A 56,801-nucleotide genomic window follows, 5' to 3' on the forward strand; every position below is an offset into this window, starting at 1 on the left:
GACGGGCGCGGTTTGCGGCTTGGCGTCTTGTGCCATCGCGGCAGTCGAGGCGAAAAGGGCGGCAGACAACGACAACGCCGTAGCGACGAAGGGCAAAACTTTCATGACACACTCCGGTTTTAGGTAAGAAATTTTTCTTGAAAAATTATTTCGAATCGCTTGATAAAAGTAGGAATCCTGTTTATATGAAGCGAGAAACGGGATTCCCGATACGTGGCATTCAACTGCCGAAGAAGACATTGCAGAAACTGACGGGGCCGACGCAGCTGGAATCGGTCGACGCGTGCTTGCGCATGCCGGACGAAGACCCGCCGTTCTGCGCTACGCCGCCATACGACGACTGCGTCGATTGCGGAGCGGTCTGCGCGGCGACCTTTGCTTCGGCAGCCTGAATGGCCGCTGGGTAATCGGCGTCATCCCCACGCGAAGGGTTGTAGCCAGCCTGTTCGAGGCGCACCAGATCGGCGCGCACTTCAGCACGTGTGACGGGGCCGTTCGATTGTGCGAAGCTCAGAACAGGAGCGGCCAACGTGCCGACGGCGAGTGCGAAACAAACCAAAGCTTTTTTCATGATAAAAATTCCTTTAAATGCGATGAGTTGAGAGGCAACGATTGCCTGGAACGTATGCTGATTTAGCTGCCGAAGTACGGGGTGCAGAAACCTGCGGGGCCGACACACTGCTGCGTGTTCGTGTGCACATGTTCTTTCGCTGAGACTTGGGTCGCGAAACCTGCCGAAGCAAGAACGATCAGCGAGAGAATGACGGAAAGTTTGCTTTTCATTTGGATGCCTAACTAGTTAAAGATTAAAGATGCCTTGCGAATTGAGCGAAGCTACGTCTTTGCTTGTCCACCTACATGACCCGCTTGCAATGAGAGCCGCGTGTACATGCCTGTTTCGTCACTACCGTGCAGCGTTTGTTGCTGTCATGTAGGGGCGAACACATCGGGTTTCCGCTTATTCCAAATTTTTTCGCGGTTGTGAAGAAAAATTTGAGTCTTACATTTTCCTGAACGTTTAGCGCGCCGGCGGCTGGTGCTTCTGCCATGAAATGAAACAGCCGGTATCGCGCAAAGCCTTATCCAGTCAGGCTCCCAAACGTTTGCGGGATTAAGTCTGACGATTACATTTATTAAAGCTTTGCGTTTTGCATGTCGTTATCCAGTCAAATAATCAGGACCATCGGACATGTGCGAGCCTTCTGCACGGCAAGCGCTGACGGAAATCGCTCTTCGGGGGAATCATCTTGAATCACCAACGATCGCCATGGTCGCGCACAGCGGCTCCGGGTGAAGTCATCTATTCCGAAGGCTTCGCGGGCGACGCCGTCGTCTACGTCATTGCGGATGGCAAAGTCGAAATCTCCACCCAGTGCGACGAGAAGAAGGTGATTCTCGCGACGCCGGGTAAAGGTGAGTTTTTTGGCGAGGCGGCTTTATTGCCGCCCGAACCACGAGCGCACACCGCGAAAGCACTGAGCTTCTGCCAGTTGACCGTCATCGCGGCGAACGTGGTGGAGGCGGAACTCGAGCGTGTCTCGCCATTGCTTCGCCATATCGTACGCACGCTGATCCGGCGGATAAAAAAGAAGGACGACGTCCTTGCCACCAATACGCACGCTGACTTTCTGCCGGGTGTCGTCTCCTATGCACACGTCCTTTCTTTGATGGCCGGCGGCGAGAACGCCGACAGGCTGGACGGCCGCATGCGTCGCGCGCAAGGCGAGGAGTTCTCGGTACCGCTGCCCGACGTAATCAGAAAGTGTCATGCCATTGCCGGCCATTCGCGTCCGCATGTAATGGCCATGCTCAAGCGAATGGAGAAACTCAACCTCGTGTCGCTCGAACCCGGCCGGTCCGATCGCCCGAGCACCGCCTCGGCACGCTATTCCGCGCAGGACGGTGCAACGAGCCGGCAACTGGTCACGTTCGATCCCGTGCGAATCACCGAGCGTGCCCAACAGGTGGCGGACCACGATCTCGATCTCTCCATTAGCAGCGAACTGGAACTGATCGAACTGGACGACCTGGAAGCCTTGATCGGCGTCGAGAAGAAGGTGATTCTCAACAAACTGTCCCACGCGGAAATCGCGGAAGACCTTTTTGCGTTTCGCAAGACCAAGGTGCTGAATTACGTCGAGGAGAAAGGCATTAGCTATTTCTCGCGCCGCAATACCCGCGGTCTGAGCGACCTGAAGTCGCTCGACGATCTGGAGTTCGTCGACCAACGAACCTTGTTCGAAGCGGTGAGCGCGTTCGACACATACGACCTCGCAAAACTGCTTTCCGCCATGACGGGTCAGCCGGTCGGCGAGCGGCTGCTTTCGGTAATGACCGAAGCGAGAAAGAAGGAAGTCTCGTGGGTCATGCGTCGCGAGATCAAGATCGATCCGCTCGAAGTCGCCGAGATCGAAGAACGCTTTCTGGAGATCGTGCGAACGATCAAAGCTCCGGCGGCCACGGCCGCGCCGCTTTCCAATCTGGACGCCTAACGCGCAACACGCAAACGGCAGGCCGTATCGGCTTTGAGGCTCGAAGTCGCGGCCGGCGATTCGAGAGGACGTATGGATCTGTTGACTGTATTTGGCGCGGTGTTCGGCGTGACGGCGATCGTCGCGGGTTTCTCGCTCGAGGGCGGCCACTTTACTTCGCTGTTTCAGTTGGAGGCGTTCGTCATCGTTCTGGGCGGCACCTTCGGTGCAGTGATGATTCAAAACACCTGGGCGAGGTTTTTCGACGGCATCAAGCAACTGCGCCTTGCTTTCGTGAAAGCGCGGCAGGTCGATCGCGAGAGCCTGTCAGTTCTGCTCGAATGGGGCGATCAGGCGAAGTTGAACGGCATGCTGGTGTTCGAGTCGATCGAGGCGGGCGGCATCAATCCGTTTGCCAAGCGAGGTCTGGAGTTGCTGGCAAACGGTGTCTCGACGGCCGTGCTGGAAGACGCCTTGCAACGGGAACTGGATGCGTATGAGCGCAATCACATGTTGGCCGCGCGCATCTGGCAACAGGCAGGCGGTTACGCACCGACGTTCGGTATTCTCGGCGCGGTGCTCGGTCTGATTCAGGTGACCGGCCATATGCTCGAGCCCGCGCAACTCGGGCAAGGTATCGCCGTGGCTTTCGTTGCGACGCTATACGGCCTTGCGTTGGCGAATCTGGTCTTTCTGCCGTTGTATGGAAAGATCCGGGCGCAAGTGGACAGCGAATTGCGTTTCAGGCGCTTATATCTCGACGGCTTGCTCGCGATCTCGCGCAAGGAGTCGCCTCACACCATCGAGACGCGGCTCGCAGGTGATGTGCGGGAAAGATCGGCCGAGTTGCTGGGCTAGTGTGCTTCGACGGCAATCACACATAATCTAGGGTGCAAACTTTTCGGATATGAACACCTCCTCGGGTAACAAGCGCCTCATGGCGGACAAAACGGGCTACGACGCCGCCGATGAAGGCGAGGCGCAATCCGGGCGCTGGCTGATCTCTTACTCTGACCTCATCACCACGTTGATGGTGTTGTTCCTCGCACTCTACGTGCTGCAATTGGCCAAAACGAGAGAACTCGAAATCAAGGCCCTGGAGCGCCACGTGGTGACGGAAGCGGCGTCCGCTACGCCTTATGTTTCGAAGAAGCAACTCCTTGCTCTGCTGGAGCCGCTGCGGGACAACCGCCAGATTACGATTTCGAACGCGGCCCAAGGCGTGGAGATCGCCATCAACGCAAAAATTCTATTCAATTCTGGCGACGCGCGTTTATTGCCGGACTCATTCGACGTGTTGAATCAGATTGCCGGCGTGCTGCGCGAGCGATCGAAGAACAACATTCTCGTGGAAGGACATACGGACAATGTGCCTATTTCCACGGCGAAATACGAATCCAATTGGGAACTGTCTTCCGCGAGGGCCGGCGCGGTGGTTCGTTTTTTCGTGGACAAAGGCATCGAAGCGCACCGAATGGCAGCGATCGGCCGGGCCGACAACTTCCCGCTGATCATCGGCGATGACGCAGCGGCGCGCGCAGTGAATCGTCGCGTGACGATTCTCGTCGAGTACTAGGTCGTCGCCTACGCAGAGCAAGCTGGCGCACGCCCGGCAGCATTCAGGCTTCCATTTTCTATTCGCGCTAGAGTATCGACAGTAGCGTCGGCGCAATGACACGGATCCGACGCACGAGAAAATTGTCGAGATCCCTTATGCCCGTCAACACTCCGCCTGATCCACTCGGCGCTGCATGCACTTCATTGGGCAGCTTTCTGCGCGATCGCCGCTCACGTTTGCAACCGGCACCGGATGCGCCGAGCCGGCGTCGCACGCCGGGTTTGCGGCGCGAAGAAGTGGCGGCGCGGGCTAACGTCAGCGTCGCGTGGTACACGTGGCTGGAGCAGGGGCGTGGCGGCCTGCCCTCGAACGAGGTGCTTGAACGGCTCGTGCGTGCGTTGGAACTCGACGCGGCGGGCCGCGAGATGCTGTTCCTGCTCGCGCAACAGCGACCGCCGCCGCTTGGCCCGTTCGCGCCGCAGCAGGTCACGCCGGCTTTGCAGAGAGTACTCGATGGCATGCCGAGCAGTCCCGCCATCGTGAAGACGCCAACATGGGACGTCGTGGCCTGGAACGCGGCCGCGGTCGCGGTGCTCGGCGACTACGCCGCGGTGCCGGCGCGCGAGCGCAACGTGCTCAGACGTCTGTTCGGCGGGCCGGCCGTGCGTGAAAGCCAGCCGGATTGGGAGGAAAGCGCGCGTGCCGCGCTCGCCGTCTTTCGCATCGATATCGCGCGCATCGGCGGGTCCGCGGAAGCCGCGGCGCTCGTCGTCGCACTGCAGGCGAGCAGCGCGGACTTCCGCCGCTTATGGGCGGAGAACGACGTGCGCAGTCACTGGATTGGCATGAAGCGTCTGCGCCACTCGCAGGGCGGCCCGATCACGCTGGAGTATTCGGCCTTCGCCGTGGATGGCGGCGAAGGTCTGAGCATGGTCGTCTTTGCGCCGGCCACGGCCGCGGACCTTCGCGCCGTGCAAGCGCTCATCGCGCGAACCACTCAAGCTGCGTGACGAACGATCGGGCATGTGTCGCGAAAGCGGCGAATTGCAATGTTGTGGATCGCCGGAATCCGCGGATACATGCCGATACGAACCCGCGTTTATCCTTGTTGCGCGAGCAGGGCTTGAATCTTCGCTTCCGTCTTCGCATAGTCGCCTTCGCCGAAATGCGTGTAGACAATGCGGCCCTGCTTGTCGAGCAGATAGAAAGCCGGCCAGTACTGATTGTTGTACGCGTTCCAGGTCGCATAACGATTGTCCTGTGCGACCGGATAAGTGATGCCGAAGCGTTTGATGGCGGTTTTCACGTTGTCGGTGTCGCGCTCGAACGGATACTCGGGCGTATGCACACCGATCACCGTCAACCCTTGGTCCTTGTATTTCTGATTCCAGCTTTTCACGTAAGGCAGCGTGTTGATGCAATTGCCGCAGGTGTAAGTCCAGAAATCGACCAGCACCACCTTGCCGCGCAATTGCTGCAACGTGAGCGGCTCGCTGTTGAGCCACTGCGAAATGCCGGTGAATTCGGGCGCCGCCGCGTTGGCTGCGAGGCCGGGCGCGACCGGTTCGGGCGACCCCGCGAAAGCGGCAATGCCGCTCGCGGCTGCGGCGGCGAGCGCGCTTGCGATGGCGAGCGTTTTGATCTTGGAGGCGGAGAGCATGGCAGTGTCCTTTCAGGAAGAGGCTAAAAACGGCAGTTCGCGTATCGGCCGCGAATGACCGTATTGAAGCGTCCACAGGTATCTGGCATGTGTCGCCCAAACCGCGCGGGTGCAATGTTGTGTATCTGTACGAGGTCCAGATACACTGCGACACAAATCCGCGTGCGAGCCAGGCTATAAAGCAGGCATTGCCAAAACACGGAGAGCACCATGAGCGCCGACTTGCTGCAAGGATCCTGCCATTGCGGGGCCGTCAAATTCGAAGTGCGTAGCCCGGTCACCCCGGCTGGCCGCTGCAACTGCAGCTTGTGCCGCCGCAAGGGCGCATTGATGACGCCGCCGTTCCCGGCAAGCGAGTTGAAGATCCTGAGCGGCGAAGATTCATTGACGCTCTACCAGTTCAACACGCGGGTGGCCCGGCACTATTTCTGCAAACATTGCGGCATCTATCCGTTTCATCAGACGCGTAAAGACCCGCAGTTGTGGCGAGTCAACATCGGTTGCCTGGAAGGCGTCGATCCGTATAGTCTGGAAGCGGGAGTCGCGGACGGCGCGAGCCTCTCCGTGCTGGAGGACGCATGAAACGCCTGCTGGCTATCGCCGTCTTCCTGACCGGCGGCCTTGCCGCCGAACTGGCGCATCCGGTGCAGTGTTCATTGATGGTTGCGAGCCGGGTGCAATTGAAACGCCAAAAGAGATGATGCATTGATGGAAACCATCGATCACGTACTGATTGTCGACGACGACCGCGGCATCCGCGAATTGCTGGCCGGTTATCTCGAGAAGAACGGCATGCGCGTGTCGCTCGCGGCGAACGGGCGCCAGATGCGCGCGGCGCTGGAGCAGGGCGCGCCCGATCTGATCGTGCTGGATCTGATGATGCCCGGCGAGGACGGTCTGGTGCTGTGCCGCGAACTGCGCGCCGGCAAATTCCGTGCTGTGCCGGTGCTGATGCTGACGGCGCGCAACGAAGAGGCGGACCGCATCGTCGGACTGGAAATGGGCGCGGACGACTATCTGCCCAAGCCTTTCGCCGTGCGCGAGTTGCTCGCGCGTATCCGCGCCGTGCTGCGGCGCGCGCGCATGCTGCCGCCCGGCATGCAGGTGACCGAATCGGCGCCGATGCTGGCGTTCGGCGACTGGCGCCTCGACACCACCGCGCGTCATCTGCTGGATGCCGAAGGCACCATGGTCGCGCTGAGCGGCGCCGAGTACCGCTTGCTGCGCGTGTTTCTCGATCATCCGCAGCGCGTGCTGACGCGCGATCAACTGCTCAATCTCACGCAGGGCCGCCAGGCCGATCAGTTCGACCGTTCGATCGATCTGATGGTGAGCCGTCTGCGTCAACGCTTGCGCGATGTCGCGCGCGAGCCGCGTTACATCAAGACGCTGCGCAGCGAGGGTTACGTGTTTTCCGCGGCGGTGACGGCCATCGGGGATCCGCAATGAACCGCTGGTCGTGGCTGCACTGGCCGCGCACGCTGTTCGCGCGGCTCGCGCTGATTCTGTTCGTCGGCCTCGCGCTGGCGCAGACCTTGTCGTTCTGGCTCACGCTGACCGAGCGCGACCAGACCATGACCAACGTGATGATGGGTTACATCGAGCGCGAAGTGAGCAGCTCGGTGGCACTGCTCGATCATCTGCCGCCGAACGAACGCGCGCAGTGGTTGCCACGGCTCGCGCGGCGTAGCTACGAATTCATCCTGGGGCCGGGCATTGCCGGCAGCCCGATCGATGCGCATCTGTCCGAGCGTGTGGCGCAGTCCATCGCGGACGGCATCGGCACGCGCTATCCGCTCACGGTGAATGCCGTTCCCGGCGACAAGGAGCGCTTGCAGGTTCATCTGCAATTGAGCGACGGCACGCCGCTGACAATCGATATGCGCCCTATGTCGGGCGCGCCGCTGTCGCGCTGGCTGCCGCTCGTGCTGGCGTTGCAACTGGCGGTGCTCGTGGCGTGTTGCTGGCTGGCGGTGCGGCTCGCCACGCGTCCATTGCATCAGCTGGCGCTCGCGGCTGATACGCTCGGCCCGGACTTGAAGGCGGCGCGCCTGCCGGAGGACGGGCCGTCGGAAGTGTCGCGCGCCGCGCGCGCCTTCAACGCGATGCAGGATCGCATCGCCACCTATATGACCGAACGCATGCAGATTCTGGCTGCGATTTCGCACGACCTGCAAACGCCGATCACACGCATGCGCCTGCGCGTCGACGTGATGGACGACGACGTGCAGGGCGCGAAGCTGCGCCAGGATTTGCAGGAAATGGAAAGCCTGGTGAAGGAGGGCGTGACGTACGCGCGCACGCTGCACGGCGCGACTGAAGTGCCGCGCCGTGTGGATCCCGACGCACTGCTCGACAGTCTCGTCTGCGACTATGTCGACGCCGGCCAGGCGGTCAGCCTGGAAGGGCGGCTCGGCGATTCGCTGGTGACGCGTCCGCAAGCCTTGCGCCGCATACTCGGCAACCTGGTGGACAACGCGCTGAAATTCAGCGGCGCGGCCGAGATCACGGCGGCCAGTTTGCCGAGCGGAGAGACAGCGATCGCCGTACTCGACCGCGGCCCCGGCATACCGGCGGAGTCGCTGGAAGCGGTGTTCGAGCCGTTCTACCGGCTCGAAGCGTCACGCAATCGCGATACCGGCGGCACGGGGCTCGGCCTCGCCATCGCGCGGCAACTGGCCATGGCAATGGACGCGACCCTCACGCTGCACAACCGTTCCGGCGGCGGTCTGGAAGCACGCTTGACGTTGAGGAACCTGCGCAACGCGTAGCGGCCGTCGCGAATCATCTGGCGCCCGACCTCAGCGGATCAGCGCCAGATATTGATGCAACGACTGAATCGCGGCCGCTCCTTCGCCGACGGCGGCGGCGACCCGCTTGACCGACCCGCTACGCACGTCGCCCACGGCGAAGATGCCGGGCCGGCTGGTCTCCAGATAATGCGGCGGCCGGTCCGACGACCACTGCGGCATTGCATCGGGACCGGTGAGCACGAAGCCGTGTTTGTCGAGCGCGACGCAATCACCTAGCCAGCCGGTGCTCGGCTGCGCGCCGAGAAACAGGAACACATGGCGGATCGGTTTCTCCTCGATGCGGCCTTGATTGTCCCACTTGATCGATTCGAGTTGTGTCTCGCCGTTCAGTTCGACGATCTGCGTGCGCACATGAACGCTGATGTTCGCCGCGGCTTCAATGCGTCGGATCAGATAGTTCGACATGCTCGCGCTGAGTCCGTCGCCGCGAATCACGATATGCACGTGACGCGCGAATCCCGACAGAAACACAGCGGCCTGCCCAGCCGAATTTCCCCCGCCGACGATGATCAATTCCTGGTTGTTGCAGAACGCGGCTTCCATATAGGTCGCGCTGTAGTAGATGCCGCTCCCCTCGAATTCTTCGAGGCGCGGCAGCAGCGGTTTCCGATACCGCGCGCCGGTTGCGATGACGACCGCGCTGGCATAGACGTGTTCGCCGTAATTGAGGCGCAGGTGAAAGGGCGGCGCGTTCTCACATTCGATGCCGAGTACTTCGATGGGTACGCCGACTTCCGCGCCGAACTTGCGGCATTGAGACAAGCCACGGCCGGCGAGCGCCTGCCCTGAAATGCCGGTCGGGAATCCGAAGTAATTTTCGATTTTCGAACTGGTGCCGGCCTGGCCGCCTGGCGCCTTGGTGTCGACCACCGCAACTCGTAGCCCTTCGGACGCCGCGTACACCGCGGCCGCGAGGCCTCCCGGTCCCGCGCCGACCACGACCACGTCGAACCGCTCGCCGTTCAGCCGGTCGGGGCTCAGTCCGATCGCATCGGCCACCGCGCGGTTGGTCGGCTGCTTCAGCACGTTGCCTTGCCCGGTGACGATCACCGGTATGTCGGCTTCGGTTGCGTCGTAACGCTCGAGCAGCCCTTTGGCTTCCTCGTGCTCGACGATATCGAAGTAGGCGAAAGGCTGCGCGTTGCGGCTCAGGAAATGCCGCAGCACGAGCGTACTCCACGAAGCCGAACTGCCGATCACCAGCGTGCCGCCGTGCTGATCCTGAATGAACGCGACGCGCCGCAGGATATAGGCGCGCATGATCGTCTCGCTCAACTCTGCTTCCGCGACGACGAGCGCCCGCAGCGATTCCTCGTCAATCACGATCACTTCGCAATCGCTGGTGGCGCGTGCCGTCGCGACCGCGCCGCGGCCCGCGAGCGTTCCCACTTCGCCGGTGAAGCTGCCGGGGCCGTGCGTGCCGAGAACGTGATGCTTGTCCCCGGCGCCTCGCGACGCTTCGATCGTGCCGGAGACGATGGTGAACATGGGAATGTGCCGTTCGCCTTCGGTGAACAGAACGTCGCCCGCTTTCAGCCGCCGGCGTTCGCCATATCGCTCGAGCACCGCAAACTGCTTTTCATTGAGCCTTGGAAAAATCTGATGATGACGGCTGCCGCCCGCCACCAGGTCTTCGGGTCTGCTTGACGATTTATTGCCCATGGAGCGTTCCGAATGGAGGGCGCGCGTTGCGCGCCGGGGTGAACTCGCGGCCGGATGCCGCATTGGCGCGAACGGTCCGAATGATCGGAGAGGACGGCGGACCGTCTTGTCCGCAGAGATTGTGCGCCTGAGTTTAGTGGTCGGTAAAGTGCGAAAAATAGGGGTGTGCCGCTTGCCAGCGGGCAGCTGCTCTCCGTTTACATGCACGCTGCATGGTTTAACCACGGGGCCCGGAACGTTTCTTCATACCAAACACCAAGCTTTCATATCTGGCGAGGTACATTGTCGAGGAACGATTGTTCGGGGAGCAACACTCATGATCAAGCATCGCGTCCTTGCCGCGCTTCTATGCGCGGCAACCTTCATGTTCGCGCCGCTCAGTTACGCGCAATACACCACCGACTGGCTGGGCAATACGTTCGGCACACTCGCCACGCATGTGGGCAACACCGCGCGTTCGCTGTGGGTCGCGCCCGAAGGCGTGATCTACACGGCTTCATTGTGGGACGAGAACGAGGGCGGCGTCGCGGTCTATCAGAACGGCCGGAGCCTCGGCTCGATCGGCACGCACGCCGACTTCCAGGGCAGCGCGATTACCGGCGATGCCACGTCGATCTTCGCAGCGTTGCAATACAACAGGTCGTTCGGCAGCGGCTCGGTAGGGCGCTACAACCGCGCCACGCAGACGCGCGACCTGATCATTCCCGTCAGCGTGTGGACGTCGATACCGCATGCCGATGTCATCACCGGACTTGCAACTGCGGGCTCATTGCTGTATGCCAGCGACTTCTACGGCAATCGCGTGCGCGTCTTCACGACTGACGGCGTCTGGCAGCAGGACATCAAGGTATCGGCTCCCGGCGCGTTGGCGCTGGATAGCGTCGGCAATCTGTGGGTCGCGCAGCAGAGCGCGGGCACGATCGTCGAATTCAGTCCGGCCGGCGCGCTGCTGAATACGATTCAGATGCCGACGGCGTCGCGGCCGTCCGCGTTGTATTTCGATGCCGCGTCCGGGCAACTCATGGTCGGCGACCAGGGGCCGGACATGAACATCAAGCGCTATACGATCGCGGGTACGCCGACGCTTGCCGGCACATTCGGCGTTCAGGGCGGCTATCTCGACACTACCAGCGGCATCAAAGGGCAGGTGGGCGACAAGCGCTTCACACGCGTGGCGGGCATCGGCAAGGACGCCGCCGGCAACCTGTACGTGTTGAACAATCCGTGGGGCGGCGGCTGGGATCTCGGCCGCAACGGCGCTACCGACCTTCACGCGTACGACAGCGCCGGCAACCTCGAATGGAAATTACAGGCGCTCAATTTCGAAGCGATCGCCGCGCCGGACCCATCGACGGACGCGGCCTACTTCTATAGCGGCACGCACATTTACACCGGCACGGCGGGCGGCAGCTTCGTCGCGAACACGGTCGATCCGTTCACGTATCCGTCCGATCCGCGTCTGAACATGAACGACACGCAACGCGGCCAACACTTCGGCCAGCTCGTCACGGTCGGTGGCAACCGGATTCTGGTGGCGTCCGGGCAGAACCCGGGTATCTTCAACTTTTTTCATTTCAACCCGGCGAGCGGATACATAGCGATTCCGGACGCGTCGATTCCGGGGACGGCGTTCAATACGAACCTGCAGGTCACGGGCGGCTTTTGCATCGACAGCCGGGGCGATGTGTGGGCCGGGCTGGACCGGACCAATCACATCTATCACTATCCGCTCGCCGGCTTCGACGGCAATGGCAAGCCGTCATGGGGACCGGCGGTTACGATTTCCATTCCGCAGAGCATCCGGCCGCTCACGCGCATCCTCTACCTTGCGGAGAGCGACACCATGATCCTTGCGCAGGGCATTGCCGGAAGCTGGGACTGGACCGCCATGCAGTCGCGCATCGAGGTCTATCACGGCTGGAGCGCGGGCAACACCACGCGGCCCGATCCGGTGATCACGCTCACCAGTGCCAATCCCAAGTCGATCACGGCGGCGGGCAATTATCTGTTCGTCGGCTACGTGCACACGGTGCCCAATATCGACGCTTTCAATCTCACGACCGGCCAGCTCGTCACCACGCTGATCAATTCGAGTCCCGCGACCGTGGATGTCGGCAACGACGTCGATTCGATGTACGGCCTGCGCGCATATCTGAGGGCAGCGGGCGAGTATGTGATCACGAAAGACAACTACAACGGATCGAGCATCGTGGTGTATCGCTGGACGCCGTGACGGCCGTGCGCTAAGGCATGGCATGCCCCCCTATCGGATAAGATACGGCCCGCGCCGCAATTTTTCGAAAACAGGGAGTGGTTTCAATGATTCAACCGGGCAACGTATTCAAGGACAACCTCGCGCAGATGCCGGGCATCGACGCAATCGCGCGTATCGATCTGGTGGACGGCAAGGGCGCCGTGGTGGCCAGCATCGAGAACAAGCCGGGCAAGCAGGGCTCGCTGGCGGTGTACCACTATCTGCAGCAGACCTTCGGCACGCTCGACGCCAAAGCGGCCGAGCATGGTCTCATCGTGTTCGCCGAGCACACGGCCGATGCGCGTCACCGTCCGGGCGCGCATCCGAACGTCGATATCCTGCTCGCGATTGCCGCGGGCGGAGAGGCTTTGCGGACCGATGTGATCGCCGCGGGCTGAAGTGGGTTGGTGATAATCGGTGCGGCGCTGCTGGACGAGCCGGTGCGCGCGGCCGCGCCGTGCCGTGCCGATTAGGCGACGCCGGCTGCATGCCCGCGTCGTCCATCAAGACACGCTCAGTTCAACCAGCCCTTGATCGCCTCGGACATCGTGGCGGTCGAAATGCCGTAGCGGTCGTGCAGCGTCGGCAACGCGCCGGCGTCGAGGAACGCATCGGGCAGTCCCACTTGCCGGAAATGACACGCCACGCCCGCGCGCATCAGTTCGGCCGCGACCGCTTCGCCCAGACCGCCGATCACCGTGTGGTTCTCGGCGACCACCACGAGACGTCCGGAGCGCTTCGCTTCGCGCACGATCGTTTCCGTGTCGAGTGGCTTGATCGTCGGCACATGCAGCACGGCGACGCCGATCCGGTCGCTTTCCAATGCCTTCGCCACTTCGAGTGCGCGCATGGTCATGATGCCCGACGAGATGACCAGTACTTCGGCGCCGTCGCGCAGCAGCTTGGCTTTGCCCAGTTCGAAGGTGTAGTCGTATTCGTCGAGTACGGCCGGCACATTGCCGCGCAGCAGGCGGGCATAGACGGGGCCCTTATGTGCGGCGATCGCGGGCACCATCTGCTCGATGTCGAGCGCATCGCACGGATCGATCACGGTCATGTTCGGCATGGCGCGCATTAAGGCGAGATCTTCCGCGGCCTGGTGGCTCGGACCGTAGCCGGTTGTCAGGCCCGGCAGAGCGCAGACGATCTTCACGTCGAGATTGTCTTCGGCGATCGTCTGATGCATGAAGTCGTACGCGCGGCGCGTGGCGAATACCGCATACGTGGTGACGAAAGGCTGTGCGCCTTCATGCGCGAATCCCGATGCCGCGCCCATCAGCAATTGCTCGGCCATGCCCATCTGGTAGAAACGCTCCGGAAACTCCTTCGCGAAGATGTGCAAGTCGGTGTATTTGCCGAGGTCGGCCGTCATGCCGATCACGTTCTGCTTTTGCCGCGCCAGTTCGACCAGCGCGTGGCCGAAGGGTGCGGACCGCGTGACCTGTCCTTCGCCCGCGATCGAGGCGATCATCGCGGAGGTCTTCAGGCGCGGCTTGCTCGCGGTTGCGTTGCTCATGCTTGTCTCCCTTCTTTGAGTGCTTCCAGCGCCAATTGCCATTCATCGGCATCGACGCGGATAAAGTGGTTCTTCTCGCGTTGTTCGAGGAACGGCACGCCGCAGCCCATGCGCGTGTCGGCGACGATGATGCGCGGCTGCACCTCAGGATGCGCGCGCGCCGCATCGAACGCGGCCGCCACCGCGGCGATATCGTTGCCGTCCACGCGTTGCGTGAACCAGCCGAACGACTCGAGTTTTTCGACGAGCGGCTCGAACGCCATGATCTGCGTCGACGGGCCATCGGCCTGCTGGTTGTTCACGTCGACCACGGCGATCAGATTGTCGAGCTTCCAGTGACTCGCGGACATCAAGCCTTCCCAGATCGCGCCTTCGTCAAGTTCGCCGTCGGAGAACAGCGTGTACACGAACGACTTCGACCCTTTGCGCTTCAACCCGAGGCAGCGGCCCACCGCGATCGTCAAGCCCTGGCCGAGCGAGCCGCCGGACATCTCCATGCCGGGCGTGTAACTCGCCATGCCCGACATGGGCAGGCGGCTGTCGTCGCTGCCGTAGGTTTCGAGTTCCTCGGCGGGCAGAATGCCAGCTTCGAAAAGCGCCGCATACAGCGCGATCGCGTAATGCCCGTTCGACAGCAGGAAGCGGTCGCGCTCTTCCCAATCGGGATCTTCCGGCCGGTAGCGCATCGCGCCGAAGTAAGCGACTGCGAGAACATCGGCGATGTCGAGCGCCTGACCGATATAACCCTGGCCCTGGACCTCACCCATCAACAATGCGTTTCTACGGATACGGTATGCGTGTTCGGCAAGGGTTGCCGTCGGCACGCGTTCTGGACTGTTCATGTTGTCTCCTGTGATCAGTCGTAAAGAGTAAGAAGGGTTCAGCGGTTCACGGACTTCGCGGGCACCAGAAACACGAGGCAGGCGCCGAACGTGACGGCCACCGAGATAAAGATCAGCCCGGCGGTCGATTTGCCTGTCAGGTCGTTGAGCCAGCCGACAATCGCCGGAGAAAAGAAGCCTGCAAGATTGGCGACGCAGTTCACCGCCGCGATCCCAGCCGCGGCCGACATGCCGCCGAGCAACGCGGTCGGCAACGACCAGAACTGTGAAGACGACGCGAGAATGCCGGCCGCGGCGATGCTCAGACAAACGATGGAGGCCGGCACACTGCCGATGGCCGGCAGCAGAATGAAGCCCGCTGCGGCGATCAGCATCGGAATCGCCAGATGCAGACGGCGTTCACGATGACGGTCCGCACTCATGCCGACCAGCGGCAGCGCGATGATGGCGCACAGATAAGGAATCGCGGTGAACACGCCGATCCACAGCGGGTCGGCCACACCCGATTTGCGGATGATGGTCGGCAGCCAGAACGTCAGGCCATATTGACCGAGCACCACGCAGAAGTAGATGGCCGCCATCAGCCACAAGCGGCGGTCGCCGATGAACGATTTGACCGAGACGTGGGCGATCTTATGCGCGTTGTCGCCGGCCACGTTGCGGGCGAGCAGCGTCTTTTCGGAGTCCGTCAGCCACTTCGCTTTCGTGATGCCGTCGTCGAGATAGAGCAGGATGGCGACGCCGAGCACGAGCGAAGGCACGGCTTCCAGCAGGAACAGCCACTTCCAGCCGGCCATGTTCATCGCGCCTTGCAGCGAGTGCATGATCCAGCCCGACAGCGGGCCGCCGATAATGCCGGCCAGCGGAATCGCCATGAAGAACAGCGACAGCGCTTTGGCGCGGCGCGCAGCGGGAAACCAGTAAGTCAGGTAGAGAATCACACCGGGTGCGAAGCCCGCTTCCGCGACGCCGAGCAGAAAGCGCAGCACATAGAAGGTTGTAGGCGACTTCACGAAGATGAACGAAGCGGAGATCACCGCCCACGTCAGCATGATCCGCGCGAGCCACTTGCGCGCGCCGACGCGATGCAGCACCAGGTTGCTCGGCACCTCGAATAGGAAATAGCCGAGAAAGAAAATTCCCGCGCCCATGCCATACACGGTTTCGCTGAAGCGCAGATCGTTGAGCATCTGCAGCTTCGCGAAGCCGACGTTGACGCGGTCGAGATAAGCGCCGAGATAACACAGCATCAGGAATGGGATCAGGCGACGGCTGACTTTCGCGTAGGTCTTCGACTCGAAGCTTGTCGAGTCCGTTTGCGGCAGCACGTCGGCGGCAAGGGATGCCGCGGGGTATTTCGGTTTCATGTGCGTCTCCTTCCATGGCTCCGGGTTGGCCCGGATGCCGGTCATGTTGCCGCTCCTCGCGAGCAGCAACGCGTCGCTGTCAATCAATGAATCAGCATGCCGCCGTTCACGTCGAGGGTGATGCCCGTGAGATAGGTCGACAGATCGCTGACGAGGAACAGGCACGCGTTCGCCACGTCGCTCGCGTTGCCGAGCCGACCGAGCGGAATGCCCTTGATGATGTCGACGCGCATCTCCGCGGTGAGCTTGTCGCCGGTGATATCGGTTTGAATCAGGCCGGGTGTGATCGAGTTCACGCGAATGCTGTCGCCGCCGAACTCGCGGGCCATTGCGCGCGAGAGACCGAGCACGCCGGCTTTCGCCGCGCTGTAGTGCGGGCCGCCGAAGATGCCGCCGCCGCGTTGCGCGGAGACCGACGACATGCACACGATGCTGCCGCCTTTCTGCTCTTTCATGGCCGGCAGCACGGCTTGCGACATGTAGAGCGTGCCGCGCAGATTGACGTCGACGACAGCGTTGAAGCCTTCGGCGGTGATATCCAGCGTGCGCACCGGCTGCGTGATGCCGGCGTTGTTGATGAGGCCGTCGATGCGGCCGTAGCGCTCGAGTGTCGCTTTGGCGGCCGAGACGCACGCGTCTTTGTCGGTGACGTCGCAGGCGAGGCCGAGATGCGCGTCGCCGAGATCGGCGGCGGCGCGCTTCGCGTCTTCTTCGCGTAGATCGAGAATGACGATGCGGGCGCCCTGAGCGGCGAGTGCCTGAGCGGTTGCCTTGCCGATTCCGCGCGGTGAGGCGGCGCCGGTCACGATGACGACTTTGTTCTCCAACAGCATGATTGTCTCCTGAGTGTTGATGTGATGGCCGAAGTGTCTACTGCGCGGCCGGTCGCATCAACGACGTACTGCTCAACTATGTTTGAGAAATTTTCAGGTGACGTGCTGCTTTAAACGCAGATGCCGCATGGTGCGACGCCGCATTCGGAATGTCTTGCGAGCGCGGTGCTGGAAAACCCTGGCAAGGATCGAAGCCGCTCTCAGGCTTTGCGCTCCATGCGCCCGACCTCGCGCTCGATCCACGCGATAAAGCGCGTGACGCGCGGCAGTTCGGCGTTTTGCGGCGGATAGACCAGATGATGCGCGCCGACCTCCACGGCGTGCGTGTCGTCGAAGACCGGCACCAGCGCGCCTTCCTTGATCCGGACCGAGGCGAGCATCACGCTTTCGAGCGCGATGCCGAGGCCGAGCGCCGCCGTTTCGAGCGACATGTACGAGCGATCGAAAGAGAAGTCGAAGGTCTTATGGGCGGCCGACACGCCGGTGCGTCCGAACCACTGCTTCCACTGCACGAGCGGTGTCTCCGAGTAGATCAGCCGATGTTGCAGCAGATCTTCAGGCGTCTTGACCGGATTGTTCGCCAGATATTGCGGCGACGCGAGCGGCGCGATGAACTCGCCGCGCAGCGTTCTGACTTCAAGGTCACGCCAGTTCGCGTAGCCGTGGCGCAGATCGATGTCGTAATAACCGCTGGTAAACGAGACGTCTTCATATGAGCAGGCGAGATTCAACTGGATATCGCCATTGGCCTCCTGGAACGAAGCAAGCCGCGGCAGCAGCCACATGAGCCCGAAGCTGGGACTCGAATGCACGCGCAGGATATCGACGTCGGTGCGGCTCGATGCGCGCTCAGTGGCGCGGCTCAGATCCGCCAGCGACCCCGTCACGTCGGACAGATAACGCTCGCCGGTCGGCGTGAGGACGAGCCCACGGCCGGAGCGATAGAAGAGCGGCTGGCCGATTACCGACTCCAGGTTGCTGATCTGATGACTGACCGCCGATGCGGTCAGGCCGAGCTCTTCCGAGGCCCGGTTAACGCTTTTTGTTCGGGCCACGCTCTCGAACGCGACGATGGCCTTGACCGGTGGAATGCGCATAGTGGAATTTTTTTCAGATGCAGTTGAATGAAACCGCCTTGTTCGCACGCCATTCGCACTGCCATTCTGTCGATAAGCCGCGCAGCCAGGGATGCATGGGGTCCTCTCGGTACTAACCCGGCAGTTTCACTGCCGCCAGGCGGCTAAATCATAAACATAGGTTGCGCAGTGCAACAACTGTGCAGGAGACGGTAATGGATTATCCGACTTTCCCGGTGAGCGCGCGATCAGCACACGCTCACACGCAGCGCTCTCGTCCTGTTCGCTTCCATATCGAGTAAAGACATTTCGCCGGTTAGCGCCTATGCGGCGTACTGGCGACTGTCGTACTACGCATTCGCAAAACATGCGCGATGCGCGGAAAACGCGAAAGGAGAAAGGACATGGCTGAGCAGCGTTACTTGTTGACGGCGCGCGCGATCGTCAAGAGCTTTGGACCGACCAGCGTATTGAAGGGCTTCGATATTTCGATCGCCCCAGGTGAAGTGCATGCTTTCCTGGGTGGCAACGGCGCGGGCAAGTCGACGCTGATCAAGATCATCTCCGGTCAGTTCGAGCGCGACGGCGGCACGCTCGAATTCGACGGGCAAGCAATCGGTGCATCCGTCGGCGGGCATGTTGCCGCCGGCACCATCGCGGTCGTCAATCAGGAACTTGCGTTGCTGCCGCATCTGTCGGTGGCCGAGAACATCGCGATGCCGCGGCTGCGGCGCGGCGCCGCGAAATATAGCGAACGCGCGTCGATGGACATTGCGGTCGCAGCGCTGTCGCTGATCGATCCGCAGTTCGCGCGTGAATCGTCGGGCCGGCTGGTCGGCGATCTGACCTTGCACGAGCGCCAACTGGTGGAGATCGCGCGCGCCCTCGGTTCGGGCGCGAAGCTGTTGCTGCTCGACGAGCCGACCGCCAATCTGACCGCTGCGGAAACCATCCGGCTGTTCGCGGTACTACGGCGTCTCATTGCCGATACGGGACTCGCAGTGCTGTTCGTTTCGCACCGCATGCGCGAGATTCGCCAGATCGCCGATGTCTGCACGATCATCCGCGACGGCAAGACGGCCGTCGATCGCGTCGCGCTCGATGCGATCACGGATCGCGAGATCATCGAATGCATGGGCCAGAGCGTTGTTGTCGATGACGCGGCCGCGCGCGTCGCGGAGTCGGCGGAATCGGGGCAGGCCCACCCGGCAGGGGACCAGGGCATCGGTGACGGCGGCGGTCGCATTCACGCGGGCGCATTGCGGATCGAACGCGACGGCGTTGCGATCGAAGTGCCGGCCGGCGCGATTGTCGGCCTCGCCGGAGCGCCGGTGGGCCCGTCTTCGTTGATCGATGCGCTGACCGGTATCGCGCCCGCCGGCTCGTGGGCCATTACGCGCGACGGCGCTCGTGTCAGCTATTCGCATCCGTCGGCAGGCGCGCGCGACGGCGTCGGCTTCGTCTCGGGCGACCGCTCGAACAAGGGCGTGCTCGCCACGTTGCCGATCGTCGACAACCTCGTCGCGGCGGCGCGCGTCGTCAACCGGCGCAGTGTCGTGAAGCGCGAAGAGATCGAGCAGAGCACGCGGTTGCTGGACGCCCTGAAGATTCGCGCCGGCTCGCTGTGGGACTTGCCGGCCACACTCAGCGGCGGCACGCAGCAGAAACTGCTGATCGCCCGTTGGCTATTGCTGCGGCCGAGGCTGCTGGTGCTCGAAGAGCCGACCCGCGGCGTGGATATCCGCACGAAGCGCGAAATCTACGCGCTGATTCGCAAGATGGCCCAGCAGGGTACGACGATCGTCTGGTGGTCCACCGAATATATCGAACTGGTCGAACTGTGCGACACCGTGCTCGCGTTCGATCTGGACGGCAAGCCGACCGAAGTCCTGCGTCACGCCGACGTCAACGAAACACAACTCGCGGCCGCAACGGGTATGGCCGCCTAACGTCGGTTAGCGCCGCCGCGCGCCAAAACATCATTAAATCTGGAGACAGCCATGAAATCAGCCACTCATCCCATCGCGGAGGCGCAGCCAAAACGCAGCAGCGCGGGACGCCGTTTGCTGTCGGCCTACCGCACCGAAATTGCGATTGCCATTGCGATCATCGTGATCGAACTTGCGGTGGGCACGATCGTACCGGCGGCGCTGTCGGGCGGCAATATTTCCAACGTGACGCAGGCGGCCGCGCCGCTCGTCATCATGGCATTCGGCGTGTTGCTCGTGATCATTACCGGCGGCATCGACCTGTCCGTCGGTTCGGTGTTTTCTTTGACGGGCATGGTGACCGGCCTCGCCATGGCGCATGGCTATGGCGCGGTGGCGAGCAGTGTCGCGGGACTCGCGGTCGGCGTCGGCATCGGCGCGCTCAACGGTGCGCTCGTGACCTTCGTCGGACTCGCGCCGTTCGTCGTGACGCTCAGCACGTATGCGATTGCGGGCAGCCTCTCGTTCATCGTGACCGACGGCCACTCGCTGCCGATCTCCAACCCCGACTATTGGCTGCTCGATTCCGGCACGCTGATTCCCGGCCTGCCGAACTATGCGCTGTGGTGCGTGCTGCTGCTCGTCGCGATCGAATTCTGTTTGCGCAAGGTGGTGGCGGGCCGCTGGCTGTATGCGATCGGCAGCAGCAGTTCGTCGGCGCGCGTGATCGGGATTCCGGTCAATCGCGTGCGGCTCGGCGCGTATCTGCTCTCGGGTTTGCTGGCTTCGTTCGCGAGCATCGTCAGTGTGTCGTACATCAGCAATGCCGAGGCCACCGCGGGATCGAGCCTGATGCTGCAGGCCATCGCGGCCGTGGTGATCGGCGGCGCGAGCCTGTTCGGCGGGACCGGTTCGGCCATCGGCGCGCTGCTCGGCGCGCTGATGATCACGATCATTCAGAACGGCGCGAATCTGATCGGCGTGAACAGTTTCTGGCAAGGCACCGTGACCGGTGTCGTCATTCTCATCGCGGTTCTCGTGGACCGCGTTACCAAAGCCCGGCGTTGAGCACGGGTTCGCAAAAACTATCTGGAAGGAGACACATCATGAACAAGCGCACATTCAGGTCGGCCGGCGCATACACGAGGCAGCCGGTTGCACGGATCGCAGTGGCGTCGATCGTCGCACTCGCTGCGGCATTCGCATCGCAGATGGCGGTCGCGGCGGACAAGCAGACGGTCGCGTATATCGCGCCGTCGCTGGATATTTCGTACTGGCAGTGGGTCGCGTACGGCGTCAAGCAACGGGCGCAAGAACTCGGCATGGACTATGTCGAGTTCACCTCGGAGAATTCGCCGGCCAAGCAGATGGACAACGTGCGCACGGCCATGACGCGCGGCGTCAACGCCATCGTGATCGGGCCGGTCAGTTCCACCAGCACGCCGCCCGTGCTGCGTCTTCTGAAGTCGAAGTCGGTGCCGGTCGCCTTCACGGGCATCGGGCCGCAGGCGGGGCAGACGGACTATACGTCGGCCGTCACGGCGAATAACTACGATACGGGCAAGGCTCAGGGCGCATACGTTTGCAAACTCGCGAAGGATCGCGGCAGCAACAAGGTGGCGATGCTGTCGCTGCCGCAGGATCGCGAGAATGCGCAGAAGTACATGAAGGGCGCGCAGGAGTCGTTCAAGGCCGATGGCTGCGATCTCGTGCAGGTGCTCGAGACGCACGGGCTCACGGTCAACGAAGCGGTGCAGCAGGCCAACGACGTGCTGACCGCTCACCCCGATGTGAAAGCCATCTACGGCATGTACGACGAAGCCGCGACGGGCGCCGCCAAGGCGCTGCAAACGCGCGGTGCGGTCGGCAAGGTGGCGGTCGTCACGGCCGACGGCAGCCCGACGACAATCAAGCTGCTGCGCGACGGCGCGATCCAGGGCATCTTTTTGCAGGAGGCGGTCGGGCAAGGGATCGACGCGACCACGCAGGTGTTCAATGCGCTGAATCATAAGCCGACGACGCAGGAACTCGCGCTGAAGGAGCCGCTCGTGACGAAGGAAACGATCGATCAGCCGGATGCGCAGGCCACCGTGAAGCGTGTCTATCCGCCTTCCGCGGGCAAGTACTGAAAAAACGGTGTTGACCTGATTGCGCGGCCGTTCGTTTAGTGGTGTTTCGACGCGAGCGCCGCGCGTCGTATAACTTCAAAGGAGGCGCTGTGGACAATCTGCCTATCATCGACCCGCATCATCATCTGTACGATCTGAAGACCGGCAACTATCCGTGGCTACAGGGCCCGATGCTCGACCGCGTGTTCGGCGATTATTCGGCCATTCGCAAGGACTACCTGATCGATGACTTTCTCGCCGATATCAAGAATCAGAATGTGGTGAAGACGGTTCATCTGCAGGTCGAATACGATCACAACGATCCGGTGGCCGAAACGCGATGGCTTCAGAGCGTCGCGGACAAGCACGGTTATCCGCACGGCATTGTCGGTTTCGCCGATCTGTCTTCGCCGAACGCGCAGGCTGTGATCGAAGAGCACTGTCAGTACAAGAATGTGCGAGGCATTCGCCAATGCCTGAATTTCCATCGCGATCCGGTGAAGACGTTTATCGACAGTCCGCATCTGATGAGCGATCCGCAATGGCGGCGCGGCTATGCGCTGCTCAAGGAGCACGACTTGTCGTTCGATCTGCAACTCTATTACACGCAGATGGAAGAGGCGCTCGCGCTAGCGCGCGACTTCCCCGATACGCCGATGATGCTCAACCACACCGGCATGCCGGTCGACCGTCAGCCCGAAGAGATCGAGGCATGGAAAAAGAGCATGACCTCGCTCGCTTCGGCGGACAACGTTTTCTGCAAGATATCCGGTCTGGGTATGGGCGACTGGAAGTGGACGGTGGACAGCACCCGTCCGTTCGTCCTGCACGCAATCGAAGCATTCGGCGTGAAGCGCTGCATGTTCGCGAGCAACTTTCCGGTCGACAAGCTGTTCAGCAGCTATGACGATGTGTTCAACGCCTTCAAGGAGATTACGCGGGAGTTCGCGGCGGACGAGCGGGCGGCGCTGTTTCATGACAACGCGGAACGGGTGTACAGGCTATGAGGGCTATCCGGCGCGCGTATGGCGCCCAGCACTTCGACAATGCCGAAGCGGCTCGCTGATGGAGATCGAGTGCGTGGCGATACAGCAAACGTGTGGGAGTATCGACGCGCTGTCGTCGAGCGCTTTTGCCCGCGCGATCACGCGCCCGAACCTGCCGGATATCCTTTCGACCGGCCGAATGCCGGTTGTTCGCGAGTCGCGCGGCTGAGCAGCATGGGGATCTCGTCCAGACGCAGCAGCGTGAGCGCTCCGCCATACACGAGCCCCGTATCGACATTGATGACGTTGCCGCGAACCATGGGCTCCCGCACCGGCGTATGCCCGACGATCACCGCGGCAACGCCGTCGATGCGGCTGCCGGGGTCTGGCCATCCTGGTGCAAACCGTTGGCACAGTTGCGCGAAGGCCCGGCGCATCGACACAAAGCCCGCTGTCTTGCCAGCGATCCAGCGGGAGCGATCCCAGATCACCTTGCGCCGCACGGGTCCGTTGCGGTCTTCCTGTTCCAGCGCCTGCACCATCTTCGGCCACGATTGCATGGGGACGTTGGCGTGCACGATGCCGACCAGGCCGTCGTCGGTTTCGATTTCGATCGCGTAGGGAAGGGTCGCCATATACGTCACGATGTCGTCCAGCGCCGCTTTGTCGTAGACCATATCGAACAGCCACTCGCCGCCGGTGGATCGAATCGACGCGTTCTTGCCGCCGTAGCGATGCCAACGAACGATCGTGTCCTCATGATTGCCGCGCACCGATTGAATGCGATACCGATCCACGAATTCGAGCACGGCCGGCGATTCGATGCCCCGGTCCACCAGATCACCGACGGCAAACAGTCTGTCGCGCGACGGGTCGTAACGGCGCAGCTCCAGCTCTTTCGCAAGCCGGCTGAAACAGCCGTGCAGATCGCCTACGACGAAGTCGCGACCGGCCGTGTTCTTTTTGAAGCGTCGCACCGGTATGAAAGTCTGCTGCATGTTTTCACCGCAATCAGTTGACGTGAAATGACGGAAGACTTCTGTATGGTTGCTGCGTGAAGCCCAGACGGTTTCCGGTCTCGCAGTGTCTTCGTCGGTTGGGCATGGCGCGCGCGGTGCCGCCGCCGTCACACAGTGTTGACCGCCAATTGAGTGCTTTCAGTGTCGATTTGTAACGAGGTGTTTGAACCGGAATGCCTTCCCCGTCGCCCCAACCGAGCGAGGGGTGCAGACGGAGCGGCGACATGGTCGCACTGGTCGCGCGGCGTAGGCAGTGTCTTTTACGCTCGGTTACAAGTGGCGTATCAAAGGCCTCAACGCATCGGCAGGTTTTTTCGACGGTCGTCGCCGGCGCACCGACTTATGTGGGTCGGCTCGCATTGCTGAACGAAACCGGACATATCCGCCTTCGTCGCAATCCGGACCGTATTGGCGCGTGAGATGAGCGATGTTTTTTCGGTGCGCTCGCGAAACCGCGATGCCGAGTCGGGCCTAAATCGCTCTGACAGGCCCGACTGACAAGGCGCCGCGGGTCGCCCGGACGCAATCGAAGCCCGTTTTGGGGCGCCCCAAAACGGTTGCCGCCTGCGTCGACCCCGATGGGTTTGGCGAGACGCGAGAACGACGGGGCGATCCACCGTCAATCGCGCAATGCGCGCTAGCCCACATAGTGAGGTGTGCAGACATCGCTTTTCGCCGCCGTGCCGCCGGGTCGTTCTTCGGCCATCCGTCTCACGCCTGCAACATCCCGGACGGGCTCAGTAAAACCTACTTTTGTCGGCTCAATGCCAGCATCTTTGACCGAAGTATTTGTCGAACCATTGCCTGCCAATGGTCCTACGGTTTTCCGCCCTGCAGAAATAATGCGCGAAGCACGGCAAGCGGGTTCCGCTCCTTCGCTTTCCAGTGTCTCAAATCCGAACCATCGCGCGCTGCGAACTCCCTGCCGCCCCTTCCGCCGAAGCGTCGATCGTTGCCCAGCAAGGCTTTGAGGCTTGTTGGCATAGCCGTTGCAAATAGAGAGTCACAAGACGAAAAAACATGTTGCAGACGGAAAGCAGCAACAGAACTCCGGCAGCAACAAAAGTCTTCGTAAATCGCGTTCGGGGCGGTCCGCGCGTTTTGCGGGGTGCGGCGGGGCCAGCGAAAACGGAAGTCGATAAACAACGACACGGCGATGGATACGGGGTATTCAGCCTCTCGTGATCGTGACGAAGTAAAGCGCTGGCCTCGCCACTTTTTCCGTCCTCGTGACGGGCATGAACGCCGCTTCGGCGCACCTGTTTTCAGGCGGCTGCAGACGGCATAAACCGAAGTCAACTTTCACTCTACGGGGGTTAGCATGAAGAACACGATCAAGAAGTTTTTGCGCGAAGAAGACGGTGTGGCGGCGATCGAATACGGCCTGTTGGCCGGCTTGATCGCAGTGGCGATCATTGCGACGGTGACGACGATGGGCACGAACCTGAAGGCCGTGTTCACGACCATTTCGAACAAGCTCGCCACCGCCGCGGCCTGACGCACCGCGCAGCATCAGGTGCAAAAGCCGATCGCCCGCCCTGGCTCGACGGTCCTTCGAGACAGGGTAGCGACGGCCCCGCCCTTAAAAGAAACGACTCCAGTAAAGAAGGGCAATTTGATCCTCGAAACGGAGCAGGCAATGAACGGGGTTCCTTTTCCGGTTGGACCGTGCGTGATGATGCTGGTACTCATCGCCGCGCTGTGGGATATGCAAACGCGCCGGATTCCTAACTGGCTGGTGGCGACAGGATTGATCGTGGCGATTCCGGTGCAATGGTTCACACACGGTGTCGTCGACGGAATGCAGTTGTGGATGGGCGGCATGCTGACCGGCGGCGTGATTTTCCTGCCGGGCTACGCGATGCGGCTGCTGGGCGCAGGCGACGTGAAGCTGATGGCGGCGATCGGCGCTTTCTGCGGCGCTTACGGCGCACTCGAAATTGGTTTGGCGGCCTGTGTGATCGGTGCGATCGGGTCGCTCGCAATATGGTTCCGGCGTCGCCAGATGCGCGCCGGACTGCACGGCGCGGCAGCATTGCTGATCAGCTGCGCGACGCCGGGCAACGGCGCGCTGCGCAGGTCGGGCAGTGTGGCTGAAAGCAGTGCGACGGGGACCATGCCTTACGGCATTGCGATAGCAATAGGCAGCGCATGCGTGTTGTTCGCCAGCGTGTGACGCGTGCCGGGGCAGGGCAAAAATCAGGGGTTGAAAATGAAAAACGCGCGCGCTGTAACGATGCTGCTGATCGCGACGCTGGCGGGCCTCACCGCGGTGGTGTTCGCCTCGCGCTGGATGGTCTCGCAGTCGTCGAATGCCACGACGAGGGTCGTGGTGGCGGCAGCCGATATCAATCTCGGTCAACGGATCGGCCCGGACTACCTCAAGCTCACCGACTGGCCGTCCAATAGCGTGCCGCCCGGCTCGTACACCGACATTCAGAAACTCGACGGCCGCGTGCTGAAGGAAAGCCTGCTGCGCGGCGAACCGATTCTCGATGCGAAGCTCACGCCGGTCGGCACGCTCGGCGGCCTCTCGGCGGTGATCGGCGAAGGCAAGCGCGCCATCACGGTGCGCGTGAACGATGTGATCGGCGTGGCGGGCTTCGCGCTGCCGGGCAATTACGTCGACATCATCGTCAACACGCAAAAGGATGCCCGCGATCCAGGCACCCAGCGTGATCAGAACATCTCCAAGATCGTGCTCGAAAAGATTCTCGTGCTGGCCGTCGCGCAGGAAGTGGGCCGCGACGAAACCAAGCCGAAGGTGGTCGACGCGGTGACACTCGAAGTGTCGCCGGAACAGGCCGAGAAGATCGACCTTGCACGCAGCATCGGCACGCTCTCACTGGTGTTGCGTAACCAGATCGATCCCAAAGCGATCGACACCGCCGGCGCCACCAAGGCCAGCCTGCTGCAAACGCCGGTCGCCGTGGTGCCCGCACCCGAACCGAAGCCGGTGCATATCGTGCGCAAAGTGGCGGCGCGCGCGCCGGCCAACTGTGTGCGGGTGCTCGACGGCGCCGACGTAAGACAAGAATGCTTCTGACAGGCTCGAGCCTGCAAGCCGTGACCGATGCGTGACCGACGTTCAGAGCGGTGCGCAAAAAAATGCGGCACATAACGGGGGTAGGACATGAACGCCAGAACCACTCAGCGCGCTAGCGCGCCGCGGGAGCCGCTCGGCCCGCGCGAAGCGAATTCGCGCCTGCCGCGGGGCCGCACCCGGATCGCCGAAGCCTGCACGTGTGTACTGCTGGGCATGTATCTGACGATGCTGCCGGTGGCGCAAGCGGCCGGCCAGAACGCCGCAGCGGGTGTGCCCGGATTGCCGGACGTGCCGCTCACAGTGGCGTCGAACGGTTCGGTGCATCTGACCATCGCCGCGAGCGGCATGGGCCCGGGTGCTTCGTCCGGCGGCGCGCAACAGGGCGCCCGTGGCCCGAACTGCAGCGGCCCGGTCGCCGAACATAGCTCGGTGACGATCCCGGTCGGCAAGTCCACGATGGTCGATGTGCGTGAACCGGTGAAGAGCCGCAGCGTCGGCAATCCGGCGATCGTGCAGGCCATGCTCGTGTCTCCGAAAACACTGTATCTGCTGGGCTCCGATGTCGGCACCACCAACATGATCGTGCAAGGCCGCAGCGGCTCCTGCACGATCATCGACGTGAGCGTCGGCGCGGATCCCGGCGGTCTGCAACAAACTCTCGCCGCGCTGATGCCCGAGGAAACCGGTATTCAGGTGAAGGCCGCCGCCGACACGCTGGTGCTGACCGGCACGGTCTCCGACGCGGTCAAGGCCGAACGCGTGCTCGAACTGGCGCGCGCCTTCGTGGCCCGTCCGACCACCGCCTTGCAAGCCGCCGCGCCGATGGGCAGCGGCCCGTTGCCGGTCGGCGCCGCGCCGCGCGCGATGGGTATGCCGGCACCGACGCTCGGCGGCGCGGGCGGCGAACGCATCATCAACATGATGCACGTGGCCGCGCCACAGCAAGTCATGCTCGAAGTGAAGGTCGCCGAAGTCTCGAAGACGCTGATCGACCAGCTCGGCGTGGCGGCCAATATCAACGGCGGGATCGGCAGCTGGAGCTTCGGCTTGCTGGCCGATTATCTGTCGGGCGGGCTGAGCGCGTTGACCGCATCGAAAGCGAACAATGCGCCGCTTAGGGCCGCGATCGATGCGCAAAAAACCGATCAGCTTGTCAAGATTCTCGCCGAGCCGAACCTGATGGCGATCAGCGGCCAGGAAGCGAGCTTCCTCGCGGGCGGCAAGGTCTATATTCCGGTGCCGCAAAGCAACGGTGCGAACGGCACGACCATCGTGCTACAGGAAGAACAGTACGGTGTCGGCCTGACCTTCACGCCGACCGTGCTCGAAGGTGGCCGCATCAACCTGAAGGTGTCGCCGGAGGTATCCGAGCTGTCGTCTACTGGCGTGGTCGTCAGCGCCGGCAACTCGAACAACCAGACCATCCTGCCGCTGATCACCACGCGGCGCGCCTCCACCACGCTGCAGGTGTTCGACGGTCAGAGTTTCGCGATCGGCGGCCTGCTGAAGAGCAACGTCACCGGTTCGATCAAGGGCTTGCCAGGCGCCGCGGAACTGCCGGTGCTCGGCGCACTGTTCCGCAGCACGAGCTACGAACAGGACAAGACCGAACTGGTGTTCGTCGTGACGCCGCGCCTCGCCAAACCGCTACCGCAGCACTATCCGTTGCCGACCGACGGTTTCGGCGACGCCAGCGAAGCGAACGTGTACCTGACCGGCCACATGGAAGGCACGAAGCGCGCCGCGCCGGCCGCGGGAGCTTCGGCACCAGTCGCGGCACCGGCAACCGCGCCTGCACCCGCACCGGTTCCCGCACCCGCTCCCAGCGCGGCTGCCGCTGTGGCCGTGATTCCTGCCACGCCGGAAACCAGCGACTCACACGCCTCGCAGTAATGCGCGGCCTACCGGAGATCGACATGACAAGCACCAAGACACTGATCCGCACGGCACTGTGCGCCGGCTTGAGCGCCGCGCTCGCCGGCTGCCTGAGTTCGACGCCGCACTGGGACGCGACGTTCGGCGACTCGATCAACCAGATCAAGGAAATGCAGACGCTCAACCCGAACGCCTCGGCGAACACCGATCCGGTTGCGGGAATCGACGGCACGGCTGCAGCCGCGGCGCAGAAGAGCTACGCCAAATCCTTCACGGCGCCGCCCCCGCCCAGCAATTCCTTGACGATCGGCGTCGGCTCATCGATTTCGTACTGAAGCGGCACAACCAGGCGGCTCGCCGTAGAGCCAGCGGAGACTTACCATGATCGACACCCTTCTGATTTCGTCCAGCGCCGAGCGCGCGCCGCACATCGCGGCGCGTCTCGAGGCAAGCGGCATCGCGTTTCGTCTGCGTACGCTGCACGGTACGGCAAAGCAGTTGCGCGTGCACGCCGCGGCGATCAGGAGCGCCGATCTGCTGATCGTCGACGACGCCGATCTGACGCCGCGCGATCTGAACGGTGTCGAAGAAGTGCTGTCGCTCCTGCCGAATTTGCATTGCATGCTGATCACGCCTGCGCCGTCGACCACACTGCTGATGGCGGCGATGCGTGTCGGCGTGCGGCATGTGCTCTCCTGGCCGCTGAACGACGCCGAGATCGCCGACGCGCTCGCTCACGTCTCGGCAAAGAAACACGCCGGTGTGCGCCGCGACGGCCGTGTGGTGTCGTTCACCTCCTGCAAGGGCGGCAGCGGCACGACACTGATCGCCGTGAATCTCGCCTACGCGCTGGCCGCCTTGCGCGACAAACGCGTGCTGTTGATCGACCTGAACCAGCAATTCGCCGACGCGAGCCTGCTGGTCGCCGACAAAGCGCCGCCCGCCACGCTCGCGGATCTGTGCTCGCAAATCGACCGGCTCGACGCCGCTTTCTTCGAATCTTGCGTGATGCATGTGCACGCGAATCTCGACGTGCTGGCCGGCGCGGGCGATCCGGTCAAGTCGGGCGAACTGCGCGCCGCGCATCTGGAACGGATTCTCACGCTGGTGCGCGAGCAATACGACGCGGTGCTGATCGACGTCGGTCAGAACATCAATCCGCTCGCGATTCATGCGCTCGATCACAGCGACTCGATCTGCATGGTGGTGCGGCAAAACATTCTGTACCTGCACGCGGGCCGCCGCATGCTCGATATTTTCAAGGAACTTGGCTATCCGGCGAGCAAGGTGAAAGTGATCGTCAATCAGTACGACAAGAACGCGCGCATCAACCTGTCCACGCTCGAAGAAACGTTCGGCGCGAAGGTCGCGCATCACTTGCCGCGCGACGAAAAGCAGGCCACCGAGGCGCTGAATCACGGCGTGCCGCTCGTGACCGGCGCGAAGGGCGGCGCGCTTGCCCAGGGCATCTCGCAACTGGCGGCGCTGCTGTGGCCGTTGCCGGTTACGCAGCGCAAGAGTGTGCTTGGGCGTCTGTTCCAAAGCCGGCCGAATTCGCCGCCGCAACTCAAGCCCGGACACTGAGCCGCCTGAATTCGTTCAGGGTTGTCTGCCATCGAAAAGAATGCGGAGAGCACCATGTCATTGCGCGAACAGTTGATGATCCAGAGCGGCACGATGCCGTTCGACGGCGCCAGTCCCGCAGCGGCCGCGGCCGGCGCGGCCACGGAAAGCCTGGCCGCGCGGCGCGCGTATCAGCAACTCAAGATGAACATTCATCAGGCGATCATCGACCGGGTGGAACTCGACAAGCTGCAACGCCTGTCGCCCGAGCAGATCAAGCGCGAGCTGGCGCAACTGGTGGAACGGATCGTCGACGAAGACAAGATTCCGATGAACGAACTCGAGCGCCGCCGTCTCGCGCAGGACGTGCACGACGAAATGGTCGGCCTCGGCCCGCTCGAACCGCTGCTCAACGACCCGACCATTTCCGACATTCTGGTCAACACGTCGCAGCACGTGTACGTGGAACGGCGCGGGCGCCTTGAACACACCGACGTGACCTTCTACGACGACGCGCATCTGATGAAGATCATCGAGCGCATCGTCTCGCGCGTGGGCCGCCGGATCGACGAATCCACGCCGATGGTCGATGCGCGCCTGCCGGACGGCTCGCGCGTCAACGCGATCATTCCGCCGTCGGCGATCGACGGACCGCTCGTGTCGATTCGCCGGTTCGCGGTAAATCCGCTTACCGTGACCGACATGGTGAACAACCAGAGTTTCACGCCCGCGATGGCGCAACTGCTCGAAGCGCTGATCAAGTCGAAGCTGAACGTGCTGATTTCGGGCGGGACCGGCAGCGGTAAAACCACGCTGCTCAATCTGCTTTCCGGCTTCATTCCCGAGGACGAACGGGTCGTGACGATCGAAGACGCGGCCGAATTGCAGATGCGCCAGCAACACGTGCTGCGCCTCGAAACGCGGCCGCCGAATATCGAAGGCAAGGGCGAAATCTCGCAGCGCTCGCTGGTGCGCAACGCGCTGCGGATGCGCCCCGACCGCATCGTACTCGGCGAAGTGCGCGGCGCCGAAGCGCTCGACATGCTGCACGCCATGAACACCGGCCACGAAGGTTCGATGGCGACGCTGCACGCGAACACGCCGCGCGACGCGCTCACGCGGCTCGAGAACATGGTCGGCATGGCGGGTCTGACGATGCCGATCAAGGCGATCCGCCAGCAGATCGCGTCAGCGATTACGGTAGTGGTGCAGGCTTCGCGCCTCACCGACGGACGCCGCAAGCTGATGAGCATCTCCGAAGTCACCGGCATGGAAGGCGACATCATCAACATGCAGGAGATCTTCGCGTTCAAGCGCACCGGTGTCGACGAGAACGGCATGATCAAAGGCTATTTCTGCGCGAGCGGCGTGCGGCCGAAATTTTGCGAGCGGCTGGCGGGCTTCGGCATCGTGCTGCCGGACCAGATGTTCGATCCGGCACGGCGTTTCGAAGTATGAGCGCGCAACGGATTTGAGGAGAGGCACATGAACACGTCGTTTATCGGCTTTGCGGTGCTCGCGTTTCTCGCGGTGGTGTTGACCATCGAGGCTGTTTATCTGCTCTGGAGCAGCCATCGCGGCAAGGACGTCAAGCGCATGGACGAGCGCATTCGCGCGCTGTCCGCCGGCGGCAATGTGAGCAGCCAACAGCTCTCGATTCTCAAGCAGCGCATGCTGAGCGAGTCGCCGTTCGTCACGCAGATACTGCTGCGCATACCGCGCGTGCACACGCTCGACCGGCAGTTGCAACAGTCTGGGCTGAAGTGGTCGGTGGCGCGCTTCGTTACCTACACGTTGCTGTGCGCGATGCTGGGCGCCTTGGGCGGGTTTGTGCTGCAATTTCCCGCGCCGGTTATGGGCGTGTTCGCCGTGGTGGCGAGCCTGCTGCCTACGCTGATTCTTCGCCGCAAGCGCACCAAACGCGTGCTGCAACTCGAGCGCCAGTTGCCCGATGCGGCTGATCTCATCGCCCGCGCGCTGCGCGCCGGCCACTCCTTTCCGGCCGCGCTCGGCATGGTCGGCGAAGAACTGCCCGAGCCGCTCGGCGGCGAATTCGCGCTGGTGTTCGACGAGATCAACTACGGCGTGTCGATGAACGACGCGCTTCTGAACATGGTGAGCCGCGTGCCGGTGGAAGATCTGCGCTACTTCGTGATCGCCGTGCTGATCCAGCGCGAGGCGGGCGGTAATCTCGCCGAGATTCTCGGTTCCATCGCCGGCATCATTCGCGAGCGGCTCAAGCTGCTCGGCAAGGTGCGCGTGCTATCGGCGGAAGGACGCTTGTCGGCCTGGGTGCTCGGCGTGTTGCCGTTCGCGATTCTTGGGCTGCTGTCGGTGCTCAATCCGGGTTACATCAGCGTGTTCTGGACGGATCCGGCCGGCGTGCAGCTCGCCGGCGTGGCGATGACGATGATGCTGTTCGGCATCTTGTGGATGCGCAAAGTCGTGCACATTCATATCTAGACCACCGCTTTCGACACGAGGAGCGCGGGCTTGGCCCGCAGACCATGAAAATAGAACAGATCGTGCTGCTGGGGGTGATGTTTCTGATCGTGTTCGGCGCGGCACTGAAGGCCATGGCTCTGCTGCGCCCTGATCCGGTGCAGCGGCGCATCGAGGAATTCGGGCAGCCGGGCGTCGCCAGCGAGGTCGAGGCAAGCACGCAGAAGAACTGGATCGAGACGGTCACGAAGGTGTCCGAGCGGGTCGCCAAACTGTCCTTGCCGAAGGACGATTGGGACAAGTCGGCGCTACGTCTGCGCTTCGCGAACGCGGGCATCCGCACACCGTCCGCGCCAGCACTCTATTTCGCTGCCAAGACGGTCCTCGCGCTCGCACTGCCGGCCCTTGCGCTGATTCTGTTCGGCAACGCCTTCGAAGCCGATCAGCGCATCTATCTGCTGCTGACGGTGCTGGCCGCGTCGGCGCTCGGCTTTTATCTGCCAAATCTGGTGATGACGCGCCTCGTCGAAAGCCGTCAGCGCAAGCTGTTCGAAGATCTGCCCGACGCGCTCGATCTGATGACCGTCTGCGTGGAAGCGGGCCTCGGCCTCGACGCAGCGATGATGCGCGTCACCCAGGAAATCGGCGTGAAGAGCCACACGCTAAAAGACGAATTCGACATGGTGCTGCTGGAACTGCGTGCCGGCTCGGGCCGCGACAAGGCGTTGCGCAACCTGTCGCTGCGCACCGGCGTGGAAGACATCGACACGCTTGCCGCGATGCTGATTCAGGCTGACCGCTTCGGCACCAGCGTAGGTGACTCGCTCCGTGTTTATACCGACAACCTGCGCACGAAACGACGCTTGCGCGCCGAAGAGCAGGCTGCGAAGATCGCCTTGAAGCTGCTGTTTCCGCTGATGTTTTTTATTTTTCCGACTCTGCTGGCCGTGCTGGTCGGTCCGTCGGCAATCCAGGTCATGCGCCAGCTGTTTCCGGCCATTAACGGCATCGCGGGCGGTTGAACGTCAGGCATTCACCGGGGAATCACATGTTCGCTTCCAGCCTGTTTCCTGATCTGATGAATCATGCAGGCCTCTGGCTGCGCGCGTATGCGCTCGGCCTGGTAATGATGGCGGCGGGCGCGGCGCTGGAACGGCGCTGGCCAGCCGCGATGCTGCAATCGCGCGCAGGGCAGCGTTTCAACGTGGCCTACGCGGGGATATATCTGGCGATCGCCGAAGCGATGAGGCCGTTGACGGCGGCGGCGAGCATCGCGATTGTGAATGCGCTCGGCGGCGGCATGGTAGTCCTGAACTCGCACGGGTTCGGCGCGGTGGCCTCGTTCGTGATCGTGCTGTTGACCATCGACGTGCTCGAATACGCGTTTCACCGCCTGCAGCACGCGTGGCCCGTGCTGTGGAAGCTGCACTCGCTACACCATAGCGCGGTCGAGTTCAATGTCACGGTCACGTGGCGGCACCACTGGGTCGAATCGCTCATCAAGGGCTGTCTGCTGTATCCGCTCGTCGGCGTGCTGTTCAAGGTCGAACCATGGATTGTCGGTTTGACTTCGGTCGTGTTCATGTTCGGCAATTACTTCGCTCATCTGAACCTGCGCGTGGACCTGGGCCGATACGTTACCTGGCTCAACAATCCGCAATATCACCGCCTGCATCATTCGAACCGCAGCGAGCATTTCGACCATAACTTCACGCAACTGCTGCCGCTGTGGGATCACCTGTTCGACACGCAGTGGGTGCCGGCCAGAGAAGAGTGGCCGGCCACCGGTCTCGACGACGGCGCGCAACCACGTTCGCTGCTGGAAGCGTTCTGCTGGCCGCTGCGCCTGCGCGCCGAACGCGGCGCGGGGCTCGGTAGCGGCAAGCCGGTGCTGGTGCTGGACAAGGAAACGAAATGAAAGCCGCTCGCCGCAACGCCGCCGTTCGCGCGGAAGCTCGTGCAGAAGCTCGCTTAGGCAGGCGCGACCTCACATGCAAGCAGCGCGGCGCCGCCACGATCGAGTTCGCGCTGGTCGCGCCGCTGCTGTTTCTGCTGCTGTGCATCGCCATGGATCTCGGCGTCGCACTGTGGGTCAATCTGACCATGCAATACGCGGTGCGGGAAGGCGCGCGTTATTCGGTAACGGGGCAGACCAACCTCGACCCGAACGCGACCAACCAGCAACGTTATCTGGCCGTCGTGCAGGAGATCAGAGACAGTTCGATGGGTCTCTATTCGCTCGTCTCGCCGAGTTACGTGATCACTATCAATGGCGCGACCCAGACCTACAACACGCAGACGAGTTACAGCACCGGCATGTTCGGCAAGCCCGGCGACATCGTGGTGCTGCAGATCAACTGCATCTGGCCGCTTCTCACGCCGCTAGTGAAGCCGTTCTTCGCCAACGGCAATTTCAGTTTCAGCGTCGCGGCGACGATGCGCAACGAGGGCTTCTGACATGCGCACACGTTCCTTGCGAAGCCGCCGCGCGTCCAAAGGCATCGTCAGTGTTGAAATGGCATTGTTGCTGCCGGTGCTGGTGGCACTCGCGCTGCCGGCTTACGACATTGCGCGCAACGTTCAAGCGCAGATGATTTTGATCAACGTGAGCCGCGAGGGCGCGAGCCTGTCCTCGCGAGCGTCGCTTACGTTTCCGATGCAGACCATTATGTCCTCGCTCACGTCGACCACGCCACCGCTGAACATGACCGCGAACGGCATGATCTACATCACCGAGATCATGGGCAACAACAACTGCGACAGCAGCGGTAACAATTGCACGGGCGTGGTGGTCGCGCAATATCGCTGGAACGGCGGCAACTACTACCCGGCAAGCCGGCTATGGAACTGCGGCAACGCCGGCACGCGCTGGGCGACGGACGGCACCGGCGGTTGCAGCGGCATTCCGGCGGCGGGGAAATTGTCGCCGGTGGTGAACTTGCTGCAAGGCAAGCTCTCCGACGGGCAGATCGCGTACGTGGTGGAGGCGTTCTATTTGCAGACGCCGCTCATCGGCTCGCTGGATTTGGGCGGCGGCTTCACCACACCCGCGCTCTCCCCGAATCTTTACGCAATGACGGTGTTCTGAGCCGGCGAAAAGCCGAGCCAATAAAAAATGCAGTACCGGGGGTAGTAATGACAACAGCAGCAAAAAGAACGGTGGCATTGAGAAGACGGCAGAGGGGATCGGTCAGCATCATTGTGGCGGTGTCGCTGATCGCGTTGCTAGGCATCCTCGGTCTAGCGGTGGATTCCGGTCTCGGCTACATGATCAAGGCGCGCCTCGACGCCGCCACTGACGGCGCGGTGATCGCGGCCGGCGAGGCCGTCACGCGCGGCAGCAACCAGACGGAGCAGACCAATAACGCGCAGCAGGCGGCGACGGCTTTTTTCGCGGCGAACTATCCGGCGGGTTTTCTCGGCTCCAGCGTGACCGCGGGTACGCCGTCGATCGTGTTCAACGCCGGCACCGTGACCATCGGCATGACGGCGCAAGCGAGCGTGCCGGTTACTTTCACGAAGGTACTTGGATTCAATGTGCTGAACGTGAGTTCGTCTTCGCAGGCGATTCGCAAGACGCTGGATATGGCGTTCGTGATCGATACGACGGGCTCGCTGAATTCTTCCGGCGTGCCGGCTGCGGTACGTTCGAATGCGGTGGCCTTCCTCAATAATTTCGATATCACCAACGACCGTGTGGCGCTGATGCACTTCGCCTATGGCACCGTGGTCGATGTGCCGTTCAAAGGCAATGCGCGCGGTTTCGATCGCGCGACGATGACTGCCGACATCAAAAAATATTCGTTCAACGGCAGCACCAATTCGGCCGAAGCGATCTGGAACGCGCGCAATCAGTTGAATACGGTGATCACGCAGCCGTCCAGTTTGCGGGTGATCGTGTTCTTCTCGGACGGCGCGCCGAACAGTTTCTCTTCGTTCTTCACGACCAATCAGAGCGGCTGCAACAACAACGCCGGCACGATCGCGAGCCCGGACAGCGCGGGCACGATGTCCGGGCTGTACGACATGAATTCGCTCAACCAGACGCTCGGTTCGCCGTGCTACCAGAGCAACGCGACCAAGCTCGTGACGGCCATGCCGAAGTGGTACAACGCGCACGACAAGAACGAACAGCTGTTCCCGATCTGGCCCGTGAGCGCGCCGCGCGCCGTGCCGAACGGCGACATTACGTATGTGAACGTCAACCGCGCGTCGCGCAATCTGCTCGAAGCGATGGCCGCGGCGGCGCGCGCCGAAGGCACTTACGTGTTCACGCTCGGGTACGGACCCGAACTGGTGCAGCCCGCCGGCCCGGACAACGAACTCGGCCAGGATGTTCTCAAGTGCATGGCCAACACAGCCGATTCGCTATCGCGCTGCTACAACCCGAAACAGCCGGTCGGCGTGTACTGCTACGCCGCGACACCGGCCGATCTGAAGCCGTGCTTTTCGCAACTGGCTTCGCAAATCCTGCGTATTTCCAAGTGAGCGCGCCATGACACCGACGACACCTCTCCAAGACCTGCCACTCGCCGTGAGTACCGAAGGCGCCACCCTCACCAGTGCCATGTCCGCGGAGTCGGCCAATGCCGGCGGCTTGCGCGAGGCGCTGGTGGAAGTCGCCGCGCGCGCGGGCGCGGCGACCATGCTGAGCCTGTTCGCCTATGCCGCGATCACGCAATGGCGCGCGGCGCCGTCGCGGGTCACGCTGTTGTTTCTGGTGGTTTCCGCATGTTTCACGGTCGGCTTGTCGCTCGTCACGCGGGTGCCGATGAAACGCGATTGGCGGCCGTTCGCTTTCATGTGCGCGATGGGCGGCACGTACTATTTCCTCGCCGTGCGTCTCGCGCCCGGCGTGCAGCTCGTGCCCGAGGCTGTGGGTGCCACGCTGCAACTGCTGGGGATATGCTGGCAACTGTTCGCCAAGGTGTCGCTGCGCCGCTCGTTCGGCATCTTGCCCGCCAATCGCGGCGTCGTATCGCGCGGTGCCTATCGTTTCATTCGACATCCGATGTACCTGGGTTACTTCATCACCGACATCGGCTTTTTGCTGGTGAACTTCGGTCTGCAAAACCTGCTGGTGTACGGGTGCCAATTCGCGTTGCAAGTGGGGCGCATCGTGCGCGAGGAGCGGCTTCTCTCCGCGGACGAAGGCTATCGGACCTACAAAGGCCGCGTGCGTTATCGTGTGATTCCGGGCATTTTCTAGGGCTGCGGTCCTTGCGCTCGGCCATCCCATGGCCGGCGCAAGTCCGTTATCCACGTGAGCTTGACCTAAGCAAGCCGCGCCGCGCGCACCGCCTTGCCGCCAACCACACAAACGACCAGCGTCGCCATGACAAGCACGCACAACGCAACGCGCAAACCGAGCAGGCCCGCGCCGAATCCGATCAACGGCGGCCCGACCAGAAAGCCCGCATAACCGAAGGTGGCGGCCATCGACACGCCGGTCGCCGGCGTGAGCGTCGAGCGACCCGCCGCACTAAAAATCACCGGGACGATATTTGCTAGGCCGACGCCCACCATCGCGAAGCCCACGCAAGCAGTGAAGACCGTCGGCCAACTCAGCACGAGCGCCAGCCCGGCCACCGCGATCAAACCGCCGAGCGCAACGACCTTGCTCGAGCCGAAACGGCGCACGGACACGTCGCCGACGATGCGGCACGCGGCCATCGAGAACGCGAACGCGGAGTAGCCGATCGCGGCGACGCTCGCTTCGCGGTTCAGCGCCGAACGCAAATAGACGGCACTCCAGTCGGCGACCGCGCCTTCCACCAGCATGCAAAGGAACGCAAGCAACGCGAGCTTCATCACGGCGGATGAGGGCCATGCCAGGCCGCTTGACGCGGCAGCCGTCCTCGGACCGAGATCACGCAATGCAAGCACCGCGGCACCGACGATCAGGGCCGCGATAAACACGGCCGGTATCAGCAGGCCGCCGATCACCCCGACACCGCTCTTCTGCAATACCGCACCCATGGCGGCGCCGAGCAGGCCGCCCGCGCTCCAGGCCGCATGAAACGACGACATGATGGGCGCGTGCCACTGCGTTTCGATCGTGCTGGCGTGGCCGTTCATGGAGACATCGAGCGCGCCGTTCGCCGCGCCCAGCAGAAACAGCACAACGCACAGCGCAATCATGCCTGGCGCGAAGGCCGGCAGCGGCAGCGTGATGACGAACGCCGCGCCGAGCAAGGCGGTGGCCCGGCCGCTGCCGAAGCGCGGCGCCAGTTGGCCCGCCAGCGGCATCGCAATGATCGCGCCGAGCGCGAACGCGAACAGCGCAATGCCGAGCGAGGCGTCGCCAAGCGCAAGGCTTTCCTTGATGCGCGGGACTTCGACGGCCCATGCGCCGATCCCGAAGCCATTGGCGAGAAACACGCCGACGGTCGCGGCGCGTTCCTTGACCGGTTTGATCTGGGGCATAGCGGACGATGTCATGACCGCGCCACCATCACGTTGTCGCAGGCGGCTTCGAGACTGGCAAGGCGCGCCGCGGGCAGGTTGGCTTCGACGAACAGGTAGTCGACGGCGGAAGCGGGGGCCACCGAGAACGGCGCCGCAGTCATCAGCTTTTCCGAGGTCATGGCGATGGCGATCTGGCCGCTTGCCTTGATCATCGCCCGCTTCAGTTCCGCATCTTCGGCGTCGAAGGCGGCGACGCCTTCGTCCGGATCGAGCGCGCATGCGCCGAGGAAACAGAGGTCGGCGCGGATCTGCTGGATCTGCAGCAAGGCGGTCGCGCCGAGCGAGCCCGCCGCACCGCGCGCGATCCGTCCGCCGACCAGAATCACCTCGAACCCCGGCCGGTTCAGCAGGCGCGCGGCAGCCTCGGGCGAATTCGTCACGACGGTCAGCTCCGCGTCGTCGGGCAGCGCCTCGGCAATCGCGACATTGGTCGACCCCGCGTCCAGAAGAACGATCTGCTTCGCGCGGACGATCGACACCGCCGCGGCGGCGAGACAGGCCTTGCGATCCACAGCCTCGCCCATGCGCACCGACGCGGGTTTGTCGGCCGGTGAGATCAGCAGGGCGCCCCCGTAGACGCGCTTGCAATGGCCCTGCTCGGCGAGATCGCGCAAATGGCGGCGCACCGTGTGTTCCGAGGTCTGGAGTTCAGCGGCGAGCGCCGACGCCAGCACGCGCCCGTGCGTTCGCAGCCGTTCGAGAATCAGCTGTTCGCGTTGCTCGGGCAACAGCCCGTCGATGGCTTCCTGTCGCGTTCGTTGCATGTCTTCACCCCGCTCGGTCTACGAAACGATCATAATCGAGCAAAATGTATCGTAAGCGAGCGTGATGCGCAAGTGGCTCCGATGACCGTGGTCCACGCTGGGTTTCAACGACATGCGCAGTCGAGCGCAGAAACGCCGCGCCGCTCCCATCTCAGGGCGCAGCGCCACGACGGCGGGGTGGTTGCCGTCATGGCGTCGCCACGCGCCGCGCGGCACGGCCGAAGATCGCCCGATCCGCGAGCCACACCGCAAGCAGCGTGGCGCCCATCAACGGGAACACGATGCCGAGCAGGACGAGGCCGATTTTCCAGCCGCGCATGGGCGGCGCGGCACGTTCGCGCGAGGGTGCGCCGAGCGAGCGCTGCGGCCGTCGCTTCCACCACATGACGCAGCCAGTGACGGCCATCGCCGCCAATCCTATAGAAATCGCGGCGCAGAGAATCTGGTTGGCGACGCCGAAATAACGGCCCATATGCAGCGACGTGCCGTACGACACGGCCTTCGACACCGCGCCGTAATCGCCATAGCGGATGTCCTTCAGAATCGCTCCGCTGTATTGGTCGATGTACAGCGTGCGTTCGTTTTTCGGATCGTCGGGAAAGTACGAGATGGTGTAGACGCCGGTCGCGGAAGCCGGCAACACGACGTTGTAGCCGTCCGTCACGCCGAGCGAGGTAGCCAGTGCGACGACGCGTCCGAGCGGCAGCGGATGCGCGGCGTTTGACTCGTCGGCCGAGGAGAGGGAGTGGGAGTCGGGCACGCGTGTGTTGCCGACGGCCCAGGGCGTGAGCGGCAGAGGCAGGTCGTCCATCACCATGCCGGGCATCGAGTCCATGTTGGCGGCGTGGGCGCCGTGGCCGTTGTGTTCGGCGTGCGCGCGGTTTTCCGCGTGCGTCTCCGTTGCGGCAGCCTGCGCGCCGCTCCTTGCTGGCAGCGCAGAGCGCAGCGGCAAGCCGCCCCACGATCCCGGCGGCGCACCGAGATTCGCGGCGGTCGCGAGCGCCTTGAACTGCTTGCCCCACGAACCCGTCCACGGCAGCCCCGTCAACACGAACGCGAGCGCGCCGAACGCGAGCCAGATGCCCATCACGGCATGGACGTTCTTCCACAGCGCGCGTCCCTTCAGTGCGAAGCGCGGCAACAGCGCCGCACGTGCCGTGGTTTTCTCGCGCGGCCACCACAGCGCGACGCCGGTGCCGATCATCACGAGCGTCCAGCATGCGGCCAGTTCCATCAGCAGCTCGCCGGGTTTGCCGAGCAGCAGCTTGCGATGAAGCATCCGGTCCACTTGCATGAAGCGGCGTTCGACGCTCAGCGTGCCCAGCACCGCGCCGGTATAGGGGTTCACATAGACGCTCTGCTTATCGCCGTCTGCGAGACGGAAGACGAATTCGGCACTGCGCTCCCGTGCACTCGCGACGACCGCGGTCAGCGCGACCGCGTTCGCCGGCAGCGCCGAACGCGCCCTTGCCAGCAGCACGTCTTCGGGCAATCTCGGGACCGCTTGCGGCGCGATGGTCAGGCGCCCCGGATACAGCAGCGGTTCGATTTGCGGCTGAAAACAGTACAGCGTGCCGGTGATCGCCAGTACGACCAGAAGCGGCATCACGAAGAGGCCCGCATAGAAATGCCAGCGCCAGAGCGTGCGATAGCCTGGATGGACGACGGTAGTCGCCGGCGTGGCGCGCTGGGCGTCGATGCCAGTGGTGGTGGACATGAAAATCCTCCTGAAGCAGAGATGAATCGATCAGTTTGAGTAACGTGCGTGCGCAAGCGGCGGTTTCAGCGCGCTCACATGCGCAGCTTCGCTTCCACATAAAACGTGCGGCCGGGATACGGGTGGTAGACGAAGTAGCGGGCATCGAACAGGTTGTCGACGCCGATGCCAATTTCACTCAGCCTGGTCGGCTTGTAGGTGAATTTCGCGTCGGCCACCGTGTACGAACTGGTGCCGCCGAACACGTCGGGGTTCGTGTCGGTGTTGGTGAGCGTGTTGTACTGACGACCCGAATAGCGCGCGGCGAGCGTGAGCGCCGCGCGTTCGTCGAAGTGATACGTCGCGGCAAGATCCGCGCGCCACAGCGGGATCCGGTAGAAATACTTGCCAACTGTGGCCGGGTTCTGCGCGTTGGCGATGATCTTCGACTGCGTGTAGGCCACGCTTGCCAGCAGGTCCAGACCGCGCATCAGCACGTCCTGTCCGGAGTAGCTCGTTTCGACGCCGCGCGAGCGGACCTTGCCGATGTTCTGGAAGTTCGTCACGTTCGGAATCACGGTCGTATCGGTCTGGCTGAAGATCGTGTTCTTTACGTCGTCCTGAAACAGCGAGAAGCGGAACACGCCGTTCCAGTGCGCCCATTCGGCGGTCAGTTCCTTCGAGAGATCGTCTTCGGGCTTCAGGTTCGGATTGTTGTTGACGATCGCGGAACCGTTGATCTGCCCTTGAAACAGCTCGCTCACTGTCGGAAACCGATAGGCGCGGCCGATGGACGCGCGCAAGGTCAGATCGTCGGTGACGTCGAACGACAAGGAGGCTTTCGGCGAAAAGTGCTGCTGGCTCGCGTCGCTATACGGCAGCGTCGTGCCGCCCAGTGACTGCGAGCCGCCATAGGCCTGCCAGTCTTCGTAGCGCACGCCGTAGACGAGCTTCCAGCGCGGCAGAAAGCGCCAGGCGTCCTGCGCGTAGAGCGCCTGAGTCTGCGTCTTGCCGGCGAACGCGTTAGCGAACGAGGTGGCTGCGCCGTCGCGCCAGTTCAGCGTGTTGTAGCTTTCGTTGTCGACGAAGTAGTTGTCGTAGTGATAACCGAAGCTCAGCGCGTGATTCGCGAGTCCGGCCTGATTCGTCGCGGGCGTATAGGTGCTGCGCAGATCGAGCGTTTTCCAGCCGGCGCCGTCGCCGAAGATCACGGTGCCCGGACCGTTGCCGGGCGCGCCGGAATTCGCGGTGCGCGCCACGCTGTTGCCGACGTCGTAGTACGAAGCGATCGCTTCGCCGTTCCAGCCGGTGGCGTTGCGCGTTTTCAGCGACACGCCATAGAGCCAGTTCTCGCTATGGCCGAGACTCGGCGCGAATGCCGCGGCGGGAATCGTGTATTCGTAGCCGTCGATCGCGACCTTGCCGCTGTACACCGCGTTGCCGTTCGCATCGCGCAGAAAGCTCGAGGTCTGGCTGTTGTAGGTCTGATGCCAATAGCCGAGCGTGAAGCCGGCCTGCAGTGTCGGCGTGAAGTCGTACTGCATCTTCAGCTTGAACTGGTCCTGCACCGTGTGTTCGATGCCTTCACCGTTCACGCCGAGCACCGCCGTCGGCGTGTTGGTCTGGTTGTTGTAGAAGTACGCGCCGGTGACCGGCGTGTCGCCGGCTTTGGCCGGTGTGCCGGACTTGGCGAGTGTGGCGAATTGCAGCGGCTGGCTGGTGTTTTCCAGGTGATTCACCCCGAGCAGAAACGAGAACTTGCCGATGCGGTTGCCGAGCGTCGCGCTGGCTTCGCTGCCGTTGAAATTCTGGTTCACGCCGAACAGACTGAAGTGCTGCGTGAAGGCTTTGACGTCGGCGGTCGCTTCGAACTGTTTCGGCATGCGCGTGCTGATGAGCACGGTCGCGCCGAGCGAGTTGCCCGGATAGAGCGCGGAAAACGGTCCGTAGATCACATCGACCTGCTGGATCTCGTCGGGAAACACCATCGACCAGCGCGGCGGAAACGAGTAGCTGTTGCCGAGCAGATTGCTGAGCAGCAGACCGTCCGCGTAGACGAGACCGCGCGCGCTTTGCGTGTTGCTGGTGCCGCGCACGGCGATGATCGAATTCAGATCGCCGATAAAGCGCTTGCGCACGGCGAGGTTCGGCATGTACTTCAGGACGTCTTCGGTGTTGACGACGTTCCAGTTCTCGAACTGCTCGCGGGTGACGGTCTCGACCGAGGCAGGCACGTTGGGATCGACGGCACGCGGCACGGCGGCGGCATTCGCGCTGACGCTGATGGCGGGCAGCGCGGCGTCGGCGCTCGCGCTCTGCGCATGAGCGGACGAGGCGATGAAGGCCGGCACGAACGCCGGCACGATGGCAGGCAGACAGGCGGACAAAAACGGCCGGGGCAGCGGTTGAAGCGAGATGCAGCGTGCGCCACGGCGGGCGCAAAAGGGCAGTCTTCGCAGGGCGAAGTTGAACATGAGCGTTTCCTCGATGCATGGAACAAACGATCGCGCGCCCCCTCGACGGGTGCGACGACTGCGCGATCAGGACCGATGGCGATCAGGAAACGACGGGTGGAGCTCGAGGACGGCCGGACGGAAAGGCGCCGAGCGGCGTGAAGCGGGTGGAAAGCGTGGGCGGCGCGGTGCCGGCAAGTGTGAGGGCGGCCGGCGGCTCGGCCGCGGCGACCGTCGGCATGGCGACGTGGTGCTGAAGCAGATGACAGTAGCCGCACGCGCCGAACGCGTCGTCGTGGCTCAAACGGACCGGCGCCGGGGCGGCCTGGGTCGTCACGCCCGCCGCGCCAACCACGCTGAAATCGCGCGGCTGCAACGCCGAACAGAGCGCGGCGATGGGCTCGTGCGCACGGTTCGACATCAACATCTGACTCACGACCGGCGCGAACACGACGAGCCACATGGCGAACAGGCCAAGCCATGCGGTCATGTGAGTGCGAGAGCGTGGATTCATGATGTTGGGCGTAAAGACGCGGGCGATTCTAACATCGCCGCGCGGACTTTTCGCTCGTAATCCTCGTTATAGCGTGGGATTAGAAGGCCGAAAACCGCTCATTTCGCCGCGTTACAGGCGCGCCGATTCACGTAAGCTGCGTGGTACATGTTCCGCTTTCGCGGCCGCACCGAGACTTCGGCACGCCAATCCGGCAGCCGGGTCAGGGCGCGGCACATGCGATCGACCCGGCCGGCTCATCGCCGGCTCCAGTAACCACGACTCATGAACCACACGCAGCTCGCAACCTCGATCGACGATACCAACCAGCAGGCCGTCTCGTTGTTCTCGGCCGGACAATTCGCCGAGGCTTTGTCGATGGTGACGCCTTTCGTCGACGGCGATGCGCTGCCGGACGACGCGTTTGCCGACGCGTTGAATATCGCCGGGGCCTGTTCGTTCGCCTTGCAGCATCCCGCGGAGGCGGAAAGCTATTGGCGCCGCTGTCTGCAACGCAATCCGGGCTATGCCGAGGTGTACGGCAGTCTTGGCATGCTGCTCAAGTCGCTCGGGCGTCTGTCCGCCGCGAAGGCGATGTACCGGCAACTGGTCGCGCTGCGGCCCGGCGACGCGGACGCCCGCAATCATCTCGGCGCCGTGCTCTACGGGCTCGGCTACAAGGAGCAAGCGGAGGCGTCGTATCGCGAGGCGCTGGCGCTTCGCCCCAACTACCCCGAAGCCCACTACAACCGCGGCATCGTATTGCACGAACTGCGCCGCCTGCCGGAAGCGGAAGCGGCATTCCGCGAGGCGCTGCGGGGACTGCCGGCGCACGCCGAAGCCCATAACAATCTGGGCAACGTGCTGATGGAGTTGGGCCGCTTCGCCGAAGCGGACGTTGCCTATCGCGAGGCGCTGACTATCCGGCCACAGTATCCGGAGGCGCTCAACAACCTGGGCGGCGTGCTGAAGGCCACTTTCCGTCTCGCCGAAGCCGAGCTGGCTTTTCGCCTTGCCCTTGCCATTCGTCCGGATTACGCCGAAGCCCTCCTGAATCTCGGCACCGTGCTCGCCGATGTCGAACGTCTGCCCGAAGCCGAGGCTGCTTATCGCGACGCCATCGCACAACGCCCCGGCTACGCCGAAGCGCACTACAACCTCGGCGTGGCGCTGTGCAAAATGGAGCGTCTTTGGGAAGCCGAATTGGCTTACCGCGAGGCGATTCGCCTGCGGCCCGATCTCGTTCATGCGCACAACAACCTGGGCTGCGTGCTTCGCCGGCTCGACCGACTGCCGGAGGCTGTCGAGGCTTTCGAGCAGGCGCTCGGCCTGCGTCCCGATCTGGCGGAAGCGCATTACAACCTGGGCGCAGCGCGGGCGCAACTCATGCAGTGGCCCGAGGCCGAGAGCGCGTATCGCCGCGCGCTTGCTGTACGCGCCGATTACGGCGACGCGAAATTCGGCCTGGCCGTGTTGCTGCTCGGCATGGGCCGCTTCGAAGAGGGTTGGCGTCTTTACGAATGCCGCTACGAGCAGGCCGGTTTCGTCCATCACAAGACTAGGTCGATGCTGAACTGCCCGCAGTGGCAAGGCGACACGCTCGCCGGCAAGTCGCTGCTGGTATGGCAGGAAGACGGCCTCGGCGACATGATCCAGTTCAGCCGCTATTTCGCCTTGCTGAAGGCACAGGGCACCTCGCAAATCGCCTTTGCGTGCGCACCGTCGTTGCACCGGCTGATGGCAAGCGTCGACGGCGTGGATGCCGTGCTCGATCACGATACTGCGCGCGCACAGGCATCCACTTACGACTGCTGGACGAGCCTGCTGAGCGCGCCGCTGCATTTGCGGACAAGCGTGGACACGATTCCGCGCGCCGTGCGTCTCACGGCCGAGCCGGCGCTGGTCGAGCATTGGCGCCCCGTGCTGGACGCGCTGCCTTCCGGCCGCAAGATCGGCCTGGTATGGAGAGGCAACGCGAACCATCATAACGATATGAACCGCTCGATACCCTCGCTCGCTATGCTGGCGCCGCTCTGGAGCGTGCCGGGCCTGAGTTTCGTGAGTCTGCAGAAAGGATGGGGCGAAGACGAGGCGCGCCAGCCACCCGCCGGTCAACCGCTGCTCGACCTCGGCTCGCGTGTGTCGGATTTCGCGGACAGCGCTGCGATCATCGCGCAACTCGACTCGGTGATTTGCGTGGACACGTCCACCGCGCATTTGGCAGCGTCGCTCGGCACGCCGTGCTGGGTGATGCTGCCGGAAAAAGATATCGACTGGCGCTGGCTGCACGATCGCAGCGATTCGCCGTGGTATCCGCACACGCTGCGGCTGTTTCGCCGCGCGCCGGGCGAGGATTGGTCGATGCCGGTCGAGCGGGTGCGTCAGGCGTGCGTCGAACGATTCGGCGCAACGGTCCGCGCGCTTACCTGATTCGCGTGCCGCGCTTACGGGTCGATTGCGTCGACGTGTGAAAGCGGTCCTCGATCGTTTCGATTGCCTGGCCGAGGAACTGCAGGAACATGCTCATCGCGACGGTGCTCGTCAGATCCGAGCGTTGATACAGACAACTGAACGATTGGGCGCCGGCATCGGCGAGCGGGGTCCATGCCAGCTTACGCTCCACAAATGACGCATAACACAACGAGAATGTCGCAAAGCCACCGACATCTTTCAGGCCGATCGACAGAAGGGGGCCGCCAAGTGCGGCAAGGATACCGCTGGCTACGACGAGTGACAGGCCCTTTATTCAGCCTGCCGCGGCTCCCATGGGGGCAACACGAACTCTATTCATGCCCCTGCTCCCCGCGAAGCGTCGCGCCGTCACCGGCATGGAAAGAAGCTGTATCGAAGCGCGCGTTATCGAATTGACACGACAGACGTTCCTTACCCGACCCCATGCTCTTGCGGCGGACGCTTATCCGGCCGATGGGTGCGGTGTTGCCGATGTGGGTGCCCCCGCAAGGTATGAGATTGTCTTCGCACTGCCAATAGCGGGCTTCGATGTGGTCCGGATGGGCGCGCGTTGTAACCGCGCTGCCGCGAGCCACGAAGTCGTTCGCGATCTGCTCGATGGCCAGGACTTCGTCAGGCGTAAAGCGGCTACCGACGCCGAAATCGAAGCGAGCGCCGTCTGGCCGGATGTGGCATCCCAGTGTCCATGCAATGGCGTCAGGTCTGATCTTGCCGACACCCAGATATAGCAGATGCGACGCGGTGTGGCTCAAGGACAATTGAGCCCTACGCATCGTGTCGATATTGGTTTGCACTTCGTCATCTACTTGCAGCGCGGCGAGATATTGAATGTCTTCAGGGTGAATCACATGTTCGATAATCCCGCCTAGCTGAATGTCCGGAAAACCAGGAATGTTGGCGCGTTGGCCGTACATTTTACGCACGTGAATGAATCGGATTACATTGCCGTCCGGCAGCGCCAGCGTACCTGTGTCGGATTCCTGGCCACCTCCCTCGGGATAAGCAACGGTTGCGTTCAGTTCGACGTAGTCGCTACCGATCTTTGAAACAACGGATCGCGCTTTATATAGAAGGTTATCCGAATAATAGAGTCTGGCCGTATATCTGGGGAATGGGAGCATTAATTGGGTGACCTCGACTATGAGATACGGGCGAACGCGCCGATCTGTACGCGATCCCCCAAAACAGCGTGAAGCCTGGCTGACGGATAGTTTGCAATACCCGCGGCGCCTAAGGTCACACCGGTTAAGACGTCTCCCATGTGTTTTGTTCGTGTATATAGGGATGCACATAATCCAAGTTTGCACCAATCTGGCGAAATCATGGTGTGTGAAATTTCCCAAATTCGGTTGCGGATAAGCAGAAGTTTCACGCCTCATGTGTGCGTCGAGTGACCCACTGGCTAGTAGACACGGTTGCCCCATTCGCCGTTTCTATTACATCCAAGGTAATTGCCGACCCTCACCCCCAAGCCTAATCTTCGGTGATGGCGCGGTTCACCCTGAACCGCGTTCACTATCGAGGACACATCATGTCGACGTTTCAGGTTCACACCATCGACTCCGCGCCGGAGCAATCCAAACCGGTATTGCAACAACTCCAGCAGACCTTTGGCTTCATCCCCAACATCGCGGGAGCCATGGCCGAGTCGCCCGTGCTGATCGGTGCGTTCATCAATCTGTTTCAGAAAGTCCATTCGGGCACGTTCACCGAAGCGCAGATCCAGACGCTGTTGTTGACGAACGCCGTCACCAACGCATGCACTTGGGCGGTCGCGTTTCACACGGCATTAGCGCTGAACGAGGGACTCACACCCGCCGATGTCGAAGCGCTTCGCGCTGGCCGCACGCCTGCTGACCCCAAGCATGCCGCGCTTACCACGTTGACGAAAAATGCGATCCTGAAACGCGGCCATCTCGACGAGCACGACGTGAGCGCATTTCTCGAAGCCGGTTTCCGTCGCGATCAGGTACTCGAAGTACTCGCGGTGGCGGCAGCATCGACCATCACGAACTACGTGGGCAGCATCACGCAACCGCCGTTGGAAGCGCAGTTTCAGGTCCACGCCTGGACGCCTTGATTCCCGAAAGGGAAGGCGCGCTCACCGCTAGCGAGTATCCTGACCGACGAGGTTCCGCGAGCGGCGCTCACCGAACCTCTTACCGGTAACGTCTTGCAGACAGGAACACACGATGAATCCTGCGAACCCATCCAAAAAAGCGCCGCCGAACGATCTCGGCGTCTTGTTGCGTCACTGGCGAGACGTGCGCGGCATCAGCCAGCTGGACCTGTCGTTCAATGCCGGCATCTCGCAGCGTCATATCAGCTTCATCGAAAGCGGACGCAGCGTGCCCAGCCGTCAGATGGTGATGGATATCGCGCAGGCGCTCGACATCCCGCTGCGCGAACGCAACACGCTGCTGCTGGCAGCAGGGTACGCGCCAATGTATGCCGACGCCGCATGGAATGCGCAGGAAATGCACAGCGTCACGAATGCGCTCGGACGCATGCTGCGTCAGCATGAACCGTTTCCAGCGCTCGTCATGGACCGCTGCTGGAACGTGCTGATGACCAACGATGCGGCGCCACGTTTTTTCAATTGCTTTATCGACATGGCGGCGCGCAAGGGGCCGCGCAACATGCTGCATCTGGTGTTCGATCCGGAAGGTATGCGCCCTTTCGTGGCCGACTGGCAGACCGTGGCGGATAGTTTGATTCAGCGCGTCTACCGCGAGTCAGTGGGGCGCGTGATCGACGATCGGACGCGCGAGTTGCTCGATGCGTTGCGCGCCTACCCGGATGTGGAAAAGAACAGGGGGCCGGGGCATCCCGAGTTGGCGGCCGAAACCGCGTCGGCGGCGGCCATGCCGGTGATCCCGATCGGTTTCGTCAAAAGCGGCCACGTCATGAAGTATTTCTCGATGGTCGCGACCGTGGGCACGCCGCAGACGATCGCGGCGCAGGAGTTGCGCCTCGAATGCATGTTCCCTGCGGACGACGAGACCGAAGCGCGTCATCTCGAGATGCTCGACGCGGCGGCGCAGCCGCAGCGCTAGATCAATTGGCAAGCCGCCGCCACAGCAGGCGCCGTTGAACCACGGCGCCGCGTCGAAGTTTTAAAACTTATGCCGCACGCCGATGCTGACAATCGCCTGCGATTGCGTCGCCGACGAGTGCCCGTTGCCCTTGTCGCTAACCGATGCAGTCGCCGCGACCGGATGGCCGAGCGCATCCAGCGTGCCGCCCGACGCGTGCTGGTAACCACCCATCAGATAGACAGTCGAACGCTTGGACAGCGCATACTGCGCGCCGAGCGTCACGTTGTGATATTGCGCGCGCTCATCCACGCCATCCACTTCGCCGCCACGCGTGTAGCTGTAGCCCGCGAACAGTTGCACGGCGGGACGGACCGTCCATTGCCCGAACACGCCGGCGATGTTGAACGTAGCGTGACCCTTGAACAGCGAGTCCGCCCCGGAGCGATACTGCACGTTGCTGTAATTCACACCGACGATCGCCGGCCCGAAGTCGTACGTCGCGCCCGTCGCGATGATCTGTTGCGATTGCGCGCTAGCGTAGCCTTCGTTGATCGATGAATTGAACAGGCCGTCGTCCGTGCCGCTCCATTTGCCGTAGGTCGTGTCCTGCGTGCCGGTCTTGCTGTTGTCGGAGCGTTCGTAGCCGACGCCCACGTGCAGCGGGCCGTTGCCGTAGGCGGCGCCCGCGCTCCAGGTGTTCTGCTGCTTCAGGCTGCCGGGCTGGCCGCCGAAACCGTACAGCGCGCCGAACGTGAAGCCGGCATAGTTCGCGCTCGTGTACTTGATCGAGTTGTTGACGCGCGCGGTCTGATCCAGATCGTCGATATCGCCCGGATGCGCGCCGTAGCCGCCGACCATCGCCACCGGGGCGACCGGCGAAACGAAGTCGTTCAGCGAGGTGTACTGGCGGCCCAGCGTGATCGTGCCGTACTGCTTGCTGCCGATACCCACGTACGCCTGACGCCCGAACAGGCCGCCGTTCTGGCCGGTCTTGCCGTTCGTGATGTCGAAGCCGTCCTCGAGCTGGAACAACGCGTTCCAGCCGCCGCCCAAGTCCTCCTGACCCTTGATGCCCCAGCGGCTGCCGGAGAGGTTGCCGCTCGTCACGGCGACGTTCGAGTGGCCGCTATAGTTGCCGGCCGTGCCGGTGCGCTCGTTGCTGCGGTACGAAATGCCCGCATCGACGATGCCGTACAGCACGACGGAACTCTGCGCGGACGCAATGCCCGCGAACGTCATCAGGAGGGGTGCGGCAATCCATTGGTTCTTCATCGTAGTCATAGCCTGGTTGGAACTTCTATCTCAAGTCGCCTGGATGGCGATCTTTCTTTTTTCGCGCACGCGGAAGCCCGCTCCTGAATGACGGAGCGGACTGCATGAAGCGGGTATGCGTAGCGGCGCTTGCCATATCTGTGACGCGTCCCTCGCGCGGGACGCGTCACGCGAGGCCACGTGCGATCAGTGAGCCAGGGCGGCGCCTGGCGGCATGTCGGGCGCGCGCACCGTGACGGTCTTGCGGACGTGGGCGACGTCCGTCGCGCTGACCGTTGACCCGCGGTTGCCCCAACTGTTGCGCACGAAGTTGGTCACATCCGCGACTTCCTGATCGTTCAGACGCCAGCCGAAGGCCGGCATCGTGAACGAGGAGGGCGCGGTCTTCGTGCCTTCGAGCGTGCTGCCGGTGAGCAGCACGTGAATCAGCGAGGTGGCGTCCTTGCCCTGCACGACCGGATTGCCGCCCAGCGCCGGAAACACGCGGTTGTAGCCGCGACCGTCGCTGCGGTGGCAGGCCGTGCAGTTGTCGCGATAGACGGCGGCGCCCGGCGCGGTTGCGTCGCCCATGCGCAGCGCGCGCGCGGCAGTGTCGTCGTATGCGTACGGCGTTTCCTGCGGATCGGTCGATGGCAGCGTCTTCAGATAACGCGCAATCGCGGTGAGATCGGCGTCGCTCATATGCTGCATGCTGTGCTGCACGACGTCCGTCATGCCGCCGAAGGCCGCGCTGTGCTGCGTGCGTCCGGTCTTCAGGAATTGCACGAGATCGGCTTCGCTCCACGCGCCGATGCCGGTGCGCGGATTGCCGCGCAGGCTCGACGGAATCCAGCCGTCGATCGCCGCGCCGCCCGCGAGAAACGCCGGGCCGTCGAGGTCGCTCAGCGCGCGCTCCTGCATCGTCGCCGCGCGCGGTGTGTGGCACGCGCCGCAATGGCCGAGGCCTTGGACCAGATACGCGCCACGCCCAATCACCGGACCGGCGTAACGCTTCGCGTCGAACGAAACCGGCTCGGGCGCGAACAGGTGACGCCAGATGCCGAGCGGCCAGCGCATCGACAGCGGCCAGACGATGTCGACCGGTTTATTCTTCTGGTTCACCGGCGCGACGCCTTGCGTGAAGTACGCATACAACGCGTGCATGTCGTCCTGGCTCAGGCGCGCATACGATGGGAACGGCATGGCCGGATACAGCGTGTCGCCGTTCGGCTTCACGCCGGCACGCACCGCGCGATCGAACTGCGCGAAGGTCCACGCGCCGATGCCGGTGTTGCGCTCCGGTGTGATATTGGTCGAGTAGATCGCGCCGATCGGCGTGTCGAATTTCAGCCCGCCGGCGAAAGGCTTGCCTGAAGGCGCCGAATGACACGCGATGCAATCGCCGGCCCGTGCGAGATATTCGCCGTGCGCGATCAGCGTTGCGTCGTTCTGGCTTTGTGGCGCTGCCGCGTGTGCGGCAAGCGTGCTCATGCCCAGCACAGCCGCCGCGCCCACGCGTTTGAGCGCCCGCGCGAGGCGTTCGTTATGGATCTTCTTCGTCATACGCTCACCAGCGGCCCGGGGTTCTTCAGATACTGCGTGCGGATCGCCCGCGCCGACCAGTAAGCCAGCGCCGCGACGAGGCCGGTCGGGTTGTAGCCGATGCCCTGCGGAAACGCCGAGGCGCCCATCACGAACACGTTGTGCACGTCCCAGCTTTGCAGGTAGCGGTTCAGCACGCTTGTCTTCGGATCGGTGCCCATCACCGCGCCGCCCACCAGGTGAGTGGTCTGATAGCGGCGCGAGTCGAAGTGCGCGCCGAATTCGCGTGTGTAGACGTTGATCGACTTCGGGCCCATCTGCTGCGCGATCTTGTGCATCTGGCCGGTCACGTAGCGCGCCATCTTGATGTCGTTGTCCTTCCAGTCGAAGGTCATGCGCAACAGCGGCTGGCCGTACGAATCGCGATAGGTCGGATCGAGGTCGAGGAACACGTCGCGGTACGACATGTTGCTGCCGTGCGCATCCATCGAAATGGTGTGCGCGTAGTGGTCTTTCACCGACTTCTTCCAGTCGGCGCCCCAGTTCGGCGTGCCGGCCGGCGTGGCGATGCCGCTGACCGGCTTGGTGCCGGCCTGATTGACCCACAATGGCGAGCCGCCGACGAAACCGAGCGGACCGTGATCGAAGTTGTCGGCATTGAAGTCGTCGACCGCGACGCCGTTGCCGCCCGCGCCGATGAACGGATTGGTGAAGGTGTCTTTATCGAAGAACGCGGTGATGGTCGAAAGGTTCTGGTACGCAAAATTGCGGCCGACCACGCCTTCGCCCGAGATCGGGTCATACGGCTTGCCGATGCCCGACAGCAGAAGCAGATGAACGTTGTGATACTGGAACGCCGCGACGATCACGAGATCCGCCGGCTGGAACACTTCGTTGCCCGCCGGATCGACATACGTCACGCCCTTGGCGCGTTTTTTCGTGTCGTCGAGTTCGACGCGCAGCACGTGGCAGCGCGAGCGCAATTCGAAGTTCGGCAACGGCTTCAGGGCGGGCAGAATGTTGAGATTCGGCGAGGCCTTCGAATACATGTAGCACGCGTAGCCGCTGCAGAATCCGCAGAAATTGCACGGACCCATCTGCACGCCGTACGGGTTGGTGTACGGCCCCGACGTATTCGCCGACGGCAAACGGTACGGATTCAGTCCGAGTTCACGCGCGGCCTTGCCGAAGCGCTCCGCCGAATAGGTGTTCAGTTGCGCGGCGAGCGGAAAGTTGTCGCTGCGGGGCGCTTCGTAAATGTTGCCATCGCCGACCACCTTGCCGTTGACCTTGTACGCCTGGCCCGAGGTGCCGAACACTTTCTCCGCGAAGTCGAAATGCGGTTCGAGTTCGTCGTAGCTGACGCCGTAATCCTGAATCGTCATGCCTTCGGGAATGAAGCGCTTGCCGTAGCGTTCCTCGTAGTGGCTTCTCAGGCGCAGTTCTTCCGGCGTGATACGGAAATGCACGCCCGACCAGTGCAGCCCCGCGCCGCCGACGCCTTCGCCCGGCAGGAACGCAGCCAACTGGCGATACGGCAGCGCGGTATCGCTCGGCGCATGACGGATCGAGACCGTGGTCTTCGAAAGATCGAGAAAGAGTTTCTTGCGGACGTTGTAGGTCAGTTCATCGATGGTGTTGGGATACGCGCCGTCCGGATAGGTGTCGCGATACTCGCCGCGTTCCAGCGCGACGACTTTCAGGCCGGCTTCGGTCAGTTCCTTCGCGAGAATCGCACCGGTCCAGCCGAAGCCGACGATCACCGCGTCGACGTGCGGTTTGGTTTGAGTAGACATCAGGTGCGCTTTCCTTCGATCGACACGGGGCCATACGGATAAGCCGCGCCGTTCTGATTGACGAAGTCCATAAAATCGGCGCGCGCGCCGGGGAAGCCGATCATCTTCCAGCCGCCCATGTCGCGGTTGCCGCCGTGGATCGGATCGCAGAAGTAGCCTTCGCGCGTGTTTTGCAGCAGTTGTCCGAAGAACACGCCGGCCGGCACGTTCTCCAGATCGACCTTGTCTTTCTCGAGCGCGCCGAGCACGGTGTCGCGCGTGGCGGCGTCGAGGGCGTCGAACGGATGCGTGTAAGTCTTCGTGCAGTAGGCGTTGACCGCCGCGATGCCGAGGCGGTAGAGATCGCGCGGCACGAGCTTCAACTGGTAGCCGAGTTCGGGCGCGCCCTGCGTGAACGGCCCCTGCATGTACCAAAGCGCGCCATGCGCGTACGGCGTATCCATCTGCCGGTCGATGAATTCGGGCACGCCGGCTTCGACTGCGCCGGGACCTTCGCTGTCCGGTGGAATCAGACGGTCGACCGCGGCGTGGATGAACGCCCATTCCTTCGCGTCGAAGAAATGCGGCTTATAGTCCGCGCCGGACGCGCGGCCCGCGTTCGCGCTTTCGCCCGAACCCGGCACGGAGGCCGTCGTGGCTTGCTTGACTTCGCAGCCGGCGAGCGTGCCGGCCGGGACCAGAGCGATAGCCGTACGTAAAAAGCCACGGCGAGAGCTGATAGGGGATGAGGGCATATTGTTCTAGTCACCAGATTGGAGCGCGCGATTGCGTTCCGGCATTCATGGGATTGCCGGCGGGATGATAAATGGAACCGGTTCCAAAGTCTTTTAGCTTTTTACAATAGCTTGTTTCGCGGAGCGATGAAATGCCGCGATTTTGCAAAAATCCGTTTTAGATCAAAGGTATTCTAGGCGTAAGAGGACGCGGCAGCGAGGGCGCCAGGCGTAGCAGGGCTGATGTGAAAAAGCGACGGCGTCGCGGGCGTGACCCGAGCGGCGGGCGATCAGCGCGGGCCCGTGCGCCAAGCGCTGCTCCAACTGGCCGCGGCCGGCATGGTGGAGATGCGGCCGCGGCATGGTGCGGTGGTCGCGAAGATCAGCCTGCACAGACTGATCGAGATGTTCGAGGTGATGGCCGAGCTGGAGGCGATGTGCAGCCGCCTCGCCGCGCGGCGTGCTCGCCGCACGCGCGACGCGGCGAGTTCTTTTACCTCACAGGTAATCGACACGCGTCATGCCCGAGTCGACCATGAGCGGCACGCAAGTTTTCAATCCGCATCCACTCATGACCAGGAGCCACGCCATGACCGCCTATGCGATTGCCCATCTGCACGACGTCGAACTGGGCGACGAGATCGTCGAATACCTCAATTGCATCGACGCCACGCTCGCGCCGTTCGGCGGCCATTTCATCGTGCATGGCGCACGCCCCGAGATACTCGAAGGCGAATGGCACGGCGATCTGATCGCGATCGCGTTCCCCGATCTCGCCGCCGCGCGCGCCTGGTACGCATCGGACGCGTATCGGCGGATCCTGCCGCTGCGCACGCGGCATGCGCGCGGGCCGGTGATCCTGATCGACGGCGTGGACGAGCGGCACAAGGCGACCGACATCCTGCGATGAACGCGGCGGCATCAGCGCGTGAACGTGCCGGGACCTTCCGCGTTGTAGTACTCGATCGTCACCTGATTGCTGAGGAACGACACCTTGGAGATCGTCCCCGGCGCGGCGTTTTCGTAGCGTAGGCAGCAATGAAGCAAATCGAAAGCCGCTTACGGGAATGGCAGGCATTCGGTCTGGAGAAGGGCG

52 protein-coding genes and 2 pseudogenes (1 of these 54 running past the window's edge) are annotated in these 56,801 nt (G+C 62.9%); 33 read left to right on the forward strand and 21 right to left on the reverse strand.

Annotated elements, in window-relative coordinates:
* Together B0G81_RS06700 and B0G81_RS06705 are read right to left on the reverse strand one after the other, a co-directional pair.
* Positions 1–105 carry the start of an alpha/beta hydrolase gene (locus B0G81_RS06700; RefSeq protein ID WP_134133954.1) on the reverse strand. It extends 690 nt beyond the left edge of the window, so only the first 105 of its 795 coding nucleotides appear in the window; the start codon lies at positions 103–105; its stop codon lies off the left edge, out of view.
* A gap of 115 nt (positions 106–220) precedes the next feature.
* A complete protein-coding gene (locus tag B0G81_RS06705) occupies positions 221–571 on the reverse strand; it encodes a DUF4148 domain-containing protein (RefSeq protein ID WP_134133955.1) in 351 nt (116 codons plus the stop codon).
* 676 nt (positions 572–1,247) lie between these two features.
* Between B0G81_RS06705 and B0G81_RS06710 the strand changes: the two genes are divergently transcribed.
* The 4 genes from B0G81_RS06710 to B0G81_RS06725 all read left to right on the forward strand — a co-directional run bounded on the left by B0G81_RS06710 (position 1,248) and on the right by B0G81_RS06725 (position 5,039).
* The gene (locus B0G81_RS06710; RefSeq protein ID WP_134133956.1) at positions 1,248–2,492 is read left to right on the forward strand and encodes a Crp/Fnr family transcriptional regulator; all 1,245 of its coding nucleotides are present in this window, start codon (positions 1,248–1,250) and stop codon (positions 2,490–2,492) included.
* Positions 2,493–2,564: 72 nt separating this feature from the next.
* Positions 2,565–3,329, forward strand: a complete 765-nt coding sequence (locus tag B0G81_RS06715) for a flagellar motor protein (protein WP_116145606.1) — start codon at positions 2,565–2,567, stop codon at positions 3,327–3,329.
* A 49-nt stretch (positions 3,330–3,378) separates the two neighbouring features.
* Complete coding sequence (locus B0G81_RS06720) at positions 3,379–4,047, forward strand: OmpA family protein (RefSeq protein WP_134133957.1); 669 nt, start codon at positions 3,379–3,381, stop codon at positions 4,045–4,047.
* A 137-nt stretch (positions 4,048–4,184) separates the two neighbouring features.
* Positions 4,185–5,039: a helix-turn-helix transcriptional regulator gene (locus B0G81_RS06725; RefSeq protein WP_134133958.1), complete on the forward strand. Its 855-nt coding sequence runs from the start codon at positions 4,185–4,187 to the stop codon at positions 5,037–5,039.
* 89 nt (positions 5,040–5,128) lie between these two features.
* On the opposite strand, the gene B0G81_RS06730 is transcribed toward B0G81_RS06725, so the two are convergent.
* A complete protein-coding gene (locus tag B0G81_RS06730; protein WP_134133959.1) occupies positions 5,129–5,689 on the reverse strand; it encodes a thioredoxin family protein in 561 nt (186 codons plus the stop codon).
* A gap of 210 nt (positions 5,690–5,899) precedes the next feature.
* Between B0G81_RS06730 and B0G81_RS06735 the strand changes: the two genes are divergently transcribed.
* Genes B0G81_RS06735 through B0G81_RS06745 form a run of 4 tightly spaced genes read left to right on the forward strand, consistent with a single transcriptional unit; the run spans position 5,900 to position 8,460 of the window.
* Positions 5,900–6,271 (forward strand): GFA family protein, encoded by a 372-nt coding sequence (locus tag B0G81_RS06735; RefSeq protein WP_106277324.1) that lies wholly within the window; start codon positions 5,900–5,902, stop codon positions 6,269–6,271.
* Positions 6,268–6,390 (forward strand): hypothetical protein, encoded by a 123-nt coding sequence (locus B0G81_RS45335; protein WP_258193143.1) that lies wholly within the window; start codon positions 6,268–6,270, stop codon positions 6,388–6,390. Before B0G81_RS06735 ends, B0G81_RS45335 begins: the two co-directional genes overlap by 4 nt.
* Positions 6,391–6,397: 7 nt before the next feature.
* Positions 6,398–7,138: a response regulator gene (locus B0G81_RS06740; protein WP_012426490.1), complete on the forward strand. Its 741-nt coding sequence runs from the start codon at positions 6,398–6,400 to the stop codon at positions 7,136–7,138.
* Complete coding sequence (locus B0G81_RS06745; protein ID WP_134133960.1) at positions 7,135–8,460, forward strand: ATP-binding protein; 1,326 nt, start codon at positions 7,135–7,137, stop codon at positions 8,458–8,460. The genes B0G81_RS06740 and B0G81_RS06745 overlap by 4 nt, the downstream gene beginning before the upstream one ends.
* A 30-nt stretch (positions 8,461–8,490) precedes the next feature.
* Here the strand turns inward: B0G81_RS06745 and B0G81_RS06750 are convergent, their stop codons facing one another.
* Positions 8,491–10,164, reverse strand: a complete 1,674-nt coding sequence (locus tag B0G81_RS06750) for a cyclic nucleotide-binding domain-containing thioredoxin-disulfide reductase (protein WP_134133961.1) — start codon at positions 10,162–10,164, stop codon at positions 8,491–8,493.
* 316 nt (positions 10,165–10,480) lie between these two features.
* Here B0G81_RS06750 and B0G81_RS06755 point away from each other — a divergent pair, with 316 nt between their 5' ends.
* Positions 10,481–12,397 (forward strand): SMP-30/gluconolactonase/LRE family protein, encoded by a 1,917-nt coding sequence (locus tag B0G81_RS06755; protein WP_134133962.1) that lies wholly within the window; start codon positions 10,481–10,483, stop codon positions 12,395–12,397.
* An 86-nt stretch (positions 12,398–12,483) separates the two neighbouring features.
* Positions 12,484–12,816, forward strand: coding sequence for a DUF2322 family protein (locus B0G81_RS06760; RefSeq protein ID WP_134133963.1), 333 nt, complete (start codon positions 12,484–12,486; stop codon positions 12,814–12,816).
* 116 nt (positions 12,817–12,932) lie between these two features.
* Here B0G81_RS06760 and B0G81_RS06765 read toward each other — a convergent pair whose 3' ends face one another.
* From B0G81_RS06765 to B0G81_RS06785, 5 genes are all read right to left on the reverse strand, one after another.
* Positions 12,933–13,934 carry a transketolase family protein gene (locus B0G81_RS06765; RefSeq protein ID WP_106277333.1) on the reverse strand — a complete coding sequence of 334 codons (1,002 nt, stop codon included), beginning with the start codon at positions 13,932–13,934 and terminating at the stop codon, positions 12,933–12,935.
* Positions 13,931–14,776 carry a transketolase gene (locus tag B0G81_RS06770; RefSeq protein ID WP_134133964.1) on the reverse strand — a complete coding sequence of 282 codons (846 nt, stop codon included), beginning with the start codon at positions 14,774–14,776 and terminating at the stop codon, positions 13,931–13,933. Before B0G81_RS06770 ends, B0G81_RS06765 begins: the two co-directional genes overlap by 4 nt.
* 38 nt (positions 14,777–14,814) lie before the next feature.
* Positions 14,815–16,143, reverse strand: a complete 1,329-nt coding sequence (locus tag B0G81_RS06775) for an MFS transporter (protein WP_134133965.1) — start codon at positions 16,141–16,143, stop codon at positions 14,815–14,817.
* Between the two features lie 83 nt (positions 16,144–16,226).
* A complete protein-coding gene (locus B0G81_RS06780) occupies positions 16,227–16,976 on the reverse strand; it encodes an SDR family NAD(P)-dependent oxidoreductase (protein WP_106277337.1) in 750 nt (249 codons plus the stop codon).
* A gap of 200 nt (positions 16,977–17,176) precedes the next feature.
* Positions 17,177–18,073: a LysR substrate-binding domain-containing protein gene (locus B0G81_RS06785; RefSeq protein ID WP_116145586.1), complete on the reverse strand. Its 897-nt coding sequence runs from the start codon at positions 18,071–18,073 to the stop codon at positions 17,177–17,179.
* A gap of 383 nt (positions 18,074–18,456) precedes the next feature.
* Between B0G81_RS06785 and B0G81_RS06790 the strand changes: the two genes are divergently transcribed.
* The 4 genes from B0G81_RS06790 to B0G81_RS06805 all read left to right on the forward strand — a co-directional run bounded on the left by B0G81_RS06790 (position 18,457) and on the right by B0G81_RS06805 (position 23,095).
* Positions 18,457–20,001: a sugar ABC transporter ATP-binding protein gene (locus B0G81_RS06790; protein ID WP_134133966.1), complete on the forward strand. Its 1,545-nt coding sequence runs from the start codon at positions 18,457–18,459 to the stop codon at positions 19,999–20,001.
* A gap of 51 nt (positions 20,002–20,052) precedes the next feature.
* Entirely contained in the window at positions 20,053–21,048 is a 996-nt protein-coding gene (locus B0G81_RS06795; protein WP_116145583.1) for an ABC transporter permease, read from the forward strand.
* Positions 21,049–21,086: 38 nt separating this feature from the next.
* Positions 21,087–22,109, forward strand: coding sequence for a substrate-binding domain-containing protein (locus B0G81_RS06800; protein ID WP_134133967.1), 1,023 nt, complete (start codon positions 21,087–21,089; stop codon positions 22,107–22,109).
* A 98-nt stretch (positions 22,110–22,207) separates the two neighbouring features.
* Entirely contained in the window at positions 22,208–23,095 is an 888-nt protein-coding gene (locus tag B0G81_RS06805; protein ID WP_208328598.1) for an amidohydrolase, read from the forward strand.
* A gap of 137 nt (positions 23,096–23,232) precedes the next feature.
* On the opposite strand, the gene B0G81_RS06810 is transcribed toward B0G81_RS06805, so the two are convergent.
* On the reverse strand, positions 23,233–24,072 hold the full coding sequence (locus B0G81_RS06810) for a metallophosphoesterase (protein ID WP_134133969.1): 840 nt from the start codon (positions 24,070–24,072) through the stop codon (positions 23,233–23,235).
* A 1,342-nt stretch (positions 24,073–25,414) separates the two neighbouring features.
* Between B0G81_RS06810 and B0G81_RS06815 the strand changes: the two genes are divergently transcribed.
* From B0G81_RS06815 to B0G81_RS06880, 14 genes are all read left to right on the forward strand, one after another.
* Entirely contained in the window at positions 25,415–25,591 is a 177-nt protein-coding gene (locus tag B0G81_RS06815; protein ID WP_134133970.1) for a Flp family type IVb pilin, read from the forward strand.
* Between the two features lie 141 nt (positions 25,592–25,732).
* Positions 25,733–26,269, forward strand: coding sequence for a prepilin peptidase (locus B0G81_RS06820; RefSeq protein ID WP_134133971.1), 537 nt, complete (start codon positions 25,733–25,735; stop codon positions 26,267–26,269).
* A gap of 36 nt (positions 26,270–26,305) precedes the next feature.
* Complete coding sequence (gene cpaB, locus B0G81_RS06825; RefSeq protein WP_116145573.1) at positions 26,306–27,139, forward strand: Flp pilus assembly protein CpaB; 834 nt, start codon at positions 26,306–26,308, stop codon at positions 27,137–27,139.
* An 87-nt stretch (positions 27,140–27,226) separates the two neighbouring features.
* Entirely contained in the window at positions 27,227–29,032 is a 1,806-nt protein-coding gene (locus B0G81_RS06830; RefSeq protein WP_134133972.1) for a type II and III secretion system protein family protein, read from the forward strand.
* A gap of 23 nt (positions 29,033–29,055) precedes the next feature.
* A complete protein-coding gene (locus B0G81_RS06835) occupies positions 29,056–29,349 on the forward strand; it encodes a hypothetical protein (protein ID WP_134133973.1) in 294 nt (97 codons plus the stop codon).
* Between the two features lie 46 nt (positions 29,350–29,395).
* Positions 29,396–30,598, forward strand: a complete 1,203-nt coding sequence (locus B0G81_RS06840; protein ID WP_134133974.1) for an AAA family ATPase — start codon at positions 29,396–29,398, stop codon at positions 30,596–30,598.
* Positions 30,599–30,652: 54 nt separating this feature from the next.
* On the forward strand, positions 30,653–32,035 hold the full coding sequence (locus B0G81_RS06845) for a CpaF family protein (protein WP_121309029.1): 1,383 nt from the start codon (positions 30,653–30,655) through the stop codon (positions 32,033–32,035).
* Between the two features lie 27 nt (positions 32,036–32,062).
* Positions 32,063–33,040, forward strand: coding sequence for a type II secretion system F family protein (locus B0G81_RS06850; protein WP_134133975.1), 978 nt, complete (start codon positions 32,063–32,065; stop codon positions 33,038–33,040).
* A 44-nt stretch (positions 33,041–33,084) separates the two neighbouring features.
* On the forward strand, positions 33,085–34,041 hold the full coding sequence (locus tag B0G81_RS06855; RefSeq protein ID WP_134133976.1) for a type II secretion system F family protein: 957 nt from the start codon (positions 33,085–33,087) through the stop codon (positions 34,039–34,041).
* Between the two features lie 26 nt (positions 34,042–34,067).
* The gene (locus B0G81_RS06860) at positions 34,068–34,937 is read left to right on the forward strand and encodes a sterol desaturase family protein (RefSeq protein WP_116123564.1); all 870 of its coding nucleotides are present in this window, start codon (positions 34,068–34,070) and stop codon (positions 34,935–34,937) included.
* Positions 34,934–35,476: a TadE/TadG family type IV pilus assembly protein gene (locus tag B0G81_RS06865; RefSeq protein ID WP_134133977.1), complete on the forward strand. Its 543-nt coding sequence runs from the start codon at positions 34,934–34,936 to the stop codon at positions 35,474–35,476. The genes B0G81_RS06860 and B0G81_RS06865 overlap by 4 nt, the downstream gene beginning before the upstream one ends.
* A gap of 1 nt (position 35,477) precedes the next feature.
* Complete coding sequence (locus B0G81_RS06870; protein ID WP_134133978.1) at positions 35,478–36,107, forward strand: TadE/TadG family type IV pilus assembly protein; 630 nt, start codon at positions 35,478–35,480, stop codon at positions 36,105–36,107.
* Between the two features lie 71 nt (positions 36,108–36,178).
* On the forward strand, positions 36,179–37,507 hold the full coding sequence (locus tag B0G81_RS06875; RefSeq protein WP_243856371.1) for a vWA domain-containing protein: 1,329 nt from the start codon (positions 36,179–36,181) through the stop codon (positions 37,505–37,507).
* A 79-nt stretch (positions 37,508–37,586) separates the two neighbouring features.
* A complete protein-coding gene (locus B0G81_RS06880; RefSeq protein ID WP_243856746.1) occupies positions 37,587–38,228 on the forward strand; it encodes an isoprenylcysteine carboxylmethyltransferase family protein in 642 nt (213 codons plus the stop codon).
* 65 nt (positions 38,229–38,293) lie between these two features.
* Here the strand turns inward: B0G81_RS06880 and B0G81_RS06885 are convergent, their stop codons facing one another.
* The 5 genes from B0G81_RS06885 to B0G81_RS06905 all read right to left on the reverse strand — a co-directional run bounded on the left by B0G81_RS06885 (position 38,294) and on the right by B0G81_RS06905 (position 44,914).
* A complete protein-coding gene (locus B0G81_RS06885) occupies positions 38,294–39,460 on the reverse strand; it encodes an MFS transporter (protein WP_243856372.1) in 1,167 nt (388 codons plus the stop codon).
* Positions 39,457–40,215 carry a DeoR/GlpR family DNA-binding transcription regulator gene (locus B0G81_RS06890; RefSeq protein WP_243856373.1) on the reverse strand — a complete coding sequence of 253 codons (759 nt, stop codon included), beginning with the start codon at positions 40,213–40,215 and terminating at the stop codon, positions 39,457–39,459. The genes B0G81_RS06885 and B0G81_RS06890 overlap by 4 nt, the downstream gene beginning before the upstream one ends.
* 223 nt (positions 40,216–40,438) lie before the next feature.
* On the reverse strand, positions 40,439–41,968 hold the full coding sequence (locus tag B0G81_RS06895) for a PepSY domain-containing protein (protein WP_134133982.1): 1,530 nt from the start codon (positions 41,966–41,968) through the stop codon (positions 40,439–40,441).
* 74 nt (positions 41,969–42,042) lie between these two features.
* Entirely contained in the window at positions 42,043–44,421 is a 2,379-nt protein-coding gene (locus B0G81_RS06900) for a TonB-dependent receptor (protein WP_134133983.1), read from the reverse strand.
* An 82-nt stretch (positions 44,422–44,503) separates the two neighbouring features.
* Positions 44,504–44,914 carry a DUF2946 domain-containing protein gene (locus tag B0G81_RS06905; protein WP_134133984.1) on the reverse strand — a complete coding sequence of 137 codons (411 nt, stop codon included), beginning with the start codon at positions 44,912–44,914 and terminating at the stop codon, positions 44,504–44,506.
* A gap of 264 nt (positions 44,915–45,178) precedes the next feature.
* On the opposite strand from B0G81_RS06905, the gene B0G81_RS06910 reads away from it, so the two are divergent.
* Positions 45,179–47,323 carry a tetratricopeptide repeat protein gene (locus B0G81_RS06910; RefSeq protein WP_134133985.1) on the forward strand — a complete coding sequence of 715 codons (2,145 nt, stop codon included), beginning with the start codon at positions 45,179–45,181 and terminating at the stop codon, positions 47,321–47,323.
* Here B0G81_RS06910 and B0G81_RS06915 read toward each other — a convergent pair.
* Both B0G81_RS06915 and B0G81_RS06920 read right to left on the reverse strand, forming a co-directional pair.
* Positions 47,316–47,507: pseudogene (locus B0G81_RS06915) on the reverse strand (LysR family transcriptional regulator); the annotation flags it as partial. The gene B0G81_RS06910 and the pseudogene B0G81_RS06915 sit on opposite strands and share 8 nt — an antisense overlap.
* Before the next feature lie 169 nt (positions 47,508–47,676).
* Positions 47,677–48,486, reverse strand: a complete 810-nt coding sequence (locus B0G81_RS06920; protein WP_134133986.1) for an alanyl-tRNA editing protein — start codon at positions 48,484–48,486, stop codon at positions 47,677–47,679.
* 410 nt (positions 48,487–48,896) lie between these two features.
* On the opposite strand from B0G81_RS06920, the gene B0G81_RS06925 reads away from it, so the two are divergent.
* Entirely contained in the window at positions 48,897–49,445 is a 549-nt protein-coding gene (locus B0G81_RS06925) for a carboxymuconolactone decarboxylase family protein (RefSeq protein WP_134133987.1), read from the forward strand.
* A 112-nt stretch (positions 49,446–49,557) separates the two neighbouring features.
* Entirely contained in the window at positions 49,558–50,421 is an 864-nt protein-coding gene (locus B0G81_RS06930) for a helix-turn-helix transcriptional regulator (protein ID WP_134133988.1), read from the forward strand.
* Between the two features lie 60 nt (positions 50,422–50,481).
* On the opposite strand, the gene B0G81_RS06935 is transcribed toward B0G81_RS06930, so the two are convergent.
* The 4 genes from B0G81_RS06935 to B0G81_RS06950 all read right to left on the reverse strand — a co-directional run bounded on the left by B0G81_RS06935 (position 50,482) and on the right by B0G81_RS06950 (position 55,726).
* Complete coding sequence (locus B0G81_RS06935) at positions 50,482–51,675, reverse strand: porin (protein WP_134133989.1); 1,194 nt, start codon at positions 51,673–51,675, stop codon at positions 50,482–50,484.
* Positions 51,676–51,861: 186 nt separating this feature from the next.
* Positions 51,862–53,217, reverse strand: coding sequence for a cytochrome c (locus tag B0G81_RS06940; RefSeq protein WP_134133990.1), 1,356 nt, complete (start codon positions 53,215–53,217; stop codon positions 51,862–51,864).
* On the reverse strand, positions 53,214–54,992 hold the full coding sequence (locus B0G81_RS06945) for a GMC family oxidoreductase (RefSeq protein WP_134133991.1): 1,779 nt from the start codon (positions 54,990–54,992) through the stop codon (positions 53,214–53,216). Before B0G81_RS06945 ends, B0G81_RS06940 begins: the two co-directional genes overlap by 4 nt.
* The gene (locus B0G81_RS06950) at positions 54,992–55,726 is read right to left on the reverse strand and encodes a gluconate 2-dehydrogenase subunit 3 family protein (RefSeq protein WP_134133992.1); all 735 of its coding nucleotides are present in this window, start codon (positions 55,724–55,726) and stop codon (positions 54,992–54,994) included. Before B0G81_RS06950 ends, B0G81_RS06945 begins: the two co-directional genes overlap by 1 nt.
* A gap of 273 nt (positions 55,727–55,999) precedes the next feature.
* Between B0G81_RS06950 and B0G81_RS44435 the strand changes: the two are divergent.
* Together B0G81_RS44435 and B0G81_RS06960 are read left to right on the forward strand one after the other, a co-directional pair.
* Positions 56,000–56,167: pseudogene (locus B0G81_RS44435) on the forward strand (GntR family transcriptional regulator); the annotation flags it as partial.
* A 127-nt stretch (positions 56,168–56,294) separates the two neighbouring features.
* Complete coding sequence (locus B0G81_RS06960) at positions 56,295–56,615, forward strand: DUF1330 domain-containing protein (RefSeq protein WP_134143014.1); 321 nt, start codon at positions 56,295–56,297, stop codon at positions 56,613–56,615.
* Positions 56,616–56,801 lie beyond the last annotated feature (186 nt).

This window comes from Paraburkholderia sp. BL6665CI2N2, assembly GCF_004366535.1.
Taxonomy (GTDB): domain Bacteria; phylum Pseudomonadota; class Gammaproteobacteria; order Burkholderiales; family Burkholderiaceae; genus Paraburkholderia.

Excerpts from the sequence above, each read along its gene's own strand:
- B0G81_RS06775 (WP_134133965.1), bottom strand. The coding sequence starts at position 16,143 with ATGAAACCGAAATACCCCGCGGCATCCCTTGCCGCCGACGTGCTGCCG.
- B0G81_RS06735 (WP_106277324.1), top strand. The coding sequence starts at position 5,900 with ATGAGCGCCGACTTGCTGCAAGGATCCTGCCATTGCGGGGCCGTCAAA.
- B0G81_RS06845 (WP_121309029.1), top strand. The coding sequence starts at position 30,653 with ATGTCATTGCGCGAACAGTTGATGATCCAGAGCGGCACGATGCCGTTC.
- B0G81_RS06945 (WP_134133991.1), bottom strand. The coding sequence starts at position 54,992 with ATGTCTACTCAAACCAAACCGCACGTCGACGCGGTGATCGTCGGCTTC.
- B0G81_RS06795 (WP_116145583.1), top strand. The coding sequence starts at position 20,053 with ATGAAATCAGCCACTCATCCCATCGCGGAGGCGCAGCCAAAACGCAGC.
- B0G81_RS06725 (WP_134133958.1), top strand. The coding sequence starts at position 4,185 with ATGCCCGTCAACACTCCGCCTGATCCACTCGGCGCTGCATGCACTTCA.
- B0G81_RS06910 (WP_134133985.1), top strand. The coding sequence starts at position 45,179 with ATGAACCACACGCAGCTCGCAACCTCGATCGACGATACCAACCAGCAG.
- B0G81_RS06720 (WP_134133957.1), top strand. The coding sequence starts at position 3,379 with ATGAACACCTCCTCGGGTAACAAGCGCCTCATGGCGGACAAAACGGGC.
- B0G81_RS06860 (WP_116123564.1), top strand. The coding sequence starts at position 34,068 with ATGTTCGCTTCCAGCCTGTTTCCTGATCTGATGAATCATGCAGGCCTC.
- B0G81_RS06835 (WP_134133973.1), top strand. The coding sequence starts at position 29,056 with ATGACAAGCACCAAGACACTGATCCGCACGGCACTGTGCGCCGGCTTG.
- B0G81_RS06940 (WP_134133990.1), bottom strand. The coding sequence starts at position 53,217 with ATGACGAAGAAGATCCATAACGAACGCCTCGCGCGGGCGCTCAAACGC.
- B0G81_RS06705 (WP_134133955.1), bottom strand. The coding sequence starts at position 571 with ATGAAAAAAGCTTTGGTTTGTTTCGCACTCGCCGTCGGCACGTTGGCC.
- B0G81_RS06840 (WP_134133974.1), top strand. The coding sequence starts at position 29,396 with ATGATCGACACCCTTCTGATTTCGTCCAGCGCCGAGCGCGCGCCGCAC.
- B0G81_RS06870 (WP_134133978.1), top strand. The coding sequence starts at position 35,478 with ATGCGCACACGTTCCTTGCGAAGCCGCCGCGCGTCCAAAGGCATCGTC.
- B0G81_RS06935 (WP_134133989.1), bottom strand. The coding sequence starts at position 51,675 with ATGAAGAACCAATGGATTGCCGCACCCCTCCTGATGACGTTCGCGGGC.
- B0G81_RS06740 (WP_012426490.1), top strand. The coding sequence starts at position 6,398 with ATGGAAACCATCGATCACGTACTGATTGTCGACGACGACCGCGGCATC.
- B0G81_RS06715 (WP_116145606.1), top strand. The coding sequence starts at position 2,565 with ATGGATCTGTTGACTGTATTTGGCGCGGTGTTCGGCGTGACGGCGATC.
- B0G81_RS06780 (WP_106277337.1), bottom strand. The coding sequence starts at position 16,976 with ATGCTGTTGGAGAACAAAGTCGTCATCGTGACCGGCGCCGCCTCACCG.
- B0G81_RS06830 (WP_134133972.1), top strand. The coding sequence starts at position 27,227 with ATGAACGCCAGAACCACTCAGCGCGCTAGCGCGCCGCGGGAGCCGCTC.
- B0G81_RS06900 (WP_134133983.1), bottom strand. The coding sequence starts at position 44,421 with ATGTTCAACTTCGCCCTGCGAAGACTGCCCTTTTGCGCCCGCCGTGGC.
- B0G81_RS06895 (WP_134133982.1), bottom strand. The coding sequence starts at position 41,968 with ATGTCCACCACCACTGGCATCGACGCCCAGCGCGCCACGCCGGCGACT.
- B0G81_RS06730 (WP_134133959.1), bottom strand. The coding sequence starts at position 5,689 with ATGCTCTCCGCCTCCAAGATCAAAACGCTCGCCATCGCAAGCGCGCTC.
- B0G81_RS06745 (WP_134133960.1), top strand. The coding sequence starts at position 7,135 with ATGAACCGCTGGTCGTGGCTGCACTGGCCGCGCACGCTGTTCGCGCGG.
- B0G81_RS06765 (WP_106277333.1), bottom strand. The coding sequence starts at position 13,934 with ATGAGCAACGCAACCGCGAGCAAGCCGCGCCTGAAGACCTCCGCGATG.
- B0G81_RS06905 (WP_134133984.1), bottom strand. The coding sequence starts at position 44,914 with ATGAATCCACGCTCTCGCACTCACATGACCGCATGGCTTGGCCTGTTC.
- cpaB (WP_116145573.1), top strand. The coding sequence starts at position 26,306 with ATGAAAAACGCGCGCGCTGTAACGATGCTGCTGATCGCGACGCTGGCG.
- B0G81_RS06880 (WP_243856746.1), top strand. The coding sequence starts at position 37,587 with ATGTCCGCGGAGTCGGCCAATGCCGGCGGCTTGCGCGAGGCGCTGGTG.
- B0G81_RS06755 (WP_134133962.1), top strand. The coding sequence starts at position 10,481 with ATGATCAAGCATCGCGTCCTTGCCGCGCTTCTATGCGCGGCAACCTTC.
- B0G81_RS06855 (WP_134133976.1), top strand. The coding sequence starts at position 33,085 with ATGAAAATAGAACAGATCGTGCTGCTGGGGGTGATGTTTCTGATCGTG.
- B0G81_RS06925 (WP_134133987.1), top strand. The coding sequence starts at position 48,897 with ATGTCGACGTTTCAGGTTCACACCATCGACTCCGCGCCGGAGCAATCC.
- B0G81_RS06800 (WP_134133967.1), top strand. The coding sequence starts at position 21,087 with ATGAACAAGCGCACATTCAGGTCGGCCGGCGCATACACGAGGCAGCCG.
- B0G81_RS06920 (WP_134133986.1), bottom strand. The coding sequence starts at position 48,486 with ATGCTCCCATTCCCCAGATATACGGCCAGACTCTATTATTCGGATAAC.
- B0G81_RS06810 (WP_134133969.1), bottom strand. The coding sequence starts at position 24,072 with ATGCAGCAGACTTTCATACCGGTGCGACGCTTCAAAAAGAACACGGCC.
- B0G81_RS06760 (WP_134133963.1), top strand. The coding sequence starts at position 12,484 with ATGATTCAACCGGGCAACGTATTCAAGGACAACCTCGCGCAGATGCCG.
- B0G81_RS06885 (WP_243856372.1), bottom strand. The coding sequence starts at position 39,460 with ATGACATCGTCCGCTATGCCCCAGATCAAACCGGTCAAGGAACGCGCC.
- B0G81_RS06770 (WP_134133964.1), bottom strand. The coding sequence starts at position 14,776 with ATGAACAGTCCAGAACGCGTGCCGACGGCAACCCTTGCCGAACACGCA.
- B0G81_RS06790 (WP_134133966.1), top strand. The coding sequence starts at position 18,457 with ATGGCTGAGCAGCGTTACTTGTTGACGGCGCGCGCGATCGTCAAGAGC.
- B0G81_RS06785 (WP_116145586.1), bottom strand. The coding sequence starts at position 18,073 with ATGCGCATTCCACCGGTCAAGGCCATCGTCGCGTTCGAGAGCGTGGCC.
- B0G81_RS06950 (WP_134133992.1), bottom strand. The coding sequence starts at position 55,726 with ATGCCCTCATCCCCTATCAGCTCTCGCCGTGGCTTTTTACGTACGGCT.
- B0G81_RS06750 (WP_134133961.1), bottom strand. The coding sequence starts at position 10,164 with ATGGGCAATAAATCGTCAAGCAGACCCGAAGACCTGGTGGCGGGCGGC.
- B0G81_RS06815 (WP_134133970.1), top strand. The coding sequence starts at position 25,415 with ATGAAGAACACGATCAAGAAGTTTTTGCGCGAAGAAGACGGTGTGGCG.
- B0G81_RS45335 (WP_258193143.1), top strand. The coding sequence starts at position 6,268 with ATGAAACGCCTGCTGGCTATCGCCGTCTTCCTGACCGGCGGCCTTGCC.
- B0G81_RS06820 (WP_134133971.1), top strand. The coding sequence starts at position 25,733 with ATGAACGGGGTTCCTTTTCCGGTTGGACCGTGCGTGATGATGCTGGTA.
- B0G81_RS06930 (WP_134133988.1), top strand. The coding sequence starts at position 49,558 with ATGAATCCTGCGAACCCATCCAAAAAAGCGCCGCCGAACGATCTCGGC.
- B0G81_RS06850 (WP_134133975.1), top strand. The coding sequence starts at position 32,063 with ATGAACACGTCGTTTATCGGCTTTGCGGTGCTCGCGTTTCTCGCGGTG.
- B0G81_RS06865 (WP_134133977.1), top strand. The coding sequence starts at position 34,934 with ATGAAAGCCGCTCGCCGCAACGCCGCCGTTCGCGCGGAAGCTCGTGCA.
- B0G81_RS06960 (WP_134143014.1), top strand. The coding sequence starts at position 56,295 with ATGACCGCCTATGCGATTGCCCATCTGCACGACGTCGAACTGGGCGAC.